Here is a 55,405-nt window from a genome sequence, read left to right as displayed (position 1 = left end):
GGTCGAAATCACTTCCGCAACGGTGAGCCTGAGTCAGCGCGACCAGCGCCGCGTGGCGAACTTCACCATGCGCATCGGCCTCAAGCGGCCGACCGACGCGCAAAAGGCCGCGGCCGACAAGGCCCTGGCCGCAGCGGCGCCAGCCAAGGGGTAGACGGATCATGGCAAGCAATCGCCCCTCTCAAAAACTGGACGTCGGCGCGGCGCTGCGCGGCTTCGGCGACCAGTTCCGCAACCTGAACCCGAACGACCCGTCCGCATGGCCGGCGGTGCCCCGCTACGCCCTGTGCCTGGCGGTCACGGCCCTGGTGCTGGCCGGCCTGTGGTTCGTGTGGCTGACCAACTCCAACGACGAGCTCGAGAGCGAGCGCGCCAAGGAAGTCACGCTGCGCGCCGACTACCAGAAGAAGGTGGCGCTGGCCGCCAATCTCGACCTGCTGAAGAAGCAGCGCGAGCAGGTGCAGCAATACGTGACGCTGCTCGAGAAGCAGCTGCCCAGCAAGGCGGAAATGGACGCATTGCTGTCCGACATCAACCAGGCCGGGCTCGGGCGCAGCCTGCAGTTCGAACTGTTCCGCCCGGGACAGGTTTCGGTGAAGGACTACTACGCGGAGCTGCCGATCGCCGTGCGCGTGACCGGCCGCTACCACGACATCGGCTCCTTCGCCGCCGACGTCGCGAGCCTCTCGCGCATCGTGACGCTGAACAACCTCACGATCACCCCGCAGCAAAAAGACAAGGACGGCACCCTCACGATGGATGCCACGGCACGCACCTACCGCTATCTCGATGACGAAGAGCGCGCGGCCCAGAAACGCGCCGCGGCGCCGAAGGCGAAGAAATGAGGACCACCGCCAACCTCCTGTGGCTGGTCGCGGCCGCCCTGGGCCTGAGCGCCTGCGCCGATTCGGAGCAGGAAGACCTGCGCCGCTGGATGGTCGAGCAGCGCGCCCAGGTCAAGCCCACGGTGCCGCCGATCACGGAACCCAAGAAATTCACCCCCCAGGCCTACACCGAGGGCGCGGCGTTCGAGCCGTTCAACCTGCTGAAGCTGACCCAGGCGCTGCGCCGGGAATCGAACCAGCCCAGCACGTCGGAACTGATCGCGCCCGAGCTGGTGCGCCGCAAGGAAGCGCTCGAAGCCTTCCCGCTCGACTCCATGGCCATGGTGGGCAGCATGAACCGCAACGGCCAGCCGGTGGCGCTGGTTCGTGTCGACAAGCTGCTCTACAAGGTGCGGGTCGGCGAATACCTGGGCCTCAACTACGGGCGCATTACCCGTATCAACGAAACCGAAATCGCCCTGCGTGAAATCGTGCAGGACGCCGCCGGTGAATGGATCGAACGCGTGGCGACATTGCAGCTGCAAGAGAGTGCGAAATGAATCATAAAAAATCAACGATGGCACAGCGGCTGCGAGCTGCGGGGCTGGGTCTGCTGGCACTTGGCGCTTTCGCTTTGGCCCATGCGCAAAACGCCATCGAGGCGGTGACCAGTTCGACGCAGTCCGGCGCGGAAGTGATCCGCATCGACCTTGCCCAGCCGCTCGCGGCCTTGCCGACCGGCTTTGTCGTGCAGACGCCGGCGCGCATCGCGCTCGATTTTCCGGGCGTCACCAACGCCATCGGCCGCTCTGCCATTGAGGTGAACCAGGGCAACCTGCGTTCCGTCAATGTGGTCCAGGCCGGCGAGCGCAGCCGGGTGGTGCTGAACCTCAAGCAGGCAACCGCATACAAGACCGAGATCCAGGGCAAGTCGCTGCTGGTGATTCTCGAACCCGCGGCCGGCGCCGCGCTGGCGTCGTCCACGCCCACCGTCTTTGCCGAGAACCGCAACCGCGACACCCTGCCGCTGCGCGACGTCGACTTCCGCCTGGGTGCGGACAACACCGGCCGCGTGATCGTCGACCTGCCGAACAACCAGGTCGGCGTGGATGTCAAGCAGCAGGGCAAGAGCCTCGTGGTGGAGTTCACCAAGTCGACGCTGCCCGAGGGCTTGCGCCGCCGCCTCGACGTGGCCGACTTCAATACGCCGGTCCAGCTGATCACCTCGCAACAGTCGGGTGACCGCGTGCGCATGACGATCGAGGCCAAGGGCGACTGGGAGCACAGCGCCTACCAGAGCGAGAACCAGTTCGTGGTGGAGGTCCGCGCCCGCAAGGTGGACCCGGCCAAGCTGACGCAGGGCGTGGGCTACAACGGCGAGAAGCTGTCGCTGAACTTCCAGAACATCGAGATCCGCTCGCTGCTGCAGGTGATTGCCGACTTCACCAACTTCAACATCGTGACCTCCGACTCGGTCACCGGCGCGCTGACGCTGCGGCTGAAGGACGTGCCCTGGGACCAGGCCCTGGACATCATCATGCAGGCCAAGAACCTGGGCATGCGCAAGAACGGCAGCGTGCTGTGGATCGCGCCCAAGGACGAGATCAACGCCAAGGAAAAGCTCGAATTCGAAGCCAAGGCCGCAATCGAGAACCTGGAGCCGCTGCGCACCCAGTCGTTCCAGCTCAACTACACCAAGGCGATCGCCATTGCGCAGGGCCTGACCGGCACCGGCGCCTCGGCCGGCGGCGGTGGCGGCTCCGGCACCACCACGCGCATCCTGAGCCCGCGCGGCAGCGTGATCGCGGAGTCGCGCACCAACCAGCTGTTCGTGTCGGACATTCCCTCGCGCCTGGCGCAAGTGGCCGACCTGATCCAGAAGCTCGACATCCCGGTTCGGCAGGTGCTGATCGAAGCGCGCATCGTGGAAGCCTCCGACACCTTCGGCAAGTCGCTCGGTGTGCGGCTGGGCGGCGGTATCTCCCGCGAACGCGTCGCGTCGGCCAACGGCAATCCGGCATACGGCACCTTCGGCGTCATGCCCGTCACCACCGCCGCCGGCGGCGTGGGCGGCGCAACAGCCACCTGGACCAACTCCAACTTCATCAACCTGCCCGCAGGCGATGCCGGCGGCACCGGCAATGCGCCCGGTACCTTCGCGATCTCGCTGTTCAACTCGAGCTTGTCGCGCATGCTGAACCTCGAGATCTCGGCGCTCGAGGCCGACGGCAAGGGCAAGCTGGTGTCCAGCCCGCGCGTCATCACGGCCGACCAGACCAAGGCGCTGATCGAGCAGGGCGAGGAAATTCCCTACCAGCAGGCCACGTCCAGCGGCGCCACCTCCATCTCGTTCCGCAAGGCGGTGCTGAAGCTCGAGGTCACGCCGCAGATCACACCCGAAGGCAACATCATCCTCACGCTCGACGTGAGCAAGGATGCCCGCGGCGTCAACACCTCGGCCGGCCCGGCCATCAACACCAAGCACGTGCAGACCGAGGTGCTGGTCGAGAACGGCGGCACGGTCGTCATCGGTGGTATCTTCGAACTCACCGAAACCAATGACGAATCGCGCGTGCCGGTGCTGGGTGAAGTGCCCTACCTGGGTGCACTGTTCCGCAAGCGCGAACGCGTTGCCAACAAGACCGAAATGCTCGTCTTTATCACTCCGAAGATGATTACCGACCGCAACGCCGCGCGCTGACGCGCGGGCGTAGCAGCCACCGCGTGGCGATCGCACTCGTCGGGTTGCCCGGCGCCGGAAAGTCCGCAGTGGGCCGGCGCCTGGGCGCACGCCTGGACCTTCCCTTCGTCGATACCGACCACGTGATCGAGCAGCGCATCGGCTGCTCGATCCGCGATTACTTCGAGCGGGAGGGCGAAATCGCCTTCCGCGACCTCGAGCAGGCCGCCATCGCCGACCTGGCCGCCCAGCCCCACGGCGTGCTGGCCACGGGCGGCGGCGCCGTGCTGCGGGAAGCCAACCGCCAGCAGCTGCGGGACCACTTCCATGTGATCTACCTGCGCTCCTCGCCCGAAGACCTGTTCCGGCGCCTGCGCCACGACGTCAAGCGGCCCCTGCTGCAGGTGGCCGATCCGCTGGGCCGGCTGCGCGAACTGCACGATGCGCGCGATCCGCTCTATCGCGAGACAGCCCACGAGGTGGTCGACACCGGGCGCCCCTCGATCGCCATGCTGGTCAACATCATCGTGATGCAGCTGGAGCTTGCCGGCATCGTGGCCGCGGGCACGCCGCCCGAAGAGCCCTCCGACTGAAGCGCCGGCGCGCAGCGCCTAAACTCGCTGCCATGCCATTGCCCGCACCTTCCGCACCGCCAGAACGCGTCGACATCCAGCTCGGCGAACGCAGCTACCCGATCCTGATCGGCGCCGGCCTGCTGGACAACCCCCAGAGCTTCGCCGCCGTGCCCGCGGCCGCCAGCGCGCTGGTCGTCAGCAACACCACCGTGGCGCCGCTCTACGCCAAGGCCCTGCGCCAGGCGCTGGCCGGGCGCTTTCGCACGGTCCACCTGCTCGAGCTGCCCGACGGCGAGGTGCACAAGAACCTCGAGACCCTGAACCTGATCTTCGATGCCCTGCTCGGCCACGCCAGCGATCGCAAGACCGTGCTGTTTGCGCTGGGCGGCGGCGTGGTGGGCGACATGACCGGCTTTGCCGCCGCGAGCTACATGCGCGGCGTGCCCTTTGTGCAGGTGCCGACCACGCTGCTGGCGCAGGTCGATTCGTCGGTCGGCGGCAAGACCGCCATCAACCATCCGCTCGGCAAGAACATGATCGGCGCCTTCTACCAGCCGCAGCTCGTGGTGTGCGACCTGGCTACGCTGCAGACGCTGCCGCCGCGCGAACTCAGCGCGGGCCTGGCCGAGGTCATCAAGTACGGCCCGATCCACGACATGGCCTTCTTCGACTGGATCGAGGCGAATGTCGACGCCCTCGTGGCACGCGAGCCCGCCGCATTGGCCCATGCGGTCAAGCGCAGCTGCGAGATCAAGGCGCTGGTCGTCGGCCAGGACGAGCGCGAGACCGGCCTGCGGGCCATCCTCAATTTCGGCCACACCTTCGGCCATGCGATCGAGTCGGGCCTGGGCTACGGCGAGTGGCTGCATGGCGAAGCGGTCGGCTGCGGCATGGTGATGGCGGCGCACCTGTCGCAGCGGCTCGGCGGCGTCGATGCAGCGTTCGTCGAACGGCTCACGCGGCTGATCGAGCGTGCCGGCCTGCCGACCACCGGCCCCGCGCTGGGCGCCGACCGGTACCTCGAACTGATGCGGGTCGACAAGAAATCCGAGGCGGGCGAGATCCGTTTCGTGGTGATCGACAAGCCGGGCTCCGCCGCCGTCAGCAGCGCGCCCGATGCGCTGGTGCGCGAAGTGCTCGCGCGCTGCTGCCAGGCCGAATGAGCGCAGCGCCGAGGGTGCACCGATGAGCCTCGCGGCCTATGCCTGCCACCCCGCGCGCTCGCGCGGAAGGCGCCATGCCGAGCCGCCGGCGCCCACGCGCGACGCCTTCCAGCGCGACCGCGACCGCATCGTGCATTCCACCGCGTTCCGGCGGCTGGTCTACAAGACGCAGGTCTTCCTGAACCACGAAGGCGACCTGTTCCGGACCCGGCTCACGCATTCGCTCGAAGTCGCGCAGCTGGGCCGCTCCATCGCGCGGGCCCTGCGCATCAACGAAGACCTGGTCGAAGCGATTGCCCTTGCGCACGACCTCGGCCACACGCCGTTCGGCCATGCGGGGCAGGACGCGCTCAACGCCTGCATGGAAGGCCACGGCGGCTTCGAGCACAACCTGCAGAGCCTGCGCGTGGTCGACGCCCTGGAGCACCGCTATCCGCAGTACGACGGCCTGAATCTCAGCTTCGAGACCCGCGAAGGCATCCTCAAGCACTGCTCGCGCGCCAATGCCGAGCGCCTGGAGGCGGGTGAACCCCACGGCGTGGCGCGCCGCTTCCTGGACCGCACGCAGCCGGGCCTCGAGGCGCAGCTTTGCAACCTGGCCGACGCCATCGCCTACAACGCGCACGACATCGACGACGGCGTGCGCTCCGGACTCATCAACGTCGAGCAGCTCGGCGAGGTGGAGCTGTTCGAGCGCTACCGCCGCGAAGCGCTGGCCGAATACCCGCAGCTGGAAGGGCGGCGCGTGCTCTACGAAACCATCCGGCGCATGCTGAGCGCGCAGGTCTACGACGTGATCGACGCCACGCGTGCGGCACTCGAAACAGCGAAGCCGGCCGATGCCGATGGCGTGCGCAAGGCGCCGCCGCTCGTTGCGTTCAGCGAAACCATGCAGGCGCAATCGAACGAGCTCAAGGCCTTCCTGTTCCGCAACCTCTATCGCCATCCGCAAGTGAGGCAGACCACCGACCAGGCGCAGCAGGTGGTGCGGGAACTGTTCGAGGCCTATCTGGCGCGCGGCGCCGAGATGCCTGTTTCCTACGCAGACCGGCGCGACCAGCATCGCGCCGTGGCCGACTACATCGCCGGCATGACCGACCGCTTCGCCATGCGCGAGCATGAACGGCTGACCGGCCGGCGGGGGATTGCATGAGCGCAGCGCCGGGCCGCCCCAAGCAAGCGCGCACCGCAGCCCGTCAGGGCGAAGGTGGTCCCATGAGTCCTGCAGCCGTTGCTTCCGCGCGCGTGCCTGCCGCCGCCTTTGCGGTGGTGCTGGGCGGCGTCAGCGCCGCGCTGCACCTGGGCAAGCTGCCGCCCGCGGTGCCGGCGCTGCAGGCGTCGCTCGGCATCGACCTGGTCGAGGCCGGATTCCTGCTGTCGCTGGTGCAGGTGGCGAGCATGAGCCTGGGGCTGATCGCGGGGCTCGCGGCCGACACCATCGGCCTGCGCCGCAGCATGCTGACCGGCCTTTTGGTGCTGACGGTGGCGAGCCTGCTGGGCGGCGCGGTCGGCGCGGGCTTGTTGGGCGGTGCCTTTGCGGTGCAATGGCTGCTCGGCCTGCGCGCGCTCGAAGGCATCGGCTTTCTGCTGGCGGTCATGCCGGGGCCGGGGCTGATCCGGGCCCTGACGCCGGCGGGCGCGGACAAGGCGGCGCTCGGCATCTGGGGCGCCTACATGCCGCTGGGCGTTGCGCTTGCGCTGCTCTTCGGGCCGGCGCTGATCGCCTGGGGCGGATGGGCCGACTGGTGGTGGACGCTGTCGGCCGTGTCGGCGGCCGCGGCGCTCTGGCTGTGGCTGGCGGTGCCCGCGGATGCGTTGCGCACGGGGGCGGCGCGCGGCATGGCCGGCGGCTGGCCGTCGCGCCTGCGCGCCACGGTCGGCGCACGCGCACCCTGGATGATCGCGCTGACCTTCGCCGTGTATTCGGCGCAGTGGATGGCGGTGATCGGCTTTCTTCCGGCCATCTATGCCGGCGCCGGCGTGCCGGCCGGCTGGGGCGCGGTGCTCACCGCGGTGGCGGCCGCGATGAACATCGTCGGCAACGTCGCGGGCGGCCGTTGGCTCCAGCGCGGCGTCGCGCCCGAGCGCCTGCTGCAGGCGGGTTTCCTGGCGATGGCGTTGGGTGGCCTTGCCGCCTTCGCGCAGCTGGGGCAGGGCGAAGGCGCGCTCGGCCTGCCGCCGGTGCTTCGCTATGCCGCGGTCTGCGTCTTTTCGCTGGGCGGCGGCATGGTGCCGGCGACGCTGTTCCTGCTCGGGGTCCGGCTGGCGCCCGGTCCGTCCACGGTTTCCACCACCGTCGGACTCATGCAGCAGGCGTCCTCTCTGGGGCAGTTCCTGGCGCCGCCGGCGGTGGCCTGGGTGGCCCTGCGGGCCGGCGGCTGGCACTGGACGTGGACCGCCACGCTCGCATGCTCGCTCGCGGGCATGGCTCTGGCGCGGCGCCTCGGCAAAATTCGCCCTGCGGCGGAGGTGGCATGACCAGCCCGGCGACAATCGATGCCATCCAGGCCGAAGCCGACATGCGGCGCTGGCTCGAACGCGCGGTGATCGGGCTCAACCTGTGCCCGTTCGCGAAGGCGGTGTACGTCAAGGCGCAGATCCGCTATGCCGTGTACCTGCCCACCGATGAAGCCGCGCTGATCGACATGCTCCTGGCCGAGGCCGATGAACTCGCCGCGCTCGATGCCTCCGTGCGCGACACCACCTTGCTGATAGCACCCAACACCTTGGCCGATTTCCTGGATTTCAACGACTTCACGGCACGCGCCGAACGCCGGCTCGCACGCGCGGGCTTCGACGGCGTGTTCCAGCTCGCGAGCTTCCATCCGCGCTTCCAGTTCGCGGGCACCGACGCCGACGACATCGGCAACGCCACCAACCGCGCGCCGTACCCCACGCTGCACCTGCTGCGCGAGGACAGCGTGAGCCGCGCGGTCGAGGCCTTTCCCGAAGCCGAAGCCATCTTCGAGCGCAACATCGAGACGCTCGAAGCGCTGGGGCCGGACGGCTGGGCCGCGCTGGACGTGGGCCCGGGGAGCGCCCGGCCATGAGCGCGCCGGCAGCAACCAAGGCCGTGAAGACGGCCAAGACCGCCAAGGCCGAAGCCGAGCTGGCGGAGGTCCTGCGGCCGGGCCAGTCGATCGAGCTTCTGAAGGAACTGCACATCCTCACGCGCGAAGGCCGGCTTAACCAGGATTCGCGGCGCAAGCTCAAGCAGGTCTACCACCTGTTCCAGTTCATCGAGCAGCTGCTGCGCGAACTGCCGGGCGGCGGCGCGGAAGCCACGCTGGCCGACCATGGCGCGGGCAAGTCGTACCTGGGCTTCATCATCTACGACCTGTTCTTCCGCTCGCGCGAAGGCGGCCATGTCTACGGCATCGAGACGCGCAGCGAGCTGGTCGAGAAATCGCGGGCATTGGCGCGCCAGCTCGGCTTCGACCGCATGTCCTTCCTGAACCTCACCGTGGCCGAGTCGGCCCAGGCGAGCGAACTGCCCGAGCGCATCGACGTGGTCACCGCGCTGCACGCCTGCGACACCGCCACCGACGACGCGATCGCCTTCGGGCTCGCGAAGAAAGCGCGCTGCATGGTGCTGGTGCCCTGCTGCCAGGCCGAGGTGGCGGCCTGCCTGCGCGAAACCAAGGCGCTGGCCTTGTCGCGCACGCCATTGGCCGAGCTCTGGCGCCATCCGCTGCACACCCGCGAAATCGGCAGCCAGCTCACCAACGTGCTGCGCTGCCTGTACCTCGAGGCCAATGGCTACAGCGTCACGGTCACCGAACTGGTGGGCTGGGAGCACAGCATGAAGAACGAGCTGATCCTGGCGCGCCACACCGGCCAGCGCAAGGCCGGTGCGGCGGCGCGGCTCGGCGAGCTGCTGTCGCAGTTCGGGCTCGACACGCTGGGCGAGACGCGGTTTCGCCTGCCCTGAACTCCCGCCGAAGCGCACAGCGCCGCGCTCGTCACGCCATGGCCCGTCTGCCCCGCCTCACGCTTCCCGGCCTGCCGCACCACGTGATCCAGCGCGGCAACAACCGCCAGGCCATCTTCATCGACCGCGCCGACCACGAGCGGCTGCTCGGCCTGATGGCGGACGCGGCCCCGCGCTTCGGCGTGGCGCTGCATGCCTACGTGCTGATGGACAACCACTTCCATCTGCTGGCCACGCCCGACACGACCACCGGGCTGCCGCAGTTCATGCAGGCGGTGGGGCGCAGCTACGTGCGCTATTTCAACGACCGCCACGGCCGCAGCGGCACCCTGTGGGAAGGGCGCTACAGGTCGACGCTGATCCAGACCGACCGCTATCTGCTGACCTGCATGGCGTACATCGACCTGAATCCCGTGCGGGCCGGCCTGGTGTCGGACGCGCGCGACTTTCCATGGTCCAGCCACGGGCACTACGCGGGCCTGCGGCACGACAGGCTGCTGACGCCGCATCCCCTGTATTGGGAGCTGGGCAACACGCCGTTTGCCCGCGAGGCGGCGTACGTCGAACTGGTGCGCGGCGGCGTGCGCGCGGCCGACCAGGGCACGCTGACCGAGGCCACCTTGCGCGGCTGGGCGGCCGGCGATGCCGATTTTTTGGCGTCGCTTCAGAAAGCGACCGAACGCCGCGTCGCCAAAGCCAAGGCCGGGCGTCCGCCGGCGGCTTCCGATTCCTGAGCCAAAGCTTCCCGCCGCGGGACTCCGAGCGGAGTTTTTGCTCTCTTCATTTATGTGTCCCCAATTTTATTCTGACCATAAGAGTCGGGATTTAATTGGAATCTGACCCCATTTAAAATGTTTGGCATTCTTTGTGCATCGCAATATCCTTCTCTTCCCTGCGAAAAACTGAAGGAGTGCGCCATGACGACGGCTGCCGAGATCGAACATCTCCAACAACACGGTCTGTATTCCGGTGCCGACGAGCACGATGCCTGCGGCGTCGGCTTCGTCGCGCACATCAAGGGCGAAAAGAGCCATGCCATCGTGCTGCAGGGCCTGAAGATCCTCGAGAACCTCGACCATCGCGGCGCAGTGGGCGCTGACAAGCTGATGGGCGATGGCGCCGGCATCCTGATCCAGCTGCCCGACCGCCTCTACCGCGAAGAAATGGCCAAGCAGGGCGTGGCGCTGCCCCCGCCGGGCGAATACGGCGTCGGCATGATCTTCCTGCCCAAGGAACATGCCTCGCGCGAAGCCTGCGAGCAGGAAATGGAACGCGCCATCAAGGCCGAAGGCCAGGTGCTGCTGGGCTGGCGCGACGTGCCGGTGAACCGCGACATGCCGATGTCGCCCACCGTGCGCGCCAAGGAACCGCTGCTGCGCCAGGTGTTCATCGGCCGCGGCAACGACGTGATCGTGCAGGACGCGCTGGAACGCAAGCTCTACGTGATCCGCAAGACCGCCAGCGCCAACATCCAGCGCCTGAAGCTCAAGCACAGCAAGGAATACTACGTTCCCAGCATGTCGAGCCGCACCGTGGTCTACAAGGGCCTGCTGCTCGCCGACCAGGTCGGCACCTACTACCTGGACCTGCAGGACAAGCGCTGCGTCTCGGCCCTGGGCCTGGTGCACCAGCGCTTCTCGACCAACACCTTCCCCGAGTGGCCGCTGGCCCACCCGTACCGCTACGTCGCCCACAACGGCGAAATCAACACGGTCAAGGGCAACTACAACTGGATGAAGGCGCGCGAAGGCGTCATGTCCTCGCCCGTGCTGGGCGCCGACCTGCAGAAGCTCTACCCCATCAGCTTTGCCGGCCAGTCCGACACCGCCACCTTCGACAACTGCCTCGAGCTGCTGACGATGGCCGGCTACCCCATCAGCCAGGCCGTGATGATGATGATTCCCGAGCCCTGGGAACAGCACGCCACCATGGACCCGCGCCGCCGCGCGTTCTACGAATACCACGCCGCGATGCTGGAGCCGTGGGACGGCCCGGCCTCCATCGTGTTCACCGACGGCCGCCAGATCGGCGCCACGCTCGACCGCAACGGCCTGCGGCCTTCCCGCTACTGCGTGACCGACGACGACCTGGTCATCATGGCCTCGGAGTCGGGCGTGCTGCCCGTGCCCGAGCAGAAGATCGTGCGCAAGTGGCGCCTGCAGCCCGGCAAGATGTTCCTGATCGACCTGGAGCAGGGCCGCATGATCGACGACGAGGAGGTCAAGGCCACCCTCGCCAACAGCAAGCCCTACAAGCAGTGGATCGAGAACCTGCGCATCAAGCTGGACAGCGTCGAGGCCGAGCCGGTGCCCGCGCCGCTCTCGCAGGTCGCGCTGCTCGACCGCCAGCAGGCCTTCGGCTACACCCAGGAAGACATCAAGTTCCTGATGAGCCCGATGGCGCAGGCCGGTGAAGAAGGCATCGGCTCCATGGGCAACGACAGCCCGCTGGCCGTGCTCTCCAGCAAGAACAAGCCGCTCTACAACTACTTCAAGCAGCTGTTCGCGCAAGTGACCAACCCGCCGATCGACCCGATCCGCGAGGCCATCGTGATGTCGCTGGTGTCCTTCATCGGCCCCAAGCCCAACCTGCTGGACATCAACCAGGTCAACCCGCCGATGCGGCTCGAGGTGAGCCAGCCGATCCTCGACTTCGCCGACATGGCCAAGCTGCGCGACATCGGCACCTACACGCAGGGCAAGTTCAAGAGCTACGTGCTCGACATCACCTACCCGCTCGCCTGGGGCTACGAGGGCGTCGAAGCCAAGCTCGCGTCGCTGTGCGCCGAAGCGGTGGATGCCATCAAGGGCGGCCACAACATCCTGATCGTGAGCGACCGCGGCGTGAGCCCGACGCAGGTGGCGATTCCCGCCGTGCTGGCGCTGTCCGCCGTCCACCAGTACCTGGTCCGTGAAGGCCTGCGCACCACCGCCGGCCTGGTGGTGGAAACCGGTTCGGCGCGCGAAGTGCATCACTTCGGCGTGCTGGCAGGCTACGGCGCCGAAGCCGTGCACCCCTACCTCGCGATGGAAACGCTGGCCGCCATGCACGCCGACCTGCCGGGCGACATGAGCGCGGAGAAGGCGGTCTACAACTACGTCAAGGCGATCGGCAAGGGCCTGTCCAAGATCATGTCGAAGATGGGTGTCAGCACCTACATGAGCTACTGCGGCGCGCAGCTCTTCGAAGCCATCGGCCTCAACACCGAGACGGTCAACAAATACTTCACCGGCACCGCGAGCCGCGTCGAGGGCATCGGCGTGTTCGAGATCGCCGAGGAAGCCATCCGCATGCACAAGGCCGCGTTCGGCGACGACCCGGTGCTCTCCAACATGCTCGACGCCGGCGGCGAATACGCCTGGCGCACGCGCGGCGAAGAGCACATGTGGACGCCCGACGCCATCGCCAAGCTGCAGCACAGCACGCGCGCCAACAACTGGAACACCTACAAGGAATACGCGCAGCTCATCAACGACCAGAACCGCCGCCATCTCACGCTGCGCGGCCTGTTCGAATTCAAGCTGGATCCGGCCAAGGCTATTCCGGTGGACGAGGTCGAGCCCGCCAGCGAGATCGTCAAGCGCTTTGCCACGGGCGCGATGTCGCTCGGCTCGATCAGCACCGAGGCGCACTCCACGCTCGCCATTGCCATGAACCGCATCGGCGGCAAGAGCAACACGGGCGAGGGCGGCGAAGACCCGGCGCGCTACCGCAACGAGCTCAAGGGCATCCCGATCAAGCAGGGCGACACGCTCAAGAGCGTGATCGGCGCGGCCAACGTCGAGGTCGACCTGCCCCTGAAGGACGGCGACTCGCTGCGTTCGCGCATCAAGCAGGTGGCGTCGGGGCGCTTCGGCGTCACGGCCGAGTACCTGCATTCGGCTGACCAGATCCAGATCAAGATGGCGCAGGGCGCCAAGCCGGGCGAAGGCGGCCAGCTGCCGGGCGGCAAGGTCACCGAGTACATCGGCAAGCAGCGCTACGCGGTGCCGGGCGTGGGCCTGATCTCGCCGCCGCCGCACCACGACATCTACTCGATCGAAGACCTCGCGCAGCTGATCCACGACCTGAAGAACGCCGCGCCGCACGCGAGCATCAGCGTCAAGCTGGTGAGCGAGATCGGCGTGGGCACCATCGCGGCCGGCGTGGCCAAGTGCAAGAGCGACCACGTGGTGATCGCGGGCCATGACGGCGGCACGGGCGCATCGCCCTGGTCGTCGATCAAGCACGCGGGCAGCCCGTGGGAAATTGGCCTGGCAGAAACCCAGCAGACGCTGGTGCTCAACCGCCTGCGCAGCCGCATCCGCGTGCAGGCCGACGGCCAGATGAAGACCGGCCGCGACGTCGCCATCGGCGCGCTGCTGGGTGCCGACGAGTTCGGCTTTGCCACGGCCCCGCTGGTGGTCGAGGGCTGCATCATGATGCGCAAGTGCCACCTGAACACCTGCCCGGTGGGCGTGGCCACGCAAGACCCGGTGCTGCGCAAGAAGTTCTCGGGCAAGCCCGAGCACGTCGTCAACTACTTCTTCTTCGTGGCCGAGGAAGTGCGCCAGATCATGGCCCAGCTGGGCATCCGCAAGTTCGACGACCTGATCGGCCGCGCCGACCTGCTCGACATGCGCAAGGGCATCGAGCACTGGAAGGCTTCGGGCCTGGACTTCAGCCGCCTGTTCGCGCTGCCGATCGTGCCGGCCGAGGTGCCGCGCTTCCACGTCGAGAACCAGGACCACGGCCTGGAGCGTGCGCTCGACGTCAAGCTCATCGAGAAGTCGCGCCCGGCCATCGAGCGCGGCGAGAAGGTGCAGTTCATCGAGGTGGCGCGCAACGTCAACCGCTCGGTGGGCGCCATGCTGTCGGGTGCGCTGACCAAGGCGCATCCGCAGGGCCTGCCCGACGACTCGATCCGCATCCAGCTCGAAGGCACGGGCGGCCAGTCGTTCGGCGCGTTCCTGGCGCGCGGCATCACGCTCTACCTGATCGGCGATGCCAACGACTACACCGGCAAGGGCCTGTCGGGCGGCCGCGTGGTGGTGCGCCCGAGCCTCGACTTCCGCGGCGAAGCGGTGCGCAACACCATCGTGGGCAACACCGCGCTCTACGGCGCGACCACCGGCGAAGCCTACCTCTGCGGCGTGGCCGGCGAGCGCTTTGCCGTGCGCCTCTCGGGTGCCACGGCCGTGGTCGAAGGCACGGGCGACCATGGCTGCGAATACATGACGGGCGGCACGGTCGCGGTGCTCGGCAAGACGGGCCGCAACTTCGCGGCCGGCATGAGCGGCGGCGTGGCCTTCGTCTACGACGAGGACGGCCAGTTCGCCACGCGCTGCAACCTTTCGATGGTGTCGCTCGACAAGGTGCTGACCTCGGCCGAGCAGACCGCGAGCATGCACCGCAAGGTCTGGCACGGCGGCGAGACCGACGAGGCCCAGCTCAAGAAGCTGCTCGAGGAGCACCACCGCTGGACCGGCAGCAAGCGCGCGCGCGAACTGCTCGACAACTGGGCCGTGTCGCGCACCAAGTTCGTCAAGGTGTTCCCGAACGAGTACAAGCGCGCGCTGGCCGAGCTGCACGACCGCAAGGTCGAACTCACGAGCAGTGGCAACAACGCGCACATGGGCCTGGAGCCGCACGCGCTGGCTGCCGCGCCGCAGGCCACCCCGGCTGCGGCCTGAGCGGCAACGAAAACGAAGAACAGAGGAAAGCACGATGGGAAAGATCACCGGCTTCATGGAGCATGAGCGCATCGAAGAGGGCTACAAGCCTGCCTCCGAGCGCGTCAAGCACTACAAGGAATTCGTCGTCGGCCTGGATGCCGAGCAAGCCAAGGTCCAGGGCGCGCGCTGCATGGACTGCGGCACGCCGTTCTGCAACAGCGGCTGCCCGGTCAACAACATCATTCCGGACTTCAACGACCTCGTGTACCGCAACGACTGGCAGAACGCCTTCGCGGTGCTCGACTCGACCAACAACTTCCCGGAATTCACCGGCCGCATCTGCCCCGCGCCCTGCGAGGCGGCCTGCGTGCTCAACGTGAACGACGACCCGGTCGGCATCAAGTCGCTGGAGCACGCGATCATCGACCGCGCCTGGGACGAAGGCTGGGTGGCGCCGCGCGTCGCCAAGCACAAGACCGGCAAGAAGGTGGCCGTGGTGGGTTCGGGCCCGGCCGGCATGGCGGCGGCGCAGCAGCTCGCGCGCGCCGGCCACGATGTGACGCTGTTCGAGAAGAACGACCGCATCGGCGGCCTGCTGCGCTACGGCATCCCCGACTTCAAGATGGAGAAGACCCACATCGACCGCCGCGTCGAGCAGATGAAGGCCGAGGGCGTGAGCTTCCGCACCGGCGTGATGGTCGGCGCCGCGAAGGATCCGCTCGGCAAGGGCTCCAAGGTCACCAATCTGGCCAAGGAAACCGTCACGCCCGAGCAGCTGCAGAAAGACTTCGACGCCGTGGTGCTCACGGGCGGCGCCGAGCAGTCGCGCGACCTGCCGGTGCCGGGCCGCGACCTCGACGGCATTCATTTTGCGATGGAGTTCCTGCCGCAGCAGAACCGCGTCAACGCGGGCGACAAGGTCAAGGGCCAGCTGCGCGCCGACGGCAAGCACGTGATCGTGATCGGCGGCGGCGACACCGGCTCCGACTGCGTGGGCACCAGCAACCGCCATGGCGCGGCCAGCGTCACGCAGTTCGAACTGATGCCGCAGCCGCCCGAGGAAGAAAACCGCCCGCTGACCTGGCCCTACTGGCCGATCAAGCTGCGCACCAGCTCCAGCCATGAAGAGGGCTGCGAGCGCGAGTTCGCCATCTCCACCAAGGAATTCATCGGCGAAAAAGGCAAGGTCACGGGCCTGAAGACCGTGCGCGTCGAGTGGAAAGACGGCCGCATGCAGGAAGTGGCCGGCAGCGAGCAGATCCTCAAGGCCGACCTCGTGCTGCTGGCGATGGGCTTCGTGAGCCCCGTGGCCACCGTGCTGGACGCCTTCGGTGTCGAAAAGGACGCACGCGGCAATGCCAAGGCGACGGTCGATTTCATCGGCGGCTATGCCACCAACGTGCCGAAGGTGTTTGCGGCGGGCGACATCCGCCGCGGCCAGTCGCTGGTGGTCTGGGCCATTCGCGAAGGGCGCCAGGCTGCGCGCTCGGTGGATGAATTCCTGATGGGATTCAGCGACTTGCCGCGCTGATTTTTGTTTCAGTTTTGCGGGGCCGGCCACGGCCCCGCTATCATTCGCGGAAACCGCATGCCGGGATGCCTGAGAAGGTGCCCGGCTTTTTTATTGAGATGGAATCAGCCGCACCCCTGCCACACCCCTTTGTAGAGTTCCGCGACGTTGCGTTCGGCTATGGTGCGCGCGCGATCCTCGGCGGTGTGTCGTTTGCCGTGCCGCGCGGCAAGGTGACGGCGCTGATGGGCGCCTCGGGCGGCGGCAAGACCACCGTGCTGCGGCTCATCGGCGGCCAGCAGCGGGCGCAGCGCGGCGAGGTGCTTTTCGACGGCCAGGACGTCGGCAAGCTCGATGCCGCCGGGCTGTACAAGGCGCGGCGGCGCATGGGCATGCTGTTCCAGTTCGGTGCGCTGTTCACCGACATGAGCGTGTTCGACAACGTCGCGTTTCCGCTGCGCGAGCACACGCAGCTCTCGGAAGCGCTGGTGCGCGACATCGTGCTCATGAAGCTCGACGCAGTCGGCCTGCGCGGTGCGCGCGACCTGATGCCGAGCGAAGTGTCCGGCGGCATGGCGCGGCGCGTGGCTCTTGCGCGCGCCATTGCGCTCGACCCCGACCTCGTGATGTACGACGAACCCTTTGCCGGCCTCGACCCGATTTCCCTCGGCACGGCCGCGCGGCTGATCCGCCAGCTCAACGACACGCTGGGGCTGACCAGCATCGTCGTGTCGCATGACCTCGAGGAAACCTTCCGCATTGCCGACCACGTGATCATCCTGGCCAACGGCGGCATCGCCGCGCAAGGCACGCCTGAAGAAGTGCGGGGGAGCGCCGATCCCCTGGTGCACCAGTTCGTCAATGCACTGCCCGACGGGCCGGTGCATTTTCACTATCCCGTGGCCGGCATCGAGGAAGATTTCGGCAATGAAGGGGGACGGGCATGAGCGCAGCGCTGGGCCGCCCCGAGCAAGCGAAGGCCCCCTCGGGGGGCAGCGAGGACACGAAGTGCCGAGCGAGGGGGCAGGCATGAGCTGGTGGAAGCCCGCCGACATCGGCTTTGCGGTTCGCAGCAAGCTGGCCGACCTGGGCTACGGCGCCAAGCTGTTCCTGCGCCTGCTGGTGCAGGGGGCACGAAGCTTGCAGCGCTTCGGCCTGGTGCGCGACCAGATCCATTTTCTCGGCAACTATTCGCTGGCCATCATTGCGGTGTCGGGGCTTTTCGTCGGCTTCGTGCTGGGCCTGCAGATGTACTACGCGCTGCAGCGCTACGGTTCTTCCGAGGCGCTCGGCCTGCTGGTGGCGCTGAGCCTGGTGCGCGAGCTCGGGCCGGTGGTGGCGGCCCTGCTGTTCACGGGGCGCGCCGGTACTTCGCTCACCGCGGAGATCGGCCTCATGAAGGCCGGCGAGCAGCTCAGCGCCATGGAGATGATGGCGGTCGACCCGGTGCAGCGCATTCTTGCGCCGCGCTTCTGGGCCGGCGTGATCACGATGCCGCTGCTGGCGGCCGTGTTCAGCGCGGTCGGCATCATGGGCGGCTATGTGGTGGGCGTGCTGATGCTGGGTGTGGACCCGGGCGCGTTCTGGGGCCAGATGCAGGGCGGCGTCGACGTCTGGCGCGACGTGGGCAACGGCGTGATCAAGAGCATCGTGTTCGGCTTCACCGTGACCTTCATCGCACTGCTGCAGGGCTACGAGGCCCAGCCCACGCCCGAAGGCGTGTCGCGCGCGACCACGCGCACCGTGGTGATGGCGTCGCTTTCGGTGCTCGGGCTCGACTTCCTGCTCACCGCCATGATGTTCAGTATTTGAAGGAGCCCCGGCTCCAATCGTTCTAGAGAGTGCAAACCATGCAACGTTCCAACAACGACATCTGGGTCGGCCTGTTCGTGCTGATCGGCGGCGCGGCGCTGCTGTTCCTCGCGCTGCAGTCGGCCAACCTGCTGAGCCTGAATTTCCAGAAGACCTACAACGTCACCGCGCGTTTCGACAACATCGGCGGGCTCAAGCCGCAAACGGCGGTCAAGAGCGCGGGCGTGGTGGTCGGCCGCGTGGAGTCCATCTCGTTCGACGACAAGTCTTTTCAGGCCAGCGTCACACTGGCATTGCAAAACCGTTACAGTTTTCCCAAGGACAGTTCGCTCAAGATCCTGACCAGTGGCCTGCTCGGCGAGCAGTACATCGGGATCGAGGCGGGCGCCGAGGAGAAGAACCTGCAAGCCGGCGACACCGTCACCTCGACCCAATCGGCCGTGGTGCTGGAAAACCTGATCAGCCAGTTCCTCTACAGCAAGGCGGCCGAAGGAAATACTTCGACGCCGGGAACAGCCAACAAGAAATGAAAACAGCCCTTTCCCCGTCTTTTGCTATCAGTAAGATAGCAAACCATGCCCGCTGGGCCAGTGTTGCCGTCGCCCTTGCGCTCATTGCAGGCTGCGCGAGCGGGCCCCACGCCAATCCGGCCGACCCTTTCGAGCCGTTCAACCGGGGCGTCACGCGCTTCAACGACACGGTCGACGAGGCCGTGCTCGTGCCCGTGGCCACCGCCTACCAGCGTGTGCTGCCCTCGATGGTGCGCACCGGGGTGGGCAATTTCTTCGGCAACCTGGGCGATGTCTGGAGCTTCGTCAACAGCGTGGCCCAGCTCAAGCTGCAGAACAGCGCCGAGACCTTCATGCGGGTCAACGTCAACACCTTCTTCGGCCTGGGCGGCTTGCTGGACATTGCCACCGAGGCGGGCATCGACCGCCACGAGGAAGACTTCGGCCAGACGCTCGGCCGCTGGGGCGTGGGCGCCGGTCCGTACGTGGTGCTGCCGGTGTTCGGCCCGTCGACCCTGCGCGACACGGCCGCCTTGCCGGTCGACCGTGCCGGCAGCGTGCTCGGCAACATGAACGACGTGGCCTGGCGCAATTCGCTGTCGTTCGTGGAAGCCGTCGATACGCGGGCGAAGTACCTGCGCGCCGGCCGCCTGCTCGACGATGCGGCACTCGACAAGTACACCTTCACGCGCGACGCCTTCCTGCAGCACCGCCGCAACGACGTCTACGACGGCAACCCCCCTGACGACGAGGGCGGGAAATAAAGCACAAAAAGGTGCGGATAGAGGCTTTTCGCGGACGGACGGGCGGTTTTCCTGCTTGCATCCGGTTTCAAGGCTTCACCTGCGCTTCAGGAACCCGGTCGGCCGGGGGCCTGTCGAACACGTTCTTTCCGGCAGGCGCAGCTTCCATTGCGCCTTCTGGATTTTCAACTTGAGGGAATTGCCATGAACAACAAGATCTTGCAACGACGCGGCTTCGGCCGCCTGGTGCTGGCCAGTGCCTTGCTTTTCGGTGCCGCGACGGCTTTCGTGCGCCCGGCCCATGCCGCCGACGAGGCGCCCGATGCGCTCGTCAAGCGCCTGTCGACCGATGTGCTCGAGACCATCAAGGCCGACACCTCCATCAAGGCTGGCGACATCAACAAGATCATGGTGCTGGTCGACAGCAAGATCATGCCCAACGTCAACTTCCAGCGCATGACGGCTTCCGCCGTCGGCCCGGCATGGCGCCAGGCCACGCCCGAGCAGCAGAAGAAGCTGCAGGAAGAATTCAAGACCCTGCTGGTGCGCACCTATGCCGGCGCGCTCGACCAGGTGAGCGACCAGACGGTCACGGTGCGCCCGTTCCGCGGCTCGCCTGAAGACACCGACGTGCTGGTGCGTACCGAGGTCAAGGGCCGCGGCGATCCGGTGCAGCTCGACTACCGGCTCGAGAAAACGCCCGGCCAGGGCGGCGGCTGGAAGGTCTACAACCTCAATGTGCTGGGCGTCTGGCTGGTCGACACCTACCGCACCCAGTTCGCGCAGGAAATCAACGCGCGCGGCATCGACGGCCTGATTGCGGCGCTGGCGGCGCGCAACAAGGGCAACAACGGCAAGAGCTGAGGCCATGCTGGTCCTGCCCTCCAAGCTCACCCACGACGAAGCCCCGGCCTGCATGCGCATGCTGCAGCAGGGGCTGGCGGGGCAGGCCGACACATCCACGGTGGTGGACGCCAGCGCGCTCGCGCATTTCGATTCCTCGGCCTTGGCGGTGCTCCTGGAGTGCCGCCGCGAATCGAGCGCGCTCGGCCGGGGCTTCGCGGTCAAGGGGCTTTCGCCGCGGCTACGCGAACTGGCAGCGCTCTACGGCATTGCGGGGCTGCTGCCGGCGGCGCCCTGACCGCCGGCGGCCCGGCAGCGGCCGCGTCAGGGCATCCGGCCGCCGCCAAGCGGCCTGCGGGGCGGGCCCGTAAAATCGCCGGCTCCCATGCCCGCGATCTCATTCCAATCGGTCTCCAAGACCTACCCTCCCTCCAGACAGCAGCGGGCCCAAGGCAAGCAGGGGCTGCGCGCCGTCGACGAGGTCAGCTTCCAGATCGAGCCGGGCGAGTTCTTCGGCCTGCTCGGGCCCAACGGCGCGGGCAAGACCACGCTCATCAGCATGCTGGCCGGCCTGTCCCGCCCCACGGCCGGCGCCATCAGCGTCCATGGCTTCGACGTGCAGCGCGACTATGCCGAGGCCCGGCGCCAGCTCGGCATCGTGCCTCAGGAGCTGGTGTTCGACCCGTTCTTCAACGTGCGCGAATCGCTGCGCATCCAGTCGGGCTACTTCGGCATCAAGAACAACGAGGCCTGGATCGACGAGCTGCTGCAAAGCCTGGGCCTGGCCGACAAGGCCACGGCCAACATGCGCCAGCTCTCGGGCGGCATGAAGCGCCGGGTGCTGGTGGCGCAGGCGCTGGTGCACAAGCCGCCGGTCATCGTGCTGGACGAGCCCACCGCCGGGGTCGACGTCGAGTTGCGCCAGACGCTCTGGCAGTTCGTCGCCAGGCTCAACAAGGAGGGCAGCACCGTGCTGCTCACCACCCACTACCTCGAAGAGGCCGAGGCGCTGTGCAGCCGCATCGCGATGCTCAAGCTCGGCAAGGTGATCGCCCTGGACCGCACCAGCGAGCTCCTGAAGTCGGCCGCCAGCAACGTGCTGCGCTTCAAGACCGACGCCATGCTGCCCTGGGCCATCGCGCAGCATGCGCGCATCACAGGGCGCATCGTGCAGCTGCCGGCGCAGAACGCCCATGAAGTCGAACAACTGCTGGCCGCGATCCGCGAAGCCGGCGTCGCGGTGGAAGACGTGGAAATGCGCAAGGCCGACCTGGAAGACGTGTTCATCGACCTGATGGCAGGCGAGCAGACGCCGCTGGAGGTGGCGAGATGAGCGCTGCGCCGGGCCGACACAAGCAAGCGAAGCTCCCCCTCGGGGGGACGCGAGGACACGCAGTGCCGAGCAAGGGGGCCCTATGATGGCCGTCACGGGGTGGCGTGCGCTGCTTTACAAGGAAACGCTGCGCTTCTGGAAGGTTGGCTTCCAGACCGTCGGCGCGCCGGTGCTCACCGCGCTGCTCTACCTGATGGTGTTCGGCCACGTGCTCGAAGACCACGTGAAGGTCTACGGCTCGGTCGGCTACACCGCCTTCCTGGTGCCGGGCCTCGTGATGATGAGCGTGCTGCAGAACGCCTTCGCCAACAGCTCGTCGTCGATCATCCAGAGCAAGATCATGGGCAACCTGGTGTTCGTGCTGCTCACGCCGCTGTCGCACTGGGGCTGGTTCTTCGCCTACGTGGGCTCGTCGGTGATCCGCGGGCTGGCCGTGGGGCTCGGCGTGTTCCTGGTCACCATGTTCTTCGCGATGCCGAGCTTCGTTGCGCCGCTCTGGATTCTCGTGTTTGCGCTGCTGGGCTCCGCCATGCTCGGCACCCTGGGGCTCATTGCCGGGCTCTGGGCCGAGAAGTTCGACCAGATGGCGGTGTTCCAGAACTTCCTGATCATGCCCATGACCTTTCTGTCGGGCGTTTTCTATTCGATCGGTTCGCTGCCGCCGTTCTGGCAGGGCGTGAGCCACCTGAACCCGTTCTTCTACATGATCGACGGCTTCCGCTACGGCTTCTTCGGCGTGAGCGACGCCTCGCCCTGGCTCAGCCTGGGCATCGTCGGCGCCGCCTGGCTGGTGGTGAGCGCCATCGCCGTCCACCTGCTGCGCATCGGCTACAAAATCAGAGGCTGAAAAGCCCTTTCCAATTCCCATGACCGCCGAACAACTCCAGGCCCTGATCCAGTCCCACCTTCCCTGCGAGCACATCACGCTCGAAGGCGACGGCCGGCATTGGTATGCCACCATCGTCTCGGCCGAATTCGAGGGCAAGCGCGCGATTCAGCGCCATCAGCGGGTCTACGCGACCCTGGGTGCGAAAATGCATACCGACGAGGTGCATGCGCTCTCAATGAAGACCTACACGCCGGCCGAATGGGCGGCGTTGGAAAAATAACTCTCCGGCCCCCGGGCCCTGATTCGCTGGAAATTCGATGGACAAACTTCTGATTCGCGGCGGGCGCCAGCTCCGCGGCGAGGTACTCATTTCCGGCGCCAAGAACGCAGCCCTGCCGGAACTGTGCGCCGCACTGCTGACCGACCAGCCCGTGACGCTGCACAACGTGCCGCGCCTGCAGGACGTGTCGACCATGCTCAAGCTGGTGCGCAACATGGGCGTTGCGGCCGAGCGCGACGACAACGGCACGGTGCGGCTCGATGCGGGCGACCTCAGCAACCCCGAGGCACCCTACGAACTGGTGAAGACCATGCGTGCCTCCGTGCTGGCGCTGGGCCCGCTGCTCGCGCGCTTCGGCCATGCCAAGGTGTCGCTGCCGGGCGGCTGCGCCATCGGCTCGCGGCCGGTCGACCAGCACATCAAGGGCCTGCAGGCCATGGGCGCCGAGATCGTGGTCGAGCACGGCTACATGATCGCCAGCCTGCCGGCCGGGCGCACCCGCCTGAAGGGCGCGCGCATCCTGACCGACATGGTTACCGTCACGGGCACCGAGAACTTCCTCATGGCCGCCGCGCTGGCCGAGGGCGAGACGCTGCTCGAGAACGCCGCGCAGGAGCCCGAGATCGTCGACCTGGCCGAAATGCTGATCCGCATGGGCGCGAAGATCGAAGGCCACGGCACCAGCCACATCCGCATCCAGGGCGTCGAGAAGCTGCACGGCTGCGAGCACGCCGTGGTGGCCGACCGCATCGAGGCCGGCACCTTCCTGTGCGCCGTTGCGGCCACCGGCGGCGACGTGTTCCTGCGCCACGCGCGGGCCGACCACATGGACGCGGTGATCGACAAGCTGCGCGACGCCGGCTGCACCGTCGCGGCACAGGAGGGCGGCGTGCGCATCAGCTCCAGCGCCCCGGCCTGCGAGCACCTCAAGGCGCAGAGCTTCAGCACCACCGAATACCCCGGTTTCCCGACCGACATGCAGGCCCAGTTCATGGCCCTGAACGTGATCGCGCGCGGCGCCTCGATGGTCACCGAAACCATCTTCGAGAACCGCTTCATGCACGTGAACGAGATGGTGCGCCTGGGCGCCACGATCCACGTCGAGGGCAAGGTGGCGATGGTCGAGGGCGTGCAGCAGCTGTCGGGCGCCACAGTGATGGCGACCGACCTGCGCGCCTCGGCCAGCCTGGTGATCGCCGGCCTCGTGGCCGACGGCGAGACGCTGGTCGACCGCATCTACCACCTGGACCGCGGCTACGACCGCATGGAAGCCAAGCTGCGCGGCCTGGGCGCGGACATCGAACGCATCTCGGGAGCCGCCGCATGATCACCCTCGCGCTCTCGAAGGGCCGCATCTTCGAAGAGACGATGCCGCTGCTGGCCGCCGCCGGCATCGAGGTCACCGAAGACCCCGAAAAATCGCGCAAGCTGATCCTGGCCACCACCCGGCCCGACGTGCGCGTGGTGCTGGTGCGCGCCTCCGATGTGCCCACCTACGTGCAGTACGGCGGCGCCGACCTTGGCGTGACCGGCCTGGACGTGCTGCTGGAAAACGGCAACCAGGGCATGTACCAGCCGCTGGACCTGCGCATCGCGGCCTGCCGACTCAGCGTGGCGGTGCGCGCCGACTACGACTACGCCTCGGCCGTGAAGCAGGGCTCGCGCCTGAGGGTCGCCACCAAGTATGTGGGCCTTGCACGCGAGTTTTTCGCGAGCAAGGGCGTGCACGTCGACCTGATCAAGCTCTACGGCAGCATGGAGCTCGCGCCGCTCACCGGCCTGGCCGACGCCATCGTCGACCTGGTCTCGACCGGCAACACGCTCAAGGCCAATCACCTGGTCGAGGTCGAACGCATCATGGACATCAGCGCGCGCCTCGTGGTCAACCAGGCCGCGCTCAAGCTCAAGCGCGAGCCGATCCGCCGCATCATCGACGCCTTCGCGTCGGCCATTCCCACTGCCTGAACTTCACGCACATGACTCCGAAAGCAGCCCCCGTCCGCCTCTCCACGGCTTCAGCCGGCTTCGACGCTGAATTCAAGGCGCGGCTGCATTGGTCCGCGGATGCCGATGCGGCCATCGAGAAGGTGGTGGCGGACATCCTGGCCGACGTGCAGAGGCGCGGGGACGAGGCGGTGCTGGAGTACACCAATCGCTTCGACAAGCTCGATGCGAAGACGCTGTCCGAGCTGGAGCTAACGCAGGCCGAACTCAAGGCCGCCTTCGAATCATTGCCGGCCACGCAGCGCGATGCGCTCGAAGCCGCCGCTCGCCGCGTGCGCAGCTATCACGAGGCGCAGAAGAAGGCCAGCGGCGAGAGCTGGAGCTATCGCGATGCCGACGGCACGCTGCTCGGCCAGAAGGTTACGCCGCTTGATCGCGTCGGCATCTACGTGCCGGGCGGCAAGGCGGCCTATCCGTCGAGCGTGCTGATGAATGCCATTCCGGCTCACGTGGCCGGCGTGGCCGAAATCATCATGGTGGTTCCGACGCCGGGCGGCGAAAAGAACCAGCTGGTGCTCGCCGCCGCCTACGTGGCAGGCGTCACGCGCGCCTTCACCATCGGCGGCGCGCAGGCCGTGGCCGCGCTGGCCTACGGCACCGCCACCATCCCCGCGGTCGACAAGATCACCGGCCCCGGCAACGCCTACGTGGCCGCCGCCAAGCGCCGCGTGTTCGGCACCGTGGGCATCGACATGATCGCGGGCCCGAGCGAAATCCTCGTCTTGGCCGACGGCAGCACGCCGCCTGACTGGGTGGCGATGGACCTGTTCAGCCAGGCCGAGCACGACGAGCTCGCGCAAAGCATCCTGCTGTGCCCCGACGCCGCGTACATCGACCGCGTGCAGGCCGAGATCGACCGCCTGCTGCCCGGCATGCCGCGCGCCGAGATCATCGCGGCTTCGCTCAACGGCCGCGGCGCTCTCATCCACACCAAGAGCATGGAAGAGGCCTGCGAGATCAGCAACCGCATCGCGCCGGAGCACCTGGAAGTCAGCAGCAGCGAGCCGCAGCGCTGGGAGCCGCTGCTGCGCCATGCCGGCGCGATCTTCCTGGGCGCCTTCACCAGCGAGAGCCTGGGCGACTACTGCGCGGGCCCCAACCACGTGCTGCCCACGAGCGGCACGGCGCGCTTCTCGAGCCCGCTGGGCGTGTACGACTTCCAGAAGCGCTCCAGCCTCATCGAAGTGAGCGAAGCCGGCGCGCAGGTGCTCGGGCCCATTGCCGTCACGCTGGCCGAAGGCGAAGGCCTGCAGGCGCACGCCGAAGCGGCGCGCATGCGGCTGCGCAGGGCCTGAAGCCCGCCCGCCGCCGGCAGGAGCAAAGCAAGATGGCTCGACGCCGTTCTTTTCATCGTTCGCGCGCGACGGCATGGCTGCTGGCGCTCGCGGCTGCGGGCTCGGCGCAGGCCATGAGCATCCGCGAGCTGCGCACGCTGGAAGCGAGCGAAAAGGACGGCAAGGCCTACGCGAGCTACTACCTCGTCGGCGTGCTCGAAGGCCTGCGCGAAGGCGTGGAGGCCTCGCAGCGCAACGGCCAGAAGCCGATCTTCTGCGTCGAGGGCCGGCGCCTGGAGCCTTCGATGGCACGCTCCCTCTATCAAACCGAGCTGACCCGCAACGCCGACAGCTACGAAGCCGACATGCCCGTTCAGCTGGTCATGGCCGGCGCCCTCAGAAACAGCTACCGCTGCACCCGATGACATCTTCTTCGCCCGCCGCCCGCCCGATCGACCGCATCCGCTCCGACGTGCAGTCCATGCATGCCTATGCGGTGCAGGACGCACGCGGCTTCGTCAAGCTCGACGCCATGGAAAACCCCTTCGGCCTGCCGGCCGCGCTGCAGGCCGAGCTTGGCGCGCGGCTCGGTGCGTTGGCGCTCAACCGCTATCCGGGCGAGCGCGGCGCCGACCTGCAGCGCGCGCTGGCCGCGCATGCGCAGATGCCCGAGGGCTTTTCGCTGATGCTGGGCAACGGCTCCGACGAACTGATCTCGCTGCTCGCCATTGCCTGCGACGTGCCCGGGGCCGCGGTGCTCGCGCCCGTGCCCGGCTTCGTGATGTATGCGATGAGCGCGAAACTGCAGGGCCTGCGCTTCGTCGGCGTGCCGCTCACGGCCGATTTCGAACTCGACGAGGCCGCCATGCTTTCGGCCATCGCACGCGAGAAGCCGGCCATCGTGTACCTGGCCTATCCGAACAACCCCACCGCCAACCTCTGGGACGATGCCGCCATCGAGAAGATCGTGCAGGCCCAGGGCGAGCAGGGCGGGCTGGTGGTGATCGACGAGGCCTACCAGCCCTTTGCCGCCAGGAGCTACATCGACCGCATCGCGCGGCATGGCCATGTGCTGCTGATGCGCACGCTCAGCAAGTTCGGCCTGGCCGGCATCCGCCTGGGCTACCTCATGGGCCCGGCCGCGCTGGTCGCGCAGATCGACAAGGTGCGCCCGCCCTACAACATCAGCGTGCTCAATTGCGAGTGCGCACTGTTCGCGCTCGAGCATGCCGAGGTGTTCGAGGCCCAGGCGCGGCAGATCCGCGACGAGCGCCACCGCCTCATGATGGGGCTGGGCCGCCTGGCGGGCGTGAAGGCCTGGCCGAGCGATGCCAACATGATCCTCGTGCGCGTGCCCGATGCCGCCAAGGCCTTCGAAGGCATGAAGGCGCGCGGGATTCTTGTGAAGAACGTTTCTAAAATGCACGAACTGCTCGCAAACTGCCTGCGCCTCACCGTCGGAACGGCCGACGAGAATGCGCGGATGCTCGCGGCACTCGAAGCCTCACTATGACCACCCCCCAGACTGCCGATCGCACTGCATCGGTCACCCGCAACACCGCCGAGACCAGGATCACCGTCAGCGTCAACCTGGACGGCACGGGCAAGGCCAGGCTCTCCACCGGCATCGGCTTCTTCGACCACATGCTCGACCAGATCGCCCGCCACGGCCTGATCGACCTCGAGATCGATTGCCAGGGCGACCTGCACATCGACGGCCACCACACGGTGGAAGACGTGGGCATCACGCTGGGCCAGGCGGTGGCCAAGGCCGTGGGCGACAAGAAGGGCATCCGCCGCTACGGCCATGCCTACGTGCCGCTGGACGAGGCGCTGAGCCGCGTCGTCATCGACTTCTCGGGCCGGCCCGGCCTGGTGATGCACGTGCCGTTCACGAGCGGCATGATCGGCACCTTCGACAGCCAGCTCACCTACGAATTCTTCCAGGGCTTCGTCAACCACGCCTTCGTCACGCTGCACATCGACAACCTCAAGGGCGTCAATGCGCACCACCAGTGCGAGACCGTGTTCAAGGCCTTTGCGCGCGCGCTGCGCGGCGCGCTCGAACTCGATCCACGCTCCGTGGGCGTCATTCCATCGACCAAGGGTTCGCTCTGAACGTCCTCGCCGCCAAGCTATGAAATCTGTAGCAAATACCGTCGCCGTGGTCGACTACGGCATGGGCAACCTGCGCTCCGTCTCGCAGGCCGTGCAGCATGCGGCCGACCAGGTGGGCGTGCAGGTCTTCGTCACCTCCGACCCCGAGGTGGTGCGCAAGGCCACGCGCGTGGTGCTGCCGGGGCAGGGCGCGATGCCCGACTGCATGCGCGAACTGCGCGACTCCGGCCTGCAGGAGTCGGTGCTCGAGGCCGCGGCGAGCAAGCCGCTCTTCGGCGTGTGCGTGGGCATGCAGATGCTGCTGTCGCGCAGCGACGAGGGCCCGACCGACGGGCTCGGGCTGATTCCGGGCGAGGTCGTCAAGTTCGACCTGGCGGGCCGGCTGCAGCCCGACGGCAGCCGCTTCAAGGTGCCGCAGATGGGCTGGAACCAGGTGCGCCAGGCCCAGCCGCACCCCGTGTGGGCGGGTGTGCCGGACATGAGCTACTTCTATTTCGTGCACAGCTTCTATGCCCGGCCGGCCGACATCCGGCACAGCGTGGGCGAGGCCGATTACGGCGCGTGCTTTACCGCCGCCGTCGCACGCGATAACATTTTTGCCACCCAGTTCCACCCGGAGAAGAGTGCGGACCATGGGTTGCAGCTCTACCGAAATTTCCTCCACTGGAATCCCTGACCTTATATTCCCGCCCGGGCCGAAGCTTCCTCAGCCCGGATTCCGCACACTCGCGTCACTTCCATGCTCCTCATTCCCGCCATTGATCTCAAAGACGGCCACTGCGTTCGCCTCAAGCAGGGCGACATGGACCAGTCCACCATCTTCAGCGAAGACCCCGCCGCCATGGCCCGCAAGTGGGTCGAGGCCGGCGCGCGGCGGCTGCACCTGGTCGACCTGAATGGCGCCTTCGCCGGCAAGCCGCAGAACCACGCGGCCATCAAGGCGATCCTGCGCGAGGTGGGCGACGACATCCCGGTGCAACTGGGCGGCGGCATCCGCGACCTGGACACCATCGAGCGCTACATCGACGACGGCCTGCGCTACGTGATCATCGGCACCGCGGCGGTCAAGAACCCCGGCTTCCTGAAGGATGCCTGCGTGGCCTTCGGCGGCCACATCATCGTGGGGCTCGACGCCAAGGACGGCAAGGTGGCCACCGACGGCTGGAGCAAGCTCACGGGCCACGAGGTGGCCGACCTGGGCAAGAAGTTCGAGGACTACGGCGTCGAATCGATCATCTACACCGACATCGGCCGCGACGGCATGCTCTCGGGCATCAACATCGATGCCACCGTCAAGCTTGCGCAGGCGCTGACCATTCCGGTCATCGCCTCGGGCGGGCTGTCGAACATGGCCGACATCGACCAGCTCTGCGCGGTCGAGTCCGAGGGCGTCGAAGGCGTGATCTGCGGCCGGGCCATCTATTCGGGCGACCTCGACTTCGCCGCCGCGCAGGCCCGCGCGGACGAGCTCGCCGGCGCCTGAGGCCGGCGCCTTCCTCTTCTGTAGCGCGGCGTGCTTTCCGCGCTTGCCATTGCCAACTACCGCTCGCTGCGCCAGCTGACGGTGCCGCTCGGACGGCTCACGGTGGTGACCGGGCCCAACGGCAGCGGCAAGTCCAGCGTCTACCGCGCGATGCGGCTCCTGGCCGAGATTGCCAACGGCGGCGCGATCCGCTCGCTGGTGCGCGAGGGCGGGCTTTCCTCCACCCTGTGGGCCGGTCCCGAGCGCTTCTCGGCCGCCATGCTGCGCGGCGATGCGCCGGTGCAGGGCACCACCCGCAGCGAGCCGGTCGCGTTGAAGCTGGGCTTCGCCGGCACCGAGGCCGATGAGTTCGGCTACGCCATCGACATCGGCCTGCCGCCGCCGATCCCGGCGACGGCCTTCTCGCGCGACCCCGAGATCAAGCACGAAACCATCTGGCACGGCCCCTTGCTGCGCCCCGCGGCGCAGCTGGTCGACCGCAGGGGCGCGGCACTGCGCCTGCGCGAGGGCAAGGGCTGGCAGGCCATCGGCCGGCCGATTCCCGCCTTCGCCAGCATGATGACCGAGTACGCCGATCCCCACGCCGCACCCGAGATGCTCGCGCTGCGCGAGCAGATGCGCTCCTGGCGCTTCTACGACCACTTCCGCTCCGACGCCGATGCGCCCGCGCGCCAGCCGCAGCTCGGCACCCGCACACCGGTGCTCGCCAACGATGGTGCCGACCTGGCCGCCGCGCTGCAGACCATCCGTGAGATCGGCGACGGCGAGGCGCTCGACCGCGCCGTGGACGACGCATTTCCGGGCGCCCGCATCCAGGTGCGGGTGAACGAAGACCGCTTCGAAACGCTGATGCACCAGCACGGCCTGCTGCGGCCGCTGACGGCGGCGGAGCTTTCGGACGGCACCCTGCGCTATCTGCTCTGGATTGCCGCGCTGCTGACGCCCCGGCCGCCGGCGCTCTTGGTGCTCAACGAGCCGGAGACCAGCCTGCATCCCGACTTGCTGCCGGCGCTCGGCCGCCTCGTCGCGCAGGCCGCGCGCGAGTCGCAGGTGATCGTGGTGTCGCATGCCGCGCGGCTGATTGCCGCGCTCGAAGACAGCGGCGAGCTGCAGTCGGTGGTGCTCGAGAAGCGCTTCGGCGAAACCCGCATCGCCAACCTCGACATGAGCGAGATCCCGCGCTGGGAGTGGCCCGTGCGCTGAGGCTGCGGGCTACTCGGCCTTCACCGACATCGTCTGGATGATGGCTTCCAGCTGCGCGCTCATCGGCAGGTCGATGCTTTCCCCGGTGGGCAGCTTGCGCAGGAACCAGCGCTTGTACTGGCGCTCGATTTCGCCGTCCTGCGCCAGCACCTGGAAGGTGTCGTTGATCACCTTGGCCAATTGCGCGTCGCCCTTGCGGTACATGATGCCGTAGGGGTCGTAGGAGAGGTAGTCGCCGACCACCTCGTACTGGGCCTTGGCGGCGTCGCGCGCGATCAGGCCGTAGAGCAGCACGTCGTCGGTGGCAAAGGCGTCGGCCTGGCCGCTTTTCACCAGCCCGAAGGAATCGGCGTGGTCGCGCGCCACCCGCAGGTCGATGCCGAGCCTGAACTTCTGCGACAGCTCGCGCAGCGTCTTCTCGTTGGTGGTGCCCGCGGTGACGGCCACCCGCTTGCCCGCCAGGTCGCGGAACGACTTGATCGGCGAGCCCTTCTTCACCAGCACCTTGGTGCCCGAGACGAAGATGGTGGGCGAGAAGCTCACGCGCTTTTGCCGCTCGAGGTTGCTGGTGGTCGAGCCGCATTCGAGATCGACCGTGCCGCGCTCGACCGCATCGATGCGCGAATCGGAGGTCACCGGCACCCACTTGATCGCGAGGCTCTTGTTCACCGCCTCTTCAATGGCCGTGACCAGTTCCCGGCAGAGCTCGATCGAATAGCCGACAGGCTCCTGGCGTGCATTGAGAAAGGAAAACGGCACCGACGACTCGCGGTAGCCGATGGCGATGGTGCCGCTCTCGCGCACCTTGGCGAGCGTGCCCGTCAAGGTCTCCGGGGCCTGCGGCTGCGCCCTGGCCGGGGTCGCCGCGACCAGCGCAGCGGCCGCCAGCAGGCCGGCAAGAAGAAACGACAGCGCGGCCTTGGCCTTCATGGCGAGCCTCACGCGTGGGCCGGATGGGCGAGGGTGGCCGAGGCTTCGGCGTCGAGCGTCCTCGCATTGGCCGCCGCGTCGCTCTCGGAGAGCAGCTCGCCCTCCCACTTGGCGACCACGGCCGTCGCGATGGAGTTGCCCACCGCGTTGGTGGCCGAGCGCCCCATGTCCAGGAAGGTGTCGACGCCCAGGATCAGCAGCAGGCCGGCTTCCGGAATGTCGAAGTGGTTGAGCGTGGCCGCAATCACCACCAGCGAAGCGCGCGGCACGCCAGCCATGCCCTTGGAGGTGAGCATCAGGATCAGCAGCATGGTGATCTGCGTGCTGATCGGCATGTGGATGTTGTAGGCCTGCGCGATGAACAGCACGGCGAAGGTGCAGTACATCATCGAGCCGTCCAGGTTGAACGAATAGCCCATCGGCATCACGAAGCTCGAGATCTTGCGCTTCACGCCGAAACGGTCGAGCGCCTGCAGGATCTTCGGGTAGGCCGCTTCCGAGCTGGCCGTGGCGAACGACAGCAGGAAGGCTTCCTTGATGAGTGCCAGCAGCTTGAACACGCGCGGGCCCAGGAACGAAAAGCCCGCGAACACCAGCACGCCCCACAGCACGAACAGGCCCAGGTAGAAGTCGCCCATGAAGACCGCGAACTTGAGCAGGATGCCCAGGCCGTTCGTCGCAACCGTGGCGGCCATGGCGGCCATCACCGCGAGCGGCGCCAGCTTCATCACGTAGCCGGTGATCTTGAGCATGGCGTGCGAGAGTTCGTCGATGGCGGCCACCAGCGTCCTGGCCTTGTCGCCGAGCGAGGCGAGCGCCACGCCGAAGAACATCGAGAACACCACGATCTGCAGGATCTCGTTGTTGGCCATGGCCTCGGCAAAGGACTTCGGCACCATGTGGCTCACGAAGTCCTTGAGCGTGAACTTCGCGGTCGCCAGGTTGGCCGAAGCGCCGATGTCCGGCAGCGGAAGGCCCAGGTTCTCGCCGGGCTTCAGCACATTGGCCATGACCAGGCCGATGACCAGCGAGATCAGCGAAGCAGTGAGGAACCAGCCCAGCGACTTGCCGAACACCCGGCCCACCGACTTGGCGTCGCCCATGTGCGCGATGCCCACCACCAGCGTGGAGAACACCAGCGGGCCGATCAGCATCTTGATGAGGCGCAGAAACACGTCCGACACAATCGACACGTAGCCTGCGATCTGCGCCGCGGCCTTCTTGTCGGGAAAGCTCGTGAAGATCATGTAGCCGACAAGGATGCCGAGCACCATGGCGATCAGGATCCAGGCGGCGGCCGGCAGTTTTCTCTTCATAGGTGTCCCTTCGGGGTGTGTGTGGTTCTGGGGCGGGCGCACATCGGCCGGCGCCCTGTTCTTGCGCGGCAGCGAAGGGTATCCAAGAAGGTCCCCTGTACGCAACCGGCGCCGGCGCGGCGGCAATGAAGCCTTAAGTGTCCAATGCCAATTCCGTGCCCGGAACTTCGCTGCCTACAATTCTCCAATGGATATCAGCCCGATCGAGTTCCGCGGCCAGCCCGCGCTTCGTGCCGCCGGCGCCGACGGCGGTGCCTTCACCGTGGCGCTGCACGGGGCGCAGCTGCTTTCCTGGACCACCGCCGATGGGACGGAAAGGCTCTACCTGAGCCCCTCTGCGGTGTTCGACGGACAGGCGGCGATCCGCGGCGGCGTGCCCATCTGCTGCCCCCAGTTCAACCAGCGCGGCATGTTGCCCAAGCATGGATTCATGCGCAATCTGCCTTGGGAAAACCGGGGGATCGACGCCACATCGGGCGAACTGACCCTGCGGCTGCGCGACAGCGAGGCCACGCGCAGGCTCTGGCCGCACGCTTTCGAGGCGCGGCTGCAGATCGGCATGGCTGCGGGCCGGCTGCGCACCGCGCTGACGCTGCTCAATACCGGCCATGGCCCGTTCAGCTTCGCAGCCGCCCTGCACACCTACCTGCGCGTCGACGACATCGCGCAGGTGCGCCTCGAAGGCCTGCAGGGTGCCAACCGCTGGGATTCGCTGCGCGACGACCGCCACGTGGAAACGGCCCCGGCGCTGCATTTCAGTGCCGAGTTCGACAGCGTCTATGCCGCGCCCGCGAAGCCGCTGCGCCTGGTGCAGCCGAGCGGCACGCTCGAGATCGCGCAAAGCGCCAGCTGCAGCGAAACCGTGGTCTGGAACCCCGGCGCCGTGCTCGGTGCGAAACTCGCCGACATGCCCGAAGATGGCTACAGGCACATGCTCTGCGTGGAGGCCGCGCGCATCGACGAGCAGGTGCTGCTCGCGCCCGGCGCCCAATGGCAGGGCTGGCAGCAGCTTCGCGTTTCCTGATTTTTTCCCTTTACGACCGACCATGCTCGCAAAACGCATCATTCCCTGTCTCGACGTCACCGGCGGCCGCGTGGTCAAGGGCGTCAACTTTCTCGAGCTGCGCGACGCCGGCGATCCGGTCGAGATTGCGGCGCGCTACAACGCGCAGGGGGCCGACGAGCTCACTTTCCTGGACATCACGGCCACCAGCGACGGGCGCGACCTGATCCTGCCGATCATCGAGGCGGTGGCCTCGCAGGTCTTCATTCCATTGACCGTGGGCGGCGGCGTGCGCACCGTGGCCGACGTGCGCCGGCTGCTCAACGCGGGCGCCGACAAGACCAGCTTCAATTCGGCGGCCATTGCCGATCCGCAGGTGATCAACGACGCCTCGCAGAAGTACGGCTCGCAATGCATCGTCGTGGCCATCGACGCCAAGCGCCGCAGCCCCGAAGAAGCCGCCACGCGCGGCGCGGGCTGGGACGTGTACAGCCATGGCGGCCGCAAGAACACCGGCCTGGACGCCGTCGAATGGGCAACCGAGATGGTGCGCCGCGGCGCCGGCGAGATCCTGCTCACGAGCATGGACCGGGACGGCACCAAGAGCGGCTTCGACCTTGCGCTCACCCGCGCGGTCAGCGACGCCGTCAACGTGCCGGTCATTGCCTCGGGCGGCGTGGGCAGCCTCGACGACCTGGCCGACGGCATCCAGACCGGCGGCGCCGACGCGGTGCTGGCCGCCAGCATCTTCCACTACGGCGAGCACACGGTCGGCGAGGCGAAAGCCCGCATGGCCGCGCGGGGCATTCCGGTCCGGACCTGATCCGCTTCAGGGCCGCCCGGCGGTGGGACAATACCCGCCATGAATTGGCTTGACGAAGTGAAATGGGACGCGAACGGGCTGGTGCCCGTGATCGCGCAGGAACAGGGCAGCAACGACGTGCTGATGTTCGCCTGGATGAACCGCGAGGCGCTCGAAAAGACCGCCGAGCTCGGGCGCGCCGTGTATTTCAGCCGCTCGCGCAACAAGCTCTGGTTCAAGGGCGAGGAATCGGGCCACGTGCAGACCGTGCACGAGATCCGCCTCGACTGCGACAACGACGTCGTGCTGCTCAAGGTCACCCAGCTCGGCCACGAGCCCGGCATCGCCTGCCACACCGGACGCCACAGCTGCTTCTTCAGCAAATACGAGAAGGGCCAATGGCACGCGGTCGAGCCGGTCTTGAAAGACCCGGAGTCGATCTACAAATGACCGCCACAGTGAACACCTCGGACGCCCTCGCACGCCTGGCTGCGGTCATCGAAAGCCGCCTGCCCGCGCGCGGCGGCGACCCCGACAAGAGCTACGTGGCGCGCCTGCTGCACAAGGGCCCCGATGCCTTCCTCAAGAAGATCGGCGAGGAAGCCACCGAGGTGGTCATGGCCGCCAAGGATGCCGACCATGGCGGCGACCGCACGAAAATAGTGAACGAAGTGGCCGACCTGTGGTTCCACACCATGGTGGCGCTGGCGCACTACGGTTTCTCGCCCGGCGAGGTGATCGCGGAGCTGGAGCGCCGCGAGGGCACCAGCGGCATCGAGGAAAAAGCCCTGCGCAAGGCGCAGGCCCGCGAGGCATCCAACGATTGAAAGGACGTCCCATGGCCAACGACATCGTGAACGTGGAACCCGACGACTCGCTCAAGACCTGGGGCTGGATCAGCTACATCCTGCACCTGATCGTGGCCATTGGCGCCGTCCTGCCGGGGGCGCAGGCCTCGGTGGCGCTGCTGCTGCTGGCGCTCTTGATCGACTTCATCAAGCGCGACGACGCGGCCGGCACCTGGCAGGCCACGCATTTCAGCTGGCGCATCCGCTCGGTGCTGTGGGCGGGCCTGCTGTACATCCTGACCTCGTGGCTCTGGCTGCTCTTTCTCGTGCCGGGCTGGATCGCCTGGAGCCTCATTTCGCTGTGGTTTCTCTACCGGATCGTGAAGGGCATGATCCGCATGAACGGCAGCCGTCCCATGGAACCCAAAGATGTCATCTGATCCGAACTGCGTCTTCTGCAAAATCATCGAAGGCAAGATTCCTTCGCGCAAGGTCTACGAGGACGACGAACTGTTCGGCTTTCACGACATCGCCCCCTGGGCGCCGGTGCACTTCATGCTGGTGCCCAAGCGGCACATCGCCTCGATGGCGCAGCTCACCCCCGACGACGCCGCGCTGATGGGCCGGATCATGACGCTGGCACCCCGGCTCGCGCTGGAACAGGGCTGCAGGCCCTATCCGGAGGGCGGCTACCGGGTCGTCGTGAACACCGGCGCCGAGGGCGGGCAGGAGGTCCACCATCTCCATGTGCACGTCATGGGCGGCCCCCGCCCGTGGCTGCGCGGCTGAATCCCATTAATCCGAACTGTCACATTCAGCCCGACTAAAATCGGACACATTCTTAGGAGTCTTCCATGGGTTCTTTTTCTATCTGGCACTGGCTGATCGTGCTGCTCGTCGTGGTCATGATCTTCGGCACCAAGAAGCTGCGGAACATGGGTTCCGACCTTGGTGGCGCCGTCAAGGGCTTCAAGGACGGCATGAAGGACGGCAGCACCACCGATGCACCCGCCGCTTCGTCGGCTCCTGCAGCGCAGGTGACCGGCCAGCCGGCCAGCAGCGACAAGTCCACCATCGACGTCGAAGCGCGTCAGAAGTCCTGAGCGCGGGTCATAAGTGCTCGACCTCGGCATTGAGAAGCTGGCGCTCATCGGCGTCGTGGCTCTGATCGTCATCGGGCCGGAAAAACTGCCCCGGGTGGCGCGCACCGTCGGCACCCTGCTGGGCAAGGCGCAGCGCTACGTGAACGACGTCAAGGCTGAAGTCAACCGCTCGATGGAGCTGGACGAACTGCGCAAGATGAAGGGCACGGTGGAAGAGGCCGCGCGGGACGTCGAGCAGAGCATCCACAGCGGCGCCAGCGAACTCGAGAAGCAGTTCTCCGGCTCGGGCGAAACGCTTTCGGCGCTGGCCGAACCCGAGCCCGCGGTGCCCGAATACAGGCACCCGCGCAAGAACTGGCGCCTGAAGCAGGGCGCCACGCCGCAGTGGTACAAGGCGCGCAACGGCGTGCGCACCAAGGCGCTCTCGGGTGCCGCGCGCGTCGCCCGCTTCCGTCCCCACAAGATCAACTAGCGGCTTTCCCACCAGCGCGTCCCTCGTGCGCCGCACGCCGGCCGAAGCCACGCTTTTCTCCTGCTTTTTCTCTTTCCAATGGCCGATTCCGACAACAAGAACAAAGACGCAGAAGACGAGCTGGCGGGCACCGAGCAACCGTTCGTGCAACATCTGGTCGAGCTGCGCGACCGGCTGCTCTACTGCGTCTACGGCCTGGCGGTCGCGGGCATCCTGCTGGCCATCTGGCCCGGCCCGGGCGGGCTGATCGACCTGATCGCAATGCCGATCCGCGCACACATGCCGCCGGACGCCAAGCTCATCGCCATTGGCGTGTTCTCGCCGTTCTTCGTGCCGCTCAAGGTGCTCATGATGACGGCGGTGCTGCTGGCGCTGCCCTGGCTCATGTACCAGGCCTGGATGTTCATTGCGCCGGGGCTCTACAGCCATGAAAAGCGCTTTGCGCTGCCGCTGATCTTCTTCGGCAGCCTGCTGGCCTATGCGGGCATCGCCTTCGTGCAGTTCTTCGTGCTGGACAAGATGTTCAGCTTCATCCAGAAGTTCACGCCGGCCGCGGTGGCGGCCACGCCCGACATCTCCTCGTACGTCGAGGCCATCCTCTCGCTCTACATCGCGTTCGGCGTGGCCTTCCAGGTGCCGATCGTCGTGATGCTGCTGGTGCGCTTCGAGATGGTCACCATCGAGAAGCTCAAGTCCTTCCGCGGCTACTTCATCGTGGTGGCTTTCGTGGTGGCCGCGGTGCTCACGCCGCCGGACGTGGTGTCGCAGCTTGCGCTGGCGGTGCCGATGTGCCTGCTCTACGAGGTCGGCATCATCGGCGCGCGCTATTTCGCAAATACCACCAAGAAATCCGAAGAGGAAGAAAAAGAAAGCGCCGATTCGTCGGCGTCTTCCTGAGCGCTCACTCGGGCTGGTTCGGCACCTGCCGCATCGGGCTCTTGGGCCGCAGGCCCGGCGTCACGTCCAGTTCCATCTTGTCGGTGCCGCGCTGCAGTGCGAAGCGCGTGGTGCTGCCGGGCTTGAGGCCGGCCACGGCGGTCAGCAGGGCCTGCACGTTGTCGGTCTTCTTTTCGCCGACCGAAGTGATCACGTCGCCCGGCCGGATGCCGGCCTTGGCTGCCGGCCCGTTCTGCAGCACGCCGGTGATGATGACGCCGGCATCGGCCTTCACGCCGAAGGTCTCGGCCAGCTCGGGCGAGAGTTCGTTCGGCTCGACGCCGATCCAGCCGCGGCGCACCTGGCCGTCCTTCACGATGCCCTCGAGCACGATCTTTGCCATGGAAACGGGAATCGCGAAGCCGATGCCCATGCTGCCGCCCGAGCGTGAATAGATGGCGGTGTTGACGCCCTGCAGGTTGCCGTTGACGTCGATCAGCGCGCCGCCCGAATTGCCGGGATTGATGGCCGCGTCGGTCTGGATGAAGTTCTCGAAGTTGTTGATGCCGAGCTGGTTGCGCCCGAGCGCCGAGACGATGCCGCTGGTGACGGTCTGGCCCACGCCGAAGGGATTGCCAATGGCCAGCACCTGGTCGCCCACCTGGAGCTCGTCGGAATTGCCCAGCACGATCGCGGGCAGCTTGTCCATCTCGATCTTGAGCACGGCAAGGTCGGTGTCCGGGTCGGTGCCGATCACCTTGGCGCGCGTGTGGCGGCTGTCGTTGAGGGTGACCTCGATCTCGTCCGCGCCTTCGACCACGTGGTTGTTGGTGAGGATGTAGCCCTCGGCGCTCACGATCACGCCGCTGCCCAGGCCGACCTGGGGCTGGTCGCCCTGGTCGCCGAAGAAAAAGCGGAACCACGGATCGTTGCTGCGGGGATGGCGCTGCGCCGCCTTGCTGGTGTTGATGCTCACGACGGCCGGCGAGGCTTTCTTTGCGGCCGCGCTCAGGCTGCCGGCCGCCGGCACCGCGGGGGCGCCCGCCGGCGCCTCGACGATCGAGACCACGCCGCCCAGCGAGGTGGCGCGGCGGTTGATCCACTCGGGCTTGAGCGTGGCAACAACGAAGTAGGCCGCCAAAAGGACGGTCACGGCTTGGGCAAAGAGCAGCCAGGTGCGTTTCATGAAGCTTGAGATAAAACGGGGGAACGCGCCGTCCACGCGGCGCCGACGGGTCCATTGTCCCTCAACCCCCAGCCGCCAGAAACCGCGCGCTGCGGTCGAGAATGACAAAGGCCTCGTGCGCCAATAAGGGATAACCCTTAGCATCGCGCAGCGAGCCCACACGGCTCCGAGCTCCGGCCTTCCGCGCCGCCCATCCGGCGGACGCGGCCAGGCGTTTCGCCGGCGCGCCGATTTTCCGCTTCCCATCCCTCGGCGGCCCCGGCGCGCGGCAACGACCTCCCTGCCCGCCATGACTTCTCACGCAATCTCCCCGGACGGCACGCAGCCGGTGCCGGCGCGCACGCTCGACGCGCGCGACTACAAGACCCTGGCCCTGTCCGCGCTCGGCGGCACGCTGGAGTTCTACGACTTCGTCATCTACGTGTTCTTCGCCACCGTGCTGGGTGCGCTTTTCTTCCCCGCCGACATGCCCGACTGGCTGCGGCAGCTCCAGACTTTCGGCATCTTCGCGGCCGGCTACCTGGCCCGCCCGGTGGGCGGCATCGTCATTGCGCATTTCGGCGACCTGCTCGGCCGCAAGCGCATGTTCACGCTGTCGATCTTCCTGATGGCGGCGCCCACGCTGGTCATCGGCCTCTTGCCCACCTACGCGAGCATCGGCATCGCCGCACCCTTGCTGCTGCTCGCGATGCGCGTGCTGCAGGGCGCGGCCATCGGCGGCGAGATGCCGGGCGCCTGGGTCTTCATCGGCGAGCACGTGCCGGCGCAGCGCTACGGCTTCGGCATCGGCGCGCTGACTTCGGGCATCACGGGCGGCATCCTGCTGGGCTCGCTGGTGGCCGTGGCCATCAACCGCCACTATTCGCCGGCGGAGGTGAGCGGCTTCGCCTGGCGCATTCCCTTCGTGCTGGGCGGGGTGTTCGGCCTCGTCTCGGTGTACCTGCGCCGCTTCCTGCACGAGACGCCGGTCTTCAAGGAACTGGCAGGCCGCAGGACGGTGGCCCGCGAGCTGCCGCTGCGCACCGTGCTGCGCGAGCACCGCGCGGCCAGCGTCTACGTGGCGCTCTTGACCTGGGTGCTGTCGGCCGCCATCGTGGTGGTGGTGCTTTACACGCCCACCTACCTGCAGAAGGTGCACCACATTCCGGCAGCGCTGGCGCTGGAAGCCAACGCCCTGGCCACGCTGACGCTGACCATCGGCTGCGTGCTGGCAGGCTGGGCCAGCGACCGCATCGGCACGCGTGCCGTGATGCTCATCGGATGGGGCGGGTTGTTCGCAACGGCCTATCTTTTCTACACGGGACTGCCCGGCACGCCGGCCACGCTGTTCTGGCACTACGGCCTGGTGGGATTGTTCGTGGGCACCATCGCCACCGTGCCGATCGCCGGCGTGCGCGCGTTTCCGGCGCCGGTGCGCTTCACGGGGCTTTCGTTTGCCTACAACATGTCGTATGCGGTGTTCGGCGGCCTCACGCCGGTGATCCTCACGCTCTGGCTGCAGCACGACACCATGGCACCGGCGCACTACGTCGCCGTGCTGGCCGGGCTGGGCTTCGTGCTGGCCCTGTGGCCATTGGCGGCGCGCGGCCATGCGATGCGCGACGGCATCGGGAGCGCGACAATGGCGCGATGAGCACCACTCGCCATGAATTGCTGCATGCCTTCGACCTGCTCCTTGCGCCGTCGCGCTTCAAGGACTACGGACCCAATGGCCTGCAGGTCGAGGGCCGCACCGTGGTGCGGAAGATCGTCTCCGGCGTCACGGCGAGCCGCGCGCTGATCGAGGCCGCCATCCATGCCGAGGCCGACGCGATCTTCGTGCACCACGGCCTGTTCTGGCGCGGCCAGGACGGCTGCGTCACCGGCTGGATGAAGCAGCGCCTGGGGCTGCTGCTGGGCGACGACGTCAACCTTTTTGCCTATCACCTGCCGCTCGATGCGCATCCGGAGCTGGGCAACAACGCACAGCTCGGCCTGCAGCTCGGCCTGCTCGCCCATGCGGGCTCGACCGGGCGCTTCGGCGAGCAGGAGCTGGGCTTCCTGGGCGCGCGCGACAACGGGGAAGCCTTTGCCAGCGCCAAGGAACTGGCCGCGCACGCGGAAAAGGTGCTGAAGCGGCCCGTCACCCTGGTGGATACGGCGCACCGCCCGATCAAGAACGTCGCGTGGTGCACGGGCGGCGCCCAGGGCTACTTCGAGGCGGCCATTGCGGCCGGGGCCGACGCCTTCATCACCGGCGAGATCTCCGAACCCCAGGCCCACTACGCCCGCGAGATGGGCGTCGCCTTCCTGGCCTGCGGCCACCATGCCACCGAGCGCTACGGCGCGCAGGCGGTGGCCGGGCACGTGGCGGCCCAGCTCGGGCTGAAGCACGAGTTCATCGACATCGACAATCCGGCATGAACGCAGCGCCGGGCCGCCCCAAGCAAGCTCGCACCGCAGCCCGCCAGGGCGAAGGTATTCCGATGAACGGCCACGCTCCCCTTGCCATCACGCTGGGCGATCCCGCGGGCATCGGCCCGGAAATCATCGCCAAGGCCTTCCGCCAGGCACCCGACGCCGCGCGCGGCGCGTTCGTGGCCGGCGACGTGGCCGCGATGCGCCGGGCATCGCAGGCGCTGGCCTCGCCGGGGCAACCCGCCTGGCCGGTGGCGCGGATCGAGCGCATTGCCGAAGCGGCCGCGGTGCCGCCGGGCTGCATCCCGGTGCTGCAGGTGGTGGCCGCGCCGGCGGAAGACATCGTGCCGGGCCGCATCAGCGCCGAAGCCGGCCGCGTGGCCGGCCACTGCGTGGTCTGGGCTGCGCGCGCCGCCTTGCGTGGCGAGATCGCCGCCATCGTCACGGCGCCGCTGCACAAGGAAGCACTGGCCGCGGCCGGTTTTCCCTATCCCGGCCATACCGAGCTGCTGCAGGCCGAGGCCGCTGCGCATGCGGGCCTCGCGGTGGACGGCATGCCGGTGCGCATGATGCTGGCCAACGACGAGCTGCGCACCGTGCTGGTGAGCATTCACATGTCGCTGCGCGACGCCATCACGGCCGTGAGCTTCGGCAGCGTGCTGGAGACGCTGCGCATCACCCACCGCGCCTTGCAGCGCATGCTCGGGCGGGCGCCGCGTATTGGCGTGGCCGGCCTCAATCCGCATGCGGGCGAGGGCGGACTGTTCGGCTCCGAAGAGCGCGACATCATTGCGCCGGCCATTGCGGCCGCCCTTGCCGAAGGCATCGACGCCCACGGGCCTTATGCGCCCGACACCGTCTTCATGCGCGCGCGTGCCAGGCCCGGGGTGCCGGGGAGCGGCGAGTTCGACGTGGTGATTGCGATGTACCACGACCAGGGCCTGATCCCGGTCAAGTACCTTGGCGTGGAGAAGGGCGTGAACGTGACGCTGGGCCTGCCGCTGGTGCGCACCAGCCCCGACCACGGCACCGCATTCGACATTGCAGGCACCGGCCGGGCCGATGCGTCGAGCCTCGTCGAGGCGCTGCGCATGGCCAGAACCTTGGCGGGCGCCTGATCAGGAAGGCGCGCGAGGGCGGCTCAGGGGCGCTTCAGGCTGTCGCGGATTTCGCGCAGGAGGGCGATGTCCTCCGGCGGTGCCACCGGTGCCGCGGGCGCCTCGGCATGCGTCTTGCGCAGCTTGTTGATCTGCTTGACCATCATGAAGATGATGAAGGCAAGGATCACGAAGTTGACCGCGATGGTGATGAAGTTGCCATAGGCCAGCACCGGCACGCCGGCCTTCTTGAGGTCGGCCAGGTTGTTGGCGACCCCCGCCGGCACGGTGCCCAGCACCACGTACAGGTTAGAGAAATCCAGCTTGCCGAACACCAGCCCGACGACCGGCATGATGATGTCGGCAACGATCGAATCGACGATCTTTCCGAATGCTGCGCCAATGATCACGCCGACTGCGAGATCGATCACGTTGCCCTTGACGGCAAATTCCTTGAACTCACTGAGGATGCTCATGATTTCAATATGCTCCAGGAGCGCTGGTGTTGAAGGTGCCGCAAGTATGCCTTCGGAACGGCTCCGGCCGGCGATGGCGAAGCAATAGAAAAGCGCACTTATTTCACGTTAATGAATAATTTCTGGTTAATTGCCACCGGCTTCGGTGACAGCGGCTTCCTGTTGCCCACCGCATTGGGAATTGCTATTTGGCTCGCAATCGACCGCGGCACGCGCCCGGCGGCGGTGCGGTGGACGCTGCTATTCGGCGGTTGCGGTTTCATCGTGATGCTGTCCAAGCTTCTGTTCATGGGCTGGGGCATTGGCAGCGCCCATTTCGATTTCATCGGCTTCAGCGGACATACCGCGCTGGCAACCAGCGTCTGGCCGGTCGTTTTCTGGCTGGCGGCGCGGCGCCGCGCACCAAAGGTGCGCATGGCGGCTGCGGTATCGGGATGGGTATGGGGCGTCTTCATCGGCGTGTCGCGCCTGGCCCTCGAAGTTCACTCCACCGCAGAGGTCGTCACGGGTGCGATGCTTGGAACAGTTGTAAGCGCAAGCTTTTTGCTGTTGCATTGGCACCAGTCCATGTTGGTCAGGACACCCCGCTGGCTCACCTTGGCGATGGCGCTGCCGCTCCTCTTTTTCATAGTGGGGCGGCCTGCACCCACACAGGACGCGCTGGAAACGCTTGCCGCGTGGATGGCGGGCATCGAGCGCCCGTTCACCCGTGCCGATCTCCTGCAGAACCGCAGGGCCGTGCGTCAGCCTGCCAACAGCACACAGTTCCTTACAAAAGAGCAAAGCTTTTCACCAAGCGATTGAGGCGGAAGATTTGTGGCCGGAGCGCCACAATTGCTCCGCGCAGCCGGTTAATTGATAGTTCACATTTGCAAACTGCAGGACACAGTTGCAAGCGTGCCATCGAAGCCCTTTTTCCCAATGAAAGAGGCACTTCAGGCATTGATCTCAGGGATAACCCCATCAAGTCCTGGGTTAATCCGCATATAGACACATTTTTTGCATCTATTGAACGGAAATGGGTCAATGTGCGGGCAGCGACAATTCGCTCCAGCCCGCCTGTCCACGATGCGCGGGCTTTGCTTTGACAAACCGCGGCAAAAAAAGTCCCGCCCAATATCAACTGGGCTCGGGCCTTGCATATGAATCGCGGCTGCTGAAAACCAATTTGTGCAATGGGGATCAATTTGACACGCTTCGTGAACCCGAAGGGGTGGGGTTTTGCCCTAATGGGCGCGTTATTGCTGCAGGGCTGCGCACCGGGCTTCAATTCCATGGGCGCCTACGAGGCGGACCAGAGCCTGCCGCCGGAGTTCCAGTACCTGCCGGCCGATGGTGCGCCGGATGGCGTCATCACGTCCATCTCGCCGGCCTTGATCCGCACGATGGCCGAGTCCCAGCCGGCCGCGGTTCCTGCGGAGGTGAAAGCGCTCTTCGGCGAATCGCCGGTCTACACCATCGGCCCGGGCGACGTCGTGGGCGTGATCGTCTATGACCACCCGGAACTGCTGCCGAATGCCGGTGCGGTGATTACGCAGCAGGCCGACCCGACGGGCATCAGCGTGGCGCCCGGCTTCATCGTCGGCGCGGACGGGCAGATCACCTTCCCCTACATCGGCCGTGTCAAGCTCCAGGGGCTGACCGAGATCGAGGCCTCCGACCTCATCGCCGACCGCATCGCCACCTACATCAAGGCTCCGCAGGTCACGGTGCGCATCCAGTCCTTCCGAAGCCGGCGCGCCTTCGTCGAGGGCGAAGTGCGCAACCCGGGGCTGCAGATCTTCACCGACGTGCCGATGACGCTGGCCGAAGCCCTGAGCCGGGCCGGCGGCATCACCGCCAATGGCGACCGCTCGTTCGTGACGCTCACGCGCGGCGACAAGACCACGCTCATCAACCTGCCCAACCTGCAGGACCTGGGCGCCGACGCCAGCAGGATTCCGCTGCGCAACGGCGACGTGGTCCAGGTGCGGCACCGCGACGAGAGCAAGGTGTTCGTGATGGGCGAAATTGCCCGTCCGTCGGCGCTGCTCATGCACAACGGGCGGCTCAGCCTCAACGAGGCGCTGGGCGAGGCCGGCGGCCCCAACCTGACTTCGGCCAACACGGGCCAGATCTACGTCATCCGCAACAACGCGCGGGGCTTGCCGGCCATCTTCCACCTGAACGCCAGGAACCCGGCGGCGCTGGGCCTGGCCGAGCGCTTCCCGCTGCAGCCGCGCGACGTCGTCTACATCGATTCGGTGCCGCTGGTCACCTGGAACCGCCTGGCCAGCCTGATCCTGCCGGCTGCGCAAGTGATCAATTCCGGCGACGAGGTCTGGAGCCGCCACAGATGAAATCCGTCCTGACAGTCTGCATCGGCAACATCTGCCGCAGCCCGATGGCCGAAGGCATCCTGGCCGCGGGCCTGCCGCACCTGCGCGTGGTGTCGGCCGGCACCGGCGCTCTCGTGGGCAAGCCGGCCGACGCGATGGCGCAAAAGCTCATGCAGGAGCGCGGCATCGACATTTCCGGCCACCTGGCGCAGCAGGTGAACCAGATGCTGTGCCGGCAGGCGGACCTGATCCTTGTCATGGACATGGCGCAGCGCCGCCATCTCGAGTCGGCCTACCCCTTTGTGCGCGGCAAGGTCTTTCGCATTGCCGAGGCCGCCAAGCAGGACGTGCCCGATCCCTACCAACAGGACGAGGCGGCCTTCGAGCATGCCCTGGCGCTCATCGACGTGGGAGCCAGGACGTGGATCGACCGCATTTTGAAAATTACAAAACCTGAGCAGCAACCGACATGAACGCACCCCAGCAAGCCGCCCTGCCGATGCCCGCGCTGGAAGAGGAGAACGACGGGTTCAAACTCGTCGAGTACCTGGACATCCTGATCGACCACCGGTGGTTCATTGCCATCGTGGTTGCCGTGGCCCTGCTGCTTGGCATGGCCTACGCCCTTTTCGGGCAGCCGATGTACGAAACCAATGTGGCCGTGCAGGTCGAGGACTCAGGCAATTCGGCAGGCAGCTTCCTGGGCGATGCGGCGTCGTCGCTGCTGAGCGTGAAGACGCCGGCCGCGGGCGAGATCGAGATCATCAAGTCGCGCGCCATCCTCGGCCAGGCGGTGGAGAACACCAAGCTGTACATCAGCGCGCAGCCGCGCTATGCACCCATCGTGGGCAGCTGGCTCGCGCGGCGCGCCACCGAGCTGTCGAACCCGGGCTTCATGGGGCTTTCCGGCTACGTGACGGGGGCCGAGGCGATCATGGTTCCGCAATTCGACGTCCCCGCGGAGCTCGAAGCGAAGCCTTTCATGCTGACCCTCGGGCCGGACAACCGCTACGAACTGCTCGTTCCCAACGTCGACACGCCGCTCAAGGGCACCGTCGGAATCCCGCTCGTGGCCAACGTTCCGGGCGGCAGCCTCCGGCTGCTGGTCAGCTCCATCAGTGCCAAGCCCGGCGCGCAGTTCCAGCTGGCCCGCAACTCCAGGCAACTGGCGCTGCTGTCGCTGCAGGACAACCTCAAGGTCGTCGAGAAAGGCAAGCAGTCCGGCGTTCTCGACGTCAGCCTGAAAAGCCCGGATCCGGAAAAGCTGACGCAGCTGCTCAATGAAATCGGGCGGCTCTATGTGCGCCAGAACATCGAGCGCAAGGCTGCCGAGGCCGAGAAGACCCTGGGCTTCCTGGACACCGCGCTGCCGCAGTTCAAGAAGCAGCTCGAGCAGTCCGAAGACCTCTACAACCGCTATCGAAACGAGAACGGCACCGTCAGCCTCGACGACGAGGCCAAGAATGCGCTGGCCCAGACGGTCGACCTGCAGTCCAAGCTGCTCGAAGCCGAACAGAAGCGGCGGGAGCTTTCGGCGCGCTTCACCGACAAGCACCCGAATCTCCAGACGCTGGACGCGCAGATTTCGGCATGGCGGAGCCAGATCTCGGCGGTCGATTCGCGCATCCGCAAGATGCCGCTGCTGCAGCAGAACACCGTTCAGATGCAGCGCGACATCAAGGTCAACACCGACCTCTACGTGTCGCTCCTGAACAGCTCACTGCAGATGCGGCTGGCCAAGGAAGGCAAGGTCGGCAACGTGCGCCTGCTGGACGACGCCATCATTCCCGAGGAGCCCGTCTGGCCCAAGCGGCCGCTGATCATCGTCCTGGCGCTGCTGCTGGGCCTGGGGGCCGGCGTCGTGCTCGCCATTGCCAAGAACTCGCTGTTCGGCGGCATCCGCAATCCGAGCGAGATCGAGATGCACACGGGCCTCAACGTGTACAGCAGCATCCCGTTGAGCCCGGCCCAGCGCACGATCGACAAGAACATCGAGAGCAGGGCGCCGGGAATGCACATTCTCGCGCTCCAGCAATCGGAGGATCCCGCGGTCGAAAGCCTGCGCAGCCTGCGGACCGCATTGCAGTTCGCCATGCTGGAGGCGCCCAACAACCGCCTGCTCATCTCCGGCGCGACGCCGGGAGTCGGGAAGACCTTCGTCTCGGTCAATTTCGCGGCCATCACCGCTGCGTCAGGAAAGAAGGTCCTGCTGATCGACGCCGACCTGCGCAAGGGCCGGGTCAACCAGTTCTTCTCCCTTTCGCGCTCGTCCGGCCTTTCGGAATTGATTGCCGGCACGCTCGGCTTCGAAAAAGCCATTCGCTCGTCGATCCTGCCGAACCTGGACGTCATGACGACCGGCATGCTGCCGCCCAATCCGGCCGAATTGCTCATGAGCGATTCTTTTTCCCAGATCCTGGAAAAGCTTTCGCCGGATTACGACCTTGTGATTATCGATACCGCGCCGGTGCTGGTGGCGGCGGACACCGCATCGGTGGCGCCGCTCGCAGGCTCTCTTCTGCTCGTTGCCCGGGCCGAAAAGACGCACCTGGGCGAATTGAACGAAAGCGTCAGAAGGCTGGCGCACGCGGGCTGCTCGGCCAATGGCGTAATTTTGAATGCTATGGACTTATCCCGGCGCCATGCGGGCAGCAGCAGCTACAAATACGGTGGTTACCGTTACACACACTATAAATACAAAAACAACAGGGATACCACCTAGTCTGGTGGATAGTTTCTGAGAAAATTTAGCGAGATTGTGATAATTATCACATTGCGCACTCAATCGGTGCCATCAATCAAACGCTAATAACAAAGGACTAGAGACAAGTGCGTCGCTCTTTTGTATTACGTATTTGGATCGCTCGGCCTGCGCATTGATTTTTCTGCGCTGCAACCTTCACGGCTTCCGTGCAGGGCCGTATTGGCCTGAAAACCAAGCCGCCACGTATCACTGAACCCGAAAGGGACAAGCACCTGCTTGTAAGACGAAAGGTTCTCCTGCAATGAGAGTTCTCAAGCTGCAAATTTGCCTCCGCTTCGAATGTGAGAAGGGGGCATTCCTATGACGAATTTCCGCCATGAAGAGTCGATGGCGCCCGCAGGCGATGAAGCGATCGGCGCCATTGCGAACGACGTCGCATGGACGAGGGTGGAGCATCCCGCGCTGCTGCGCGCCGGAAAAAGAGCGGTGGACATTGCGGCCGCCCTGTTCTTTTTCTGCGCCTTCGGCTGGCTCTACGTCCTGATCGCCCTGGGCGTGTTCATCACTTCCGGGGCGCCTGTCCTGTATTCCCAGCCGCGCTTCGGGCGGGGAGGGCGCGTGTTCAAGTTCTACAAGTTCCGCTCGATGCTGCGGAACTCCGCCGAGATCCTGGAGGAGCACTTGCGCAACGATCCGGTGGCGCGCCAGCAGTGGGACGACTACCAGAAGCTCGAAAACGACCCGCGCATCACGCGTTTCGGCAAGTTCATCCGCAAGACCAGCCTGGACGAGCTGCCGCAGTTCTGGAACGTGCTGGTCGGCGACATGAGCCTGGTCGGCCCCCGGCCCTGCATGCTCGACCAGAAGATGCTGTACGGGGCGGACTGGTCGTTCTATTGCGCCGTCCGGCCCGGCATCACGGGCCTGTGGCAGGTCAGCGGGCGCAACCAGCTGAGCTACAAGAAGCGCGTGGCGCTGGATGTCGCCTATGTCGAGACGCTGTCGGTCGGCCGGGACATCGGCATCTTCATCAGGACCATCTGGGTGGTCGCCGTGGGCCACGGGTCGCGATGAGCGGCTTGGCTTCGAAGGCAACCGATGCTTGATTCACAGATGAAAAAGATCCTTATCTGCGCCGTGCCTTTCAGCGACAACCTGGGCGACGGCGTCATCGCGGCATCCCTGGCCCATATTGCGGGCCTGAAATATCCGCAGGCCCGGGTCGAATTCCTGGACATTGCCGGCCGGCTCGGCTTCGAGGAAGAAAACCTGCGCGGCGGCGGCGCATTCCGGCTCTTTGCGAAGCTGCCTTCGTTCATCAGGTCGGTGATCGTGTTCCTGTATTGCCTCAAGGGCTATTTTCTCGGCTGGCGGAAGAACTGGAAGGCCGCTGTCGACGATGCGGACCTGATCGTCATTGGCGGCGGCCAGCTGTTTTGCGACGTGGCGCTCAATTTTCCGGCGAAGCTGTTTCTCCTGAGCCGGCTGCTGCGTGGAAAGAAGGTGGTGATCCTGTCGGTGGGCGTGACGGCGAAATGGTCTTTTCTCGGGCGCTTTCTCGTCGGGCGATTCCTGAAAAACGCGAGGCCCGCCTTCTACGCCACGCGCGACCAGGAATCGGCCAGCAACCTGCACAATTACTTCCGAATCCCGAGGAGCGACATACAGGTGGTGCCCGATCCGGCGCTCATCTGCGCCGATGCCTTCTCGGACGAGCTTTCGCCGGAAAAGAATTGGGACATCGGAATTTGCGTCAGCAGCCTCGATGCGCTGGTGATGAATTCCGAATACGAAGGCTCTAATTCAACGCAATCGGCCAAATTCTTTGCCACGCTGGCCGAATCGTTGCGGGCCGAGGGAAAGCGGGTGCTTTATTTCACGAACGGCGCCTCCGAAGACAACAAGGTCCTGGAAGAAATTTCCTCGGCCTCCGATGCGCCGAAATCGATTTTTCTCGTTCCCCGGCACCCGGATGAACTCGTTGCCTTGATCAGCGCCTGCTCGTGCATCGTGGCCCACCGGCTGCACGCGAATATCGTGGCCTACGGTTTGAACATTCCGTCCATAGGAATGAATTGGGACAAGAAGGTGGAGTCGTTTTTCGAACTGACCGGCAGAAAGCGCTACCTCTTCGACTTGTCGCCCCGCGTCGAAAAGCTGGGTACCTCGGTGCTGGGCCTGCTCGATGACCGGCACCCGGACCGCAAAGCGCTCGACGCATTGAGAAGCCAGGTGGTGGCCGGTATCCATGCATTGATCTGATTGGCACCTATGAAGATATTGCACGTTGCCGAAACGCTCAAGGGCGGGCTCGAAACCTATCTTCGGCTGGTTTCGGGCTTTCAGCAGAACTCTCCCGTGATCAGCCAGGCCAAGTTCATCTTGCCCGGCCCGGTGGAGTGGCTGGACTCCCGGGACACGCATGTGGTCCCCACGGCCCGCAGTCCTCTTGCCCTTGCAAGCTACGCCGCCGAGATCAAGAAAATCATCCGCTCGGAGCGCCCCACGGTGCTGCACCTGCACAGCTCGATTCCGGGCGGAATCGTTCGCGCCATGGCGCTGCTCGGCCAGGTGCCGGCCGAGACCAAGATCGTCTATTGCTCGCACGGCTGGGCCTTCGACCAGGTCGGGCCCTCGTACAAGAAGTCGATCTATCGGTGGATCGAATGGCTGCTGTCCCATTGGAGCGACGCGATCATCTGCATCAGCGGCCACGAGTTCCGGGTGGCCGAGAAATTCGGCATCAAGCGGTGCAAGTGCATTCCGAACGGGATCCAGCCCACCGCGCCCATTGCGGAAAACACGGTGGCTCCCAGGGCCCCGGCACGGCCCCGAAGAGTCCTTTTCGTGGGGCGGCTCGACCGGCAGAAGGGCATCGACGCCTTGCTCGACGCCTATGCCCGCGTCCAGCCCGGCTTCAAGCTCGTGATCGTGGGCGGCGCCGTCAGGAACGATCTTTCCCTTGCGCGCTCGAGCGAGATCGAGTTCGCCGGATGGCTCGAGAAGGACGAGCTCGAAGAAGCCTACCGGTCGTGCGACGCGGTCATCGTTCCCTCCCGGTGGGAAGGCTTCGGCCTTGTCGCGGTCGAGGCCATGGCGCGCAGCAAGCCGGTTTTTGCATCCGCCGTGGGCGGCCTGGTCGACATCGTCGAAGACGGCAGGAACGGAAGGCTGTTTTCGCTCGACGCGCTGGACGACGTGCTGCGCGAGATCGATCGGATCTCCGATGAGGAATTGCAGCGGATGGGGCGTGCCGGCCGGCAGATTTTCGAAGAGAAATACACCGCCGACCGAATGAACGCCGCCATCCTGGACTTGTACAAGGAGTCGGTACAGTGAAGAAGCCTTCATTTTTTTCTTCGGTGGCGGGGCGTTTGCGGGGTGCCTTCAGGCTGCTGTGCGCCTCGGCGGCGCTGGCGGCCGTGGCCTGCACCGCACAGGCCCGCGGCATCGCCGAACTGGGCACGGAATATCCGGTCGCGCTGAGCGTGCAGATCGACCCGGCCACCATCACGAACGAGGATCTGAACGAGATCAGGGCATCGGGCTTCGAATTCGTGAGATTCGGCGCGCGGCCGCCGCTGAAGAGCGTCAACCCGGCATCGGTCGACTACTCGGGCCTGATCAAGCGCGTGAAGAACGCCAGGCTCCAGGCGATCGTGACCTTGTTCGGAGGCCGCGAGATCTGGGGGCAGAGCCCGGCGGAAGCGGGAGAAGGCCAGCGCGAAAAGCTGTTTGCCAAGTTCGCGCTCGAGTTCATGAGCGCGCACGCGGCCGATGTCGCCGTCTGGGAGCTGTGGAACGAGCCCGACCACAAGACCTTCCTGAACCCGTCGCTTTTCTCGAGCTTTGAAACCGCGACCGCCGAGTTCTGCCGCAGCATCGCGCAAATGAAGACGCCGCCGAAGATCGTCATGGGATTCGGCTTTGCGAAGCTTCCCTTCAGCCCGGGCCAGGTTCCCTCGCAGCTCGAGAATGCCTTCGTGTCGGCGGCCAAGGCCGACTGCCTGACGGACATATCGATCCATCCCTACCGCTCCATTCCGGAAACCGCCATCGCGGACTATGGAAAGCTGCGCGCAAAGCTGGACCAGCAACAGCTCGGAAAGGTCGGGATCGTCGCTTCCGAGTGGGGCTATGCCTCCTACCTGCCGGTGCGGGACCGCAACACCCAGGCTTCGCTGATCCTGCGCGAATACCTGACCAACGTGGCCGCGGGCATCAGGCTGCTGAATCTCTATGCCTGGCAGGACCGGGGAACCTCCGTCATCTCGAGGGAAGACAACTTCGGCCTCAAGTCGAAGGGCGGCGAAAAGAAGGAAGCCTTTTCGAGCCTCACCGAATTCCTCAAGATCGCCCGCAATTCGAAGAAGCTTTCATACCAGAGCAATGCCGGCCTGAACAAGCTGGTGCTGAGCCGCGGCAATTCCCTGCTGCACGTGGTGTGGACGCAAAGCGCCGAGCAGAACGTGCTGGTTCCCGCCGACAAGGGAAAAAAGTGCACGCGGGTCGACTTCTTCCCGCAGGTGCGCCACGGCAGCTGCGGCAGCCCCGTCGACGGTGGCTTTGCTGCCAAGGCCACCGACTATCCGGTCCTGTTTTCCATTTCGGAATAGGGTGAACAGGCCCAGGATGGCGTCCCTGTCCGGAATTCGAAAGCGCCTCGCAGGTCCGATCTACGCAGTTGCAGACCAGTGCATCTACAGCGCGAGCCAGCTGCTGCTGAGCTTTGCGCTGGCGCGGGCGCTGTCGCCCTCCGACTTCGGCATTGCCTCGGCCTTCCTGGCGATCGTCAGCTTCCAGTACATCGTGCATACGGCGGTGGTGCACGAGCCGCTGCTGATCAAGCGCTACTACGCGGGCCGGTCCGCCGCCTGGTGGAGCTGGGCGCTCGTGCTGGGGGTCTCCATTGCGGGCTTCCTGGCCTGGCAGTTCACGAGCTTTCCGGGGCCGCTCCGCTGGGCCGGCGTGGCCCTGATCGCGGGCTATGAAATATTCTGGATTTCCCGAAGCATCCTGCTCGTGGGACGCCGCTACCTGGTGCTCTGTGCATCCGGCGTGCTGGTCTGCGTCGGATACGTGGCGGTGCTGATCGGCCTGAAGCCGGCGTCATGGACGCAGGCGCTGCTGTGGATCGCCGTCATCCAGCTGCCCTTTGCCATCCTGGTGGCGACGAGCCTGCGCCAGGTGATGGCACCGCTGCCGGCCGCCGCCAACGCCCAGGCCCTGACGCTCGGGGAAGCCGCCAGCTACGGCTGGAAGGCCAGCCTTTCGCAGTTGATGAGCTGGATCATGACGGGAGGCGCCATCCTGCTGCTGGGCTCCTCGGCGGATTCGGTGCAGGGCGGGCTGCTGAAGATCTACATCACCTTCCTGCTGCCGATGCAGTATGTGCTGCTTGCGTTGGGCTACTACATCCTGCCCAGGCTGGCGGCCAACTGGGCATCCGATCGGCGCAAGGACGCCTTTGGCCTGTTCGTCAAGTTCGTCGTCTTCGGTTTCCTGGTGGCCGAGATCGGCGGAATCCTGCTGGGGCTGCTGGGCCCGTACCTGGTGGTGCTGGCCTTCGGCAAGAACTACGGCGGCATGGATTTTTCGCCGTTCTTCTACGCGCCCGCCATCTTCGGCCTGACGATGTGCCTGCGTACGGGGTTCAGGGCCGCCGGCCGGCCCGGTGCGCTTCTGTGGTGCTCGATCTTCGGTGCGCTGGTGTTCGCTGCGGCCATGCTCGCGGCCACGCCGCCCATTTCCTACATCCAGACCATCAACGCCATGACGCTGGGCTTTGCCTGCATGGCGGCCATGATGATGGCCTGGCTGTTCTTCATCATGCGCGCAGCCGGCTCGGACCAGGCCGGCTGATTCCTGTTCTTCGAAAGCCCTGCCGCACGGGTGAGCGCGGCAGGGGATTGGCGGCCGCGCCGCGTCAGCGCGGCCGTTCGAAGTTCAGGATGTTGTCGCCCGTGCCCGGCGTGCCGCTGTCCGGCGGCGCGAACTTGTAGGCGCTCGGGTCGCGGGCCGAGGTCATCTCGTAGAGCGGATGGATCCGGCCGAGCCGCGCACCGCCGTCGCGCACCAGCGGCGCCCAGGCGAAGTTGGCGGTGAACTTGTTCGAGCGCGGCAGCAGCGCGTCGAAGGGAATGGAAAGATAGATGCCCTTGTCGAAGCTGCCTTCGCCGAACTGCCTGGCCGATACGTTGGTCTTGGTGGCGTAGGCCCCGAGCACCACGCCGTTGTCGAAGCGGCGGCTGATGTCGATGGTGACGCCGCGGTCGCCCGCCAGGTACTGGCCCGCGCTGATCTTGGCCAGCACGCCGTGCCAGCCGGTGTCCCAGTAGAGCGTGGCGTGGCCGGTGTTCACCTTGTAGTCGCGCAGGCCGAAGTCCTGTTCGAAGTCGCGCTGGCGCACGTGGTTGAAGTCGACCCCGAAGGCGATCCGGCTGCGCCATGGCCGGTAGAGCCATTCACCGCCGACGCCCGCATACATGGTTTCCAGGGCACCGCCGTACACGCTGTAGTACTGGTTGTCGGAGAGCCTGCCGACGTGCGTCAGCTGGAGCACCGGCATGGTCAGGCGCCTGGCGGTGACGTACTCGCGCTGCAGGGTTCGCACGCGGGGCAGGTTGCTGCCCGCCGTGTAGGTGAACTTGTCGAAGTTGTCGACCATGCGCAGGTTCAGCGCGCCGTTGACCCAGGTGCTGGGCGTGAAGCGGTATTCCGCCACCGCCTGCACGCCGATCTGGTAGAGCACGAATGCGTTGGGCCCGCCGAGGATCTGGCCGAGGCTGGGCGTGAGGCCGATGCTGAACTTGTCGCTGCGGCGCTCCCACGGGCCAAGGGCCTTGTTGTCGGCCGTGGCGGAAGAGGCATCTGCGGATGCGGCCGCAGTGTGGGCGCTGCTGCCCGGCGGAACGAAGGTGGCCGGATCGCCCGAGCCCACGGGCGGGGGCGCATAGTCGCGCTGGCTGGCCGCGCGAACCTCGCCGGGCGTCTGCGCCTGGTAGTGCGCGGTCACCCATTCATTGCGGTTGACCACTTGCGCGTGCATCGGCAGGCCCCGCTCCGAGTAATGGAGCACGAAGTTCTTGATCGAGGCCGGCGCATCGCGATGCAGCACGGCAATGATCTTCTCGACCCGCACATCCCGGTAGACGGTGGCGCTTTCGGTG

General features: G+C 66.4%; 57 protein-coding genes (2 of these 57 running past the window's edge). 52 read left to right on the top strand and 5 right to left on the bottom strand.

From position 1 onward, the window contains the following. The 31 genes from VPA02S_RS07165 to VPA02S_RS07015 form a co-directional block, all read left to right on the top strand. Positions 1-154: the end of a PilN domain-containing protein gene (locus VPA02S_RS07165; RefSeq protein ID WP_012746290.1), read on the top strand. The gene continues 467 nt to the left of window position 1, outside the view; the window shows 154 of its 621 coding nt (coding positions 468-621); the start codon falls outside the window, past its left edge; the stop codon is at positions 152-154. 7 nt (positions 155-161) lie between these two features. Continuing rightward, positions 162-845 carry a type IV pilus inner membrane component PilO gene (locus VPA02S_RS07160; protein ID WP_012746291.1) on the top strand — a complete coding sequence of 228 codons (684 nt, stop codon included), beginning with the start codon at positions 162-164 and terminating at the stop codon, positions 843-845. Further along, complete coding sequence (locus VPA02S_RS07155) at positions 842-1,384, top strand: pilus assembly protein PilP (protein WP_012746292.1); 543 nt, start codon at positions 842-844, stop codon at positions 1,382-1,384. The genes VPA02S_RS07160 and VPA02S_RS07155 overlap by 4 nt, the downstream gene beginning before the upstream one ends. Beyond that, complete coding sequence (locus tag VPA02S_RS07150; protein WP_012746293.1) at positions 1,381-3,525, top strand: type IV pilus secretin PilQ; 2,145 nt, start codon at positions 1,381-1,383, stop codon at positions 3,523-3,525. The genes VPA02S_RS07155 and VPA02S_RS07150 overlap by 4 nt, the downstream gene beginning before the upstream one ends. Before the next feature lie 23 nt (positions 3,526-3,548). Continuing rightward, a complete protein-coding gene (locus tag VPA02S_RS07145) occupies positions 3,549-4,097 on the top strand; it encodes a shikimate kinase (protein ID WP_012746294.1) in 549 nt (182 codons plus the stop codon). A gap of 32 nt (positions 4,098-4,129) precedes the next feature. After that, positions 4,130-5,242 (top strand): 3-dehydroquinate synthase, encoded by a 1,113-nt coding sequence (aroB, locus tag VPA02S_RS07140; RefSeq protein ID WP_062363060.1) that lies wholly within the window; start codon positions 4,130-4,132, stop codon positions 5,240-5,242. A gap of 22 nt (positions 5,243-5,264) precedes the next feature. After that, positions 5,265-6,395: a deoxyguanosinetriphosphate triphosphohydrolase gene (locus tag VPA02S_RS07135; RefSeq protein WP_062363058.1), complete on the top strand. Its 1,131-nt coding sequence runs from the start codon at positions 5,265-5,267 to the stop codon at positions 6,393-6,395. A gap of 62 nt (positions 6,396-6,457) precedes the next feature. Then, the gene (locus VPA02S_RS07130) at positions 6,458-7,720 is read left to right on the top strand and encodes an MFS transporter (protein WP_062363055.1); all 1,263 of its coding nucleotides are present in this window, start codon (positions 6,458-6,460) and stop codon (positions 7,718-7,720) included. Next, on the top strand, positions 7,717-8,292 hold the full coding sequence (locus VPA02S_RS07125) for a DUF1415 domain-containing protein (protein WP_062363052.1): 576 nt from the start codon (positions 7,717-7,719) through the stop codon (positions 8,290-8,292). The genes VPA02S_RS07130 and VPA02S_RS07125 overlap by 4 nt, the downstream gene beginning before the upstream one ends. Further along, complete coding sequence (locus VPA02S_RS07120) at positions 8,289-9,173, top strand: class I SAM-dependent methyltransferase (RefSeq protein ID WP_018906528.1); 885 nt, start codon at positions 8,289-8,291, stop codon at positions 9,171-9,173. The genes VPA02S_RS07125 and VPA02S_RS07120 overlap by 4 nt, the downstream gene beginning before the upstream one ends. A 38-nt stretch (positions 9,174-9,211) precedes the next feature. Continuing rightward, positions 9,212-9,907: a transposase gene (locus tag VPA02S_RS07115; RefSeq protein ID WP_062363049.1), complete on the top strand. Its 696-nt coding sequence runs from the start codon at positions 9,212-9,214 to the stop codon at positions 9,905-9,907. A gap of 183 nt (positions 9,908-10,090) precedes the next feature. Continuing rightward, positions 10,091-14,845, top strand: a complete 4,755-nt coding sequence (locus VPA02S_RS07110) for a glutamate synthase-related protein (protein WP_062363047.1) — start codon at positions 10,091-10,093, stop codon at positions 14,843-14,845. A gap of 34 nt (positions 14,846-14,879) precedes the next feature. Further along, positions 14,880-16,358, top strand: coding sequence for a glutamate synthase subunit beta (locus VPA02S_RS07105; RefSeq protein ID WP_062363044.1), 1,479 nt, complete (start codon positions 14,880-14,882; stop codon positions 16,356-16,358). Between the two features lie 65 nt (positions 16,359-16,423). Further along, positions 16,424-17,284 (top strand): ABC transporter ATP-binding protein, encoded by an 861-nt coding sequence (locus VPA02S_RS07100; RefSeq protein ID WP_012746303.1) that lies wholly within the window; start codon positions 16,424-16,426, stop codon positions 17,282-17,284. An 82-nt stretch (positions 17,285-17,366) separates the two neighbouring features. Beyond that, positions 17,367-18,149 (top strand): lipid asymmetry maintenance ABC transporter permease subunit MlaE, encoded by a 783-nt coding sequence (mlaE, locus tag VPA02S_RS07095; protein WP_018906525.1) that lies wholly within the window; start codon positions 17,367-17,369, stop codon positions 18,147-18,149. Positions 18,150-18,187: 38 nt separating this feature from the next. Continuing rightward, positions 18,188-18,679, top strand: a complete 492-nt coding sequence (mlaD, locus tag VPA02S_RS07090; protein ID WP_012746305.1) for an outer membrane lipid asymmetry maintenance protein MlaD — start codon at positions 18,188-18,190, stop codon at positions 18,677-18,679. Further along, positions 18,676-19,422, top strand: coding sequence for an MlaA family lipoprotein (locus VPA02S_RS07085; protein ID WP_062363040.1), 747 nt, complete (start codon positions 18,676-18,678; stop codon positions 19,420-19,422). Before mlaD ends, VPA02S_RS07085 begins: the two co-directional genes overlap by 4 nt. A 183-nt stretch (positions 19,423-19,605) precedes the next feature. Beyond that, positions 19,606-20,265, top strand: a complete 660-nt coding sequence (locus tag VPA02S_RS07080) for an MlaC/ttg2D family ABC transporter substrate-binding protein (RefSeq protein WP_012746307.1) — start codon at positions 19,606-19,608, stop codon at positions 20,263-20,265. 4 nt (positions 20,266-20,269) lie between these two features. Then, on the top strand, positions 20,270-20,542 hold the full coding sequence (locus tag VPA02S_RS07075; RefSeq protein ID WP_012746308.1) for an STAS domain-containing protein: 273 nt from the start codon (positions 20,270-20,272) through the stop codon (positions 20,540-20,542). An 87-nt stretch (positions 20,543-20,629) separates the two neighbouring features. Further along, complete coding sequence (locus tag VPA02S_RS07070) at positions 20,630-21,577, top strand: ABC transporter ATP-binding protein (RefSeq protein ID WP_012746309.1); 948 nt, start codon at positions 20,630-20,632, stop codon at positions 21,575-21,577. Positions 21,578-21,659: 82 nt separating this feature from the next. Next, positions 21,660-22,424 carry an ABC transporter permease gene (locus tag VPA02S_RS07065; protein WP_012746310.1) on the top strand — a complete coding sequence of 255 codons (765 nt, stop codon included), beginning with the start codon at positions 21,660-21,662 and terminating at the stop codon, positions 22,422-22,424. A gap of 19 nt (positions 22,425-22,443) precedes the next feature. Further along, complete coding sequence (locus tag VPA02S_RS07060) at positions 22,444-22,686, top strand: BolA family protein (protein WP_012746311.1); 243 nt, start codon at positions 22,444-22,446, stop codon at positions 22,684-22,686. Positions 22,687-22,723: 37 nt separating this feature from the next. Beyond that, a complete protein-coding gene (murA, locus tag VPA02S_RS07055) occupies positions 22,724-24,013 on the top strand; it encodes a UDP-N-acetylglucosamine 1-carboxyvinyltransferase (protein WP_062363038.1) in 1,290 nt (429 codons plus the stop codon). Then, the gene (hisG, locus tag VPA02S_RS07050; RefSeq protein WP_012746313.1) at positions 24,010-24,651 is read left to right on the top strand and encodes an ATP phosphoribosyltransferase; all 642 of its coding nucleotides are present in this window, start codon (positions 24,010-24,012) and stop codon (positions 24,649-24,651) included. Before murA ends, hisG begins: the two co-directional genes overlap by 4 nt. Before the next feature lie 11 nt (positions 24,652-24,662). After that, the gene (gene hisD / locus VPA02S_RS07045) at positions 24,663-25,985 is read left to right on the top strand and encodes a histidinol dehydrogenase (RefSeq protein ID WP_012746314.1); all 1,323 of its coding nucleotides are present in this window, start codon (positions 24,663-24,665) and stop codon (positions 25,983-25,985) included. Between the two features lie 32 nt (positions 25,986-26,017). After that, entirely contained in the window at positions 26,018-26,389 is a 372-nt protein-coding gene (locus VPA02S_RS07040) for a hypothetical protein (RefSeq protein WP_062363035.1), read from the top strand. Next, positions 26,386-27,477 carry a histidinol-phosphate transaminase gene (gene hisC / locus VPA02S_RS07035; protein ID WP_018906518.1) on the top strand — a complete coding sequence of 364 codons (1,092 nt, stop codon included), beginning with the start codon at positions 26,386-26,388 and terminating at the stop codon, positions 27,475-27,477. Before VPA02S_RS07040 ends, hisC begins: the two co-directional genes overlap by 4 nt. After that, positions 27,474-28,082: an imidazoleglycerol-phosphate dehydratase HisB gene (gene hisB, locus VPA02S_RS07030; protein WP_018906517.1), complete on the top strand. Its 609-nt coding sequence runs from the start codon at positions 27,474-27,476 to the stop codon at positions 28,080-28,082. The genes hisC and hisB overlap by 4 nt, the downstream gene beginning before the upstream one ends. Before the next feature lie 19 nt (positions 28,083-28,101). Beyond that, complete coding sequence (hisH, locus tag VPA02S_RS07025; RefSeq protein ID WP_018906516.1) at positions 28,102-28,758, top strand: imidazole glycerol phosphate synthase subunit HisH; 657 nt, start codon at positions 28,102-28,104, stop codon at positions 28,756-28,758. A 63-nt stretch (positions 28,759-28,821) separates the two neighbouring features. Next, positions 28,822-29,565 carry a 1-(5-phosphoribosyl)-5-[(5-phosphoribosylamino)methylideneamino]imidazole-4-carboxamide isomerase gene (hisA, locus tag VPA02S_RS07020; protein ID WP_012746319.1) on the top strand — a complete coding sequence of 248 codons (744 nt, stop codon included), beginning with the start codon at positions 28,822-28,824 and terminating at the stop codon, positions 29,563-29,565. Positions 29,566-29,595: 30 nt separating this feature from the next. Continuing rightward, complete coding sequence (locus VPA02S_RS07015; protein WP_018906515.1) at positions 29,596-30,768, top strand: AAA family ATPase; 1,173 nt, start codon at positions 29,596-29,598, stop codon at positions 30,766-30,768. A 9-nt stretch (positions 30,769-30,777) separates the two neighbouring features. Here VPA02S_RS07015 and VPA02S_RS07010 read toward each other — a convergent pair whose 3' ends face one another. Both VPA02S_RS07010 and VPA02S_RS07005 read right to left on the bottom strand, forming a co-directional pair. Next, positions 30,778-31,698, bottom strand: coding sequence for an amino acid ABC transporter substrate-binding protein (locus tag VPA02S_RS07010; RefSeq protein ID WP_012746321.1), 921 nt, complete (start codon positions 31,696-31,698; stop codon positions 30,778-30,780). Between the two features lie 8 nt (positions 31,699-31,706). Next, entirely contained in the window at positions 31,707-33,014 is a 1,308-nt protein-coding gene (locus VPA02S_RS07005; RefSeq protein ID WP_012746322.1) for a dicarboxylate/amino acid:cation symporter, read from the bottom strand. A gap of 187 nt (positions 33,015-33,201) precedes the next feature. Between VPA02S_RS07005 and VPA02S_RS07000 the strand changes: the two genes are divergently transcribed. The 9 genes from VPA02S_RS07000 to tatC all read left to right on the top strand — a co-directional run bounded on the left by VPA02S_RS07000 (position 33,202) and on the right by tatC (position 38,079). Next, complete coding sequence (locus tag VPA02S_RS07000; protein WP_012746323.1) at positions 33,202-34,038, top strand: D-hexose-6-phosphate mutarotase; 837 nt, start codon at positions 33,202-33,204, stop codon at positions 34,036-34,038. Positions 34,039-34,060: 22 nt separating this feature from the next. After that, on the top strand, positions 34,061-34,840 hold the full coding sequence (gene hisF / locus VPA02S_RS06995; RefSeq protein WP_012746324.1) for an imidazole glycerol phosphate synthase subunit HisF: 780 nt from the start codon (positions 34,061-34,063) through the stop codon (positions 34,838-34,840). A gap of 30 nt (positions 34,841-34,870) precedes the next feature. Further along, positions 34,871-35,269 carry a phosphoribosyl-AMP cyclohydrolase gene (gene hisI, locus VPA02S_RS06990; protein ID WP_174545073.1) on the top strand — a complete coding sequence of 133 codons (399 nt, stop codon included), beginning with the start codon at positions 34,871-34,873 and terminating at the stop codon, positions 35,267-35,269. Next, on the top strand, positions 35,266-35,646 hold the full coding sequence (locus tag VPA02S_RS06985; RefSeq protein ID WP_012746326.1) for a phosphoribosyl-ATP diphosphatase: 381 nt from the start codon (positions 35,266-35,268) through the stop codon (positions 35,644-35,646). The genes hisI and VPA02S_RS06985 overlap by 4 nt, the downstream gene beginning before the upstream one ends. 11 nt (positions 35,647-35,657) lie before the next feature. After that, positions 35,658-36,047, top strand: coding sequence for a DUF4870 family protein (locus tag VPA02S_RS06980; RefSeq protein ID WP_012746327.1), 390 nt, complete (start codon positions 35,658-35,660; stop codon positions 36,045-36,047). Beyond that, positions 36,037-36,396, top strand: coding sequence for a histidine triad nucleotide-binding protein (locus tag VPA02S_RS06975; RefSeq protein WP_012746328.1), 360 nt, complete (start codon positions 36,037-36,039; stop codon positions 36,394-36,396). The genes VPA02S_RS06980 and VPA02S_RS06975 overlap by 11 nt, the downstream gene beginning before the upstream one ends. A gap of 65 nt (positions 36,397-36,461) precedes the next feature. Continuing rightward, positions 36,462-36,710, top strand: coding sequence for a Sec-independent protein translocase subunit TatA (tatA, locus tag VPA02S_RS06970; RefSeq protein WP_018906514.1), 249 nt, complete (start codon positions 36,462-36,464; stop codon positions 36,708-36,710). A gap of 13 nt (positions 36,711-36,723) precedes the next feature. Next, the gene (gene tatB / locus VPA02S_RS06965; RefSeq protein WP_012746330.1) at positions 36,724-37,182 is read left to right on the top strand and encodes a Sec-independent protein translocase protein TatB; all 459 of its coding nucleotides are present in this window, start codon (positions 36,724-36,726) and stop codon (positions 37,180-37,182) included. Between the two features lie 78 nt (positions 37,183-37,260). Continuing rightward, the gene (gene tatC, locus VPA02S_RS06960; protein WP_012746331.1) at positions 37,261-38,079 is read left to right on the top strand and encodes a twin-arginine translocase subunit TatC; all 819 of its coding nucleotides are present in this window, start codon (positions 37,261-37,263) and stop codon (positions 38,077-38,079) included. A 4-nt stretch (positions 38,080-38,083) separates the two neighbouring features. Here tatC and VPA02S_RS06955 read toward each other — a convergent pair whose 3' ends face one another. Beyond that, complete coding sequence (locus VPA02S_RS06955) at positions 38,084-39,244, bottom strand: S1C family serine protease (protein WP_012746332.1); 1,161 nt, start codon at positions 39,242-39,244, stop codon at positions 38,084-38,086. Between the two features lie 289 nt (positions 39,245-39,533). On the opposite strand from VPA02S_RS06955, the gene VPA02S_RS06950 reads away from it, so the two are divergent. From VPA02S_RS06950 to pdxA, 3 genes are all read left to right on the top strand, one after another. Beyond that, entirely contained in the window at positions 39,534-40,877 is a 1,344-nt protein-coding gene (locus VPA02S_RS06950; protein ID WP_018906513.1) for an MFS transporter, read from the top strand. Beyond that, entirely contained in the window at positions 40,874-41,647 is a 774-nt protein-coding gene (locus VPA02S_RS06945) for a Nif3-like dinuclear metal center hexameric protein (protein WP_018906512.1), read from the top strand. The genes VPA02S_RS06950 and VPA02S_RS06945 overlap by 4 nt, the downstream gene beginning before the upstream one ends. A gap of 62 nt (positions 41,648-41,709) precedes the next feature. Next, complete coding sequence (pdxA, locus tag VPA02S_RS06940) at positions 41,710-42,759, top strand: 4-hydroxythreonine-4-phosphate dehydrogenase PdxA (RefSeq protein WP_062363032.1); 1,050 nt, start codon at positions 41,710-41,712, stop codon at positions 42,757-42,759. A gap of 23 nt (positions 42,760-42,782) precedes the next feature. Here pdxA and mscL read toward each other — a convergent pair whose 3' ends face one another. Next, positions 42,783-43,214: a large conductance mechanosensitive channel protein MscL gene (gene mscL, locus VPA02S_RS06935; protein ID WP_012746336.1), complete on the bottom strand. Its 432-nt coding sequence runs from the start codon at positions 43,212-43,214 to the stop codon at positions 42,783-42,785. A gap of 111 nt (positions 43,215-43,325) precedes the next feature. Between mscL and VPA02S_RS06930 the strand changes: the two genes are divergently transcribed. The 9 genes from VPA02S_RS06930 (at position 43,326) to VPA02S_RS06890 (ending at position 54,098) form a co-directional block, all read left to right on the top strand. Continuing rightward, complete coding sequence (locus VPA02S_RS06930) at positions 43,326-44,018, top strand: phosphatase PAP2 family protein (RefSeq protein WP_012746337.1); 693 nt, start codon at positions 43,326-43,328, stop codon at positions 44,016-44,018. A gap of 371 nt (positions 44,019-44,389) precedes the next feature. After that, positions 44,390-45,553 carry a polysaccharide biosynthesis/export family protein gene (locus VPA02S_RS06925; RefSeq protein ID WP_012746338.1) on the top strand — a complete coding sequence of 388 codons (1,164 nt, stop codon included), beginning with the start codon at positions 44,390-44,392 and terminating at the stop codon, positions 45,551-45,553. Further along, on the top strand, positions 45,550-46,005 hold the full coding sequence (locus tag VPA02S_RS06920; RefSeq protein ID WP_012746339.1) for a low molecular weight protein-tyrosine-phosphatase: 456 nt from the start codon (positions 45,550-45,552) through the stop codon (positions 46,003-46,005). The genes VPA02S_RS06925 and VPA02S_RS06920 overlap by 4 nt, the downstream gene beginning before the upstream one ends. Beyond that, positions 46,002-48,254 carry a polysaccharide biosynthesis tyrosine autokinase gene (locus tag VPA02S_RS06915; RefSeq protein WP_062363029.1) on the top strand — a complete coding sequence of 751 codons (2,253 nt, stop codon included), beginning with the start codon at positions 46,002-46,004 and terminating at the stop codon, positions 48,252-48,254. Before VPA02S_RS06920 ends, VPA02S_RS06915 begins: the two co-directional genes overlap by 4 nt. Before the next feature lie 342 nt (positions 48,255-48,596). After that, a complete protein-coding gene (locus VPA02S_RS06910; RefSeq protein ID WP_062363026.1) occupies positions 48,597-49,310 on the top strand; it encodes a sugar transferase in 714 nt (237 codons plus the stop codon). 39 nt (positions 49,311-49,349) lie between these two features. Next, positions 49,350-50,498 carry a polysaccharide pyruvyl transferase family protein gene (locus VPA02S_RS06905; protein WP_244883400.1) on the top strand — a complete coding sequence of 383 codons (1,149 nt, stop codon included), beginning with the start codon at positions 49,350-49,352 and terminating at the stop codon, positions 50,496-50,498. A gap of 9 nt (positions 50,499-50,507) precedes the next feature. Beyond that, positions 50,508-51,575 (top strand): glycosyltransferase family 4 protein, encoded by a 1,068-nt coding sequence (locus VPA02S_RS06900; RefSeq protein ID WP_012746343.1) that lies wholly within the window; start codon positions 50,508-50,510, stop codon positions 51,573-51,575. After that, positions 51,572-52,852 (top strand): glycoside hydrolase 5 family protein, encoded by a 1,281-nt coding sequence (locus tag VPA02S_RS06895; protein WP_062363020.1) that lies wholly within the window; start codon positions 51,572-51,574, stop codon positions 52,850-52,852. Before VPA02S_RS06900 ends, VPA02S_RS06895 begins: the two co-directional genes overlap by 4 nt. Positions 52,853-52,868: 16 nt before the next feature. Then, the gene (locus VPA02S_RS06890) at positions 52,869-54,098 is read left to right on the top strand and encodes a lipopolysaccharide biosynthesis protein (protein ID WP_062363018.1); all 1,230 of its coding nucleotides are present in this window, start codon (positions 52,869-52,871) and stop codon (positions 54,096-54,098) included. A gap of 64 nt (positions 54,099-54,162) precedes the next feature. Here the strand turns inward: VPA02S_RS06890 and VPA02S_RS06885 are convergent, their stop codons facing one another. Next, positions 54,163-55,405, bottom strand: partial view of a YjbH domain-containing protein gene (locus tag VPA02S_RS06885; RefSeq protein WP_062363015.1) — the end only. Its footprint extends 1,853 nt past the window's final position; only the last 1,243 of its 3,096 coding nucleotides appear in the window; its start codon lies off the right edge, out of view; the stop codon is at positions 54,163-54,165.

This window comes from Variovorax paradoxus NBRC 15149, from assembly GCF_001591365.1.
GTDB lineage: Bacteria > Pseudomonadota > Gammaproteobacteria > Burkholderiales > Burkholderiaceae_C > Variovorax > Variovorax paradoxus.
Note: the sequence above shows the minus strand (reverse complement) of the source record. Positions and strands in the feature narration are given on the sequence as shown.

Bases quoted from the DNA above. Each gene is read 5' to 3' on its own strand.
- VPA02S_RS07080 (WP_012746307.1), top strand. From the start codon at position 19,606: ATGAACAACAAGATCTTGCAACGACGCGGCTTCGGCCGCCTGGTGCTG.
- VPA02S_RS07120 (WP_018906528.1), top strand. From the start codon at position 8,289: ATGAGCGCGCCGGCAGCAACCAAGGCCGTGAAGACGGCCAAGACCGCC.
- VPA02S_RS06925 (WP_012746338.1), top strand. From the start codon at position 44,390: ATGGGGATCAATTTGACACGCTTCGTGAACCCGAAGGGGTGGGGTTTT.
- VPA02S_RS07105 (WP_062363044.1), top strand. From the start codon at position 14,880: ATGGGAAAGATCACCGGCTTCATGGAGCATGAGCGCATCGAAGAGGGC.
- VPA02S_RS07040 (WP_062363035.1), top strand. From the start codon at position 26,018: ATGGCTCGACGCCGTTCTTTTCATCGTTCGCGCGCGACGGCATGGCTG.
- VPA02S_RS07130 (WP_062363055.1), top strand. From the start codon at position 6,458: ATGAGTCCTGCAGCCGTTGCTTCCGCGCGCGTGCCTGCCGCCGCCTTT.
- hisC (WP_018906518.1), top strand. From the start codon at position 26,386: ATGACATCTTCTTCGCCCGCCGCCCGCCCGATCGACCGCATCCGCTCC.
- VPA02S_RS07000 (WP_012746323.1), top strand. From the start codon at position 33,202: ATGGATATCAGCCCGATCGAGTTCCGCGGCCAGCCCGCGCTTCGTGCC.
- VPA02S_RS06955 (WP_012746332.1), bottom strand. From the start codon at position 39,244: ATGAAACGCACCTGGCTGCTCTTTGCCCAAGCCGTGACCGTCCTTTTG.
- tatA (WP_018906514.1), top strand. From the start codon at position 36,462: ATGGGTTCTTTTTCTATCTGGCACTGGCTGATCGTGCTGCTCGTCGTG.
- VPA02S_RS06975 (WP_012746328.1), top strand. From the start codon at position 36,037: ATGTCATCTGATCCGAACTGCGTCTTCTGCAAAATCATCGAAGGCAAG.
- aroB (WP_062363060.1), top strand. From the start codon at position 4,130: ATGCCATTGCCCGCACCTTCCGCACCGCCAGAACGCGTCGACATCCAG.
- hisB (WP_018906517.1), top strand. From the start codon at position 27,474: ATGACCACCCCCCAGACTGCCGATCGCACTGCATCGGTCACCCGCAAC.
- VPA02S_RS07125 (WP_062363052.1), top strand. From the start codon at position 7,717: ATGACCAGCCCGGCGACAATCGATGCCATCCAGGCCGAAGCCGACATG.
- hisD (WP_012746314.1), top strand. From the start codon at position 24,663: ATGACTCCGAAAGCAGCCCCCGTCCGCCTCTCCACGGCTTCAGCCGGC.
- hisG (WP_012746313.1), top strand. From the start codon at position 24,010: ATGATCACCCTCGCGCTCTCGAAGGGCCGCATCTTCGAAGAGACGATG.
- VPA02S_RS07150 (WP_012746293.1), top strand. From the start codon at position 1,381: ATGAATCATAAAAAATCAACGATGGCACAGCGGCTGCGAGCTGCGGGG.
- VPA02S_RS06915 (WP_062363029.1), top strand. From the start codon at position 46,002: ATGAACGCACCCCAGCAAGCCGCCCTGCCGATGCCCGCGCTGGAAGAG.
- VPA02S_RS07065 (WP_012746310.1), top strand. From the start codon at position 21,660: ATGATGGCCGTCACGGGGTGGCGTGCGCTGCTTTACAAGGAAACGCTG.
- hisA (WP_012746319.1), top strand. From the start codon at position 28,822: ATGCTCCTCATTCCCGCCATTGATCTCAAAGACGGCCACTGCGTTCGC.
- mlaE (WP_018906525.1), top strand. From the start codon at position 17,367: ATGAGCTGGTGGAAGCCCGCCGACATCGGCTTTGCGGTTCGCAGCAAG.
- VPA02S_RS07115 (WP_062363049.1), top strand. From the start codon at position 9,212: ATGGCCCGTCTGCCCCGCCTCACGCTTCCCGGCCTGCCGCACCACGTG.
- mscL (WP_012746336.1), bottom strand. From the start codon at position 43,214: ATGAGCATCCTCAGTGAGTTCAAGGAATTTGCCGTCAAGGGCAACGTG.
- tatC (WP_012746331.1), top strand. From the start codon at position 37,261: ATGGCCGATTCCGACAACAAGAACAAAGACGCAGAAGACGAGCTGGCG.
- VPA02S_RS07160 (WP_012746291.1), top strand. From the start codon at position 162: ATGGCAAGCAATCGCCCCTCTCAAAAACTGGACGTCGGCGCGGCGCTG.
- VPA02S_RS06930 (WP_012746337.1), top strand. From the start codon at position 43,326: ATGAATAATTTCTGGTTAATTGCCACCGGCTTCGGTGACAGCGGCTTC.
- mlaD (WP_012746305.1), top strand. From the start codon at position 18,188: ATGCAACGTTCCAACAACGACATCTGGGTCGGCCTGTTCGTGCTGATC.
- VPA02S_RS07085 (WP_062363040.1), top strand. From the start codon at position 18,676: ATGAAAACAGCCCTTTCCCCGTCTTTTGCTATCAGTAAGATAGCAAAC.
- VPA02S_RS06920 (WP_012746339.1), top strand. From the start codon at position 45,550: ATGAAATCCGTCCTGACAGTCTGCATCGGCAACATCTGCCGCAGCCCG.
- VPA02S_RS07135 (WP_062363058.1), top strand. From the start codon at position 5,265: ATGAGCCTCGCGGCCTATGCCTGCCACCCCGCGCGCTCGCGCGGAAGG.
- VPA02S_RS07060 (WP_012746311.1), top strand. From the start codon at position 22,444: ATGACCGCCGAACAACTCCAGGCCCTGATCCAGTCCCACCTTCCCTGC.
- VPA02S_RS06905 (WP_244883400.1), top strand. From the start codon at position 49,350: ATGAAAAAGATCCTTATCTGCGCCGTGCCTTTCAGCGACAACCTGGGC.
- VPA02S_RS06890 (WP_062363018.1), top strand. From the start codon at position 52,869: ATGGCGTCCCTGTCCGGAATTCGAAAGCGCCTCGCAGGTCCGATCTAC.
- VPA02S_RS06910 (WP_062363026.1), top strand. From the start codon at position 48,597: ATGACGAATTTCCGCCATGAAGAGTCGATGGCGCCCGCAGGCGATGAA.
- hisF (WP_012746324.1), top strand. From the start codon at position 34,061: ATGCTCGCAAAACGCATCATTCCCTGTCTCGACGTCACCGGCGGCCGC.
- VPA02S_RS06985 (WP_012746326.1), top strand. From the start codon at position 35,266: ATGACCGCCACAGTGAACACCTCGGACGCCCTCGCACGCCTGGCTGCG.
- VPA02S_RS07070 (WP_012746309.1), top strand. From the start codon at position 20,630: ATGCCCGCGATCTCATTCCAATCGGTCTCCAAGACCTACCCTCCCTCC.
- VPA02S_RS07075 (WP_012746308.1), top strand. From the start codon at position 20,270: ATGCTGGTCCTGCCCTCCAAGCTCACCCACGACGAAGCCCCGGCCTGC.
- VPA02S_RS07155 (WP_012746292.1), top strand. From the start codon at position 842: ATGAGGACCACCGCCAACCTCCTGTGGCTGGTCGCGGCCGCCCTGGGC.
- VPA02S_RS07005 (WP_012746322.1), bottom strand. From the start codon at position 33,014: ATGAAGAGAAAACTGCCGGCCGCCGCCTGGATCCTGATCGCCATGGTG.
- VPA02S_RS06980 (WP_012746327.1), top strand. From the start codon at position 35,658: ATGGCCAACGACATCGTGAACGTGGAACCCGACGACTCGCTCAAGACC.
- VPA02S_RS07010 (WP_012746321.1), bottom strand. From the start codon at position 31,698: ATGAAGGCCAAGGCCGCGCTGTCGTTTCTTCTTGCCGGCCTGCTGGCG.
- murA (WP_062363038.1), top strand. From the start codon at position 22,724: ATGGACAAACTTCTGATTCGCGGCGGGCGCCAGCTCCGCGGCGAGGTA.
- VPA02S_RS06950 (WP_018906513.1), top strand. From the start codon at position 39,534: ATGACTTCTCACGCAATCTCCCCGGACGGCACGCAGCCGGTGCCGGCG.
- VPA02S_RS07100 (WP_012746303.1), top strand. From the start codon at position 16,424: ATGCCTGAGAAGGTGCCCGGCTTTTTTATTGAGATGGAATCAGCCGCA.
- pdxA (WP_062363032.1), top strand. From the start codon at position 41,710: ATGAACGGCCACGCTCCCCTTGCCATCACGCTGGGCGATCCCGCGGGC.
- VPA02S_RS06945 (WP_018906512.1), top strand. From the start codon at position 40,874: ATGAGCACCACTCGCCATGAATTGCTGCATGCCTTCGACCTGCTCCTT.
- hisH (WP_018906516.1), top strand. From the start codon at position 28,102: ATGAAATCTGTAGCAAATACCGTCGCCGTGGTCGACTACGGCATGGGC.
- VPA02S_RS06900 (WP_012746343.1), top strand. From the start codon at position 50,508: ATGAAGATATTGCACGTTGCCGAAACGCTCAAGGGCGGGCTCGAAACC.
- VPA02S_RS07110 (WP_062363047.1), top strand. From the start codon at position 10,091: ATGACGACGGCTGCCGAGATCGAACATCTCCAACAACACGGTCTGTAT.